At 63.2% G+C, this 57,671-nt stretch carries 41 protein-coding genes, 1 tRNA gene and 5 pseudogenes (2 of these 47 only partly in view); 27 read left to right on the forward strand and 20 right to left on the reverse strand.

The window, feature by feature from the left end; translation table 11 throughout:
- The 8 genes and pseudogenes from ACLIVD_RS39895 to ACLIVD_RS39930 all read right to left on the reverse strand — a co-directional run.
- A pseudogene (locus ACLIVD_RS39895) lies at nucleotides 1-91 on the reverse strand (IS5 family transposase); it reaches 653 nt to the left of the window's first position.
- 123 nt (nucleotides 92-214) lie between these two features.
- Nucleotides 215-1,045, reverse strand: coding sequence for a mycofactocin-coupled SDR family oxidoreductase (locus ACLIVD_RS39900; RefSeq protein ID WP_491933434.1), 831 nt, complete (start codon nucleotides 1,043-1,045; stop codon nucleotides 215-217).
- A gap of 176 nt (nucleotides 1,046-1,221) precedes the next feature.
- Complete coding sequence (locus ACLIVD_RS39905; RefSeq protein ID WP_491933435.1) at nucleotides 1,222-2,109, reverse strand: ABC transporter permease; 888 nt, start codon at nucleotides 2,107-2,109, stop codon at nucleotides 1,222-1,224.
- A gap of 170 nt (nucleotides 2,110-2,279) precedes the next feature.
- Entirely contained in the window at nucleotides 2,280-3,809 is a 1,530-nt protein-coding gene (locus ACLIVD_RS39910) for a sugar ABC transporter ATP-binding protein (protein ID WP_491933436.1), read from the reverse strand.
- A 75-nt stretch (nucleotides 3,810-3,884) separates the two neighbouring features.
- A complete protein-coding gene (locus ACLIVD_RS39915) occupies nucleotides 3,885-4,919 on the reverse strand; it encodes a sugar ABC transporter substrate-binding protein (RefSeq protein WP_491933437.1) in 1,035 nt (344 codons plus the stop codon).
- A gap of 1,386 nt (nucleotides 4,920-6,305) precedes the next feature.
- Nucleotides 6,306-7,085, reverse strand: coding sequence for an IS21-like element helper ATPase IstB (gene istB, locus ACLIVD_RS39920; RefSeq protein ID WP_005241291.1), 780 nt, complete (start codon nucleotides 7,083-7,085; stop codon nucleotides 6,306-6,308).
- 89 nt (nucleotides 7,086-7,174) lie between these two features.
- Complete coding sequence (gene istA, locus ACLIVD_RS39925; RefSeq protein ID WP_491930691.1) at nucleotides 7,175-8,710, reverse strand: IS21 family transposase; 1,536 nt, start codon at nucleotides 8,708-8,710, stop codon at nucleotides 7,175-7,177.
- Nucleotides 8,711-9,777: 1,067 nt separating this feature from the next.
- The gene (locus tag ACLIVD_RS39930; protein WP_491933438.1) at nucleotides 9,778-10,974 is read right to left on the reverse strand and encodes an LLM class flavin-dependent oxidoreductase; all 1,197 of its coding nucleotides are present in this window, start codon (nucleotides 10,972-10,974) and stop codon (nucleotides 9,778-9,780) included.
- A 1,052-nt stretch (nucleotides 10,975-12,026) separates the two neighbouring features.
- Between ACLIVD_RS39930 and ACLIVD_RS39935 the strand changes: the two genes are divergently transcribed.
- On the forward strand, nucleotides 12,027-13,208 hold the full coding sequence (locus ACLIVD_RS39935; protein WP_491933439.1) for a flavin reductase: 1,182 nt from the start codon (nucleotides 12,027-12,029) through the stop codon (nucleotides 13,206-13,208).
- 199 nt (nucleotides 13,209-13,407) lie between these two features.
- Entirely contained in the window at nucleotides 13,408-13,554 is a 147-nt protein-coding gene (locus ACLIVD_RS39940) for a hypothetical protein (protein WP_491933440.1), read from the forward strand.
- A 167-nt stretch (nucleotides 13,555-13,721) separates the two neighbouring features.
- Here the strand turns inward: ACLIVD_RS39940 and ACLIVD_RS39945 are convergent, their stop codons facing one another.
- Nucleotides 13,722-16,988, reverse strand: coding sequence for a protein kinase domain-containing protein (locus ACLIVD_RS39945; protein WP_491933441.1), 3,267 nt, complete (start codon nucleotides 16,986-16,988; stop codon nucleotides 13,722-13,724).
- Nucleotides 16,989-17,155: 167 nt separating this feature from the next.
- Here ACLIVD_RS39945 and ACLIVD_RS39950 point away from each other — a divergent pair, with 167 nt between their 5' ends.
- From ACLIVD_RS39950 to ACLIVD_RS39970, 5 genes and pseudogenes are all read left to right on the forward strand, one after another.
- A complete protein-coding gene (locus ACLIVD_RS39950; RefSeq protein WP_491933442.1) occupies nucleotides 17,156-17,518 on the forward strand; it encodes a transposase in 363 nt (120 codons plus the stop codon).
- Nucleotides 17,519-18,630: 1,112 nt separating this feature from the next.
- Entirely contained in the window at nucleotides 18,631-19,485 is an 855-nt protein-coding gene (locus tag ACLIVD_RS39955) for a mycofactocin-coupled SDR family oxidoreductase (RefSeq protein WP_491933443.1), read from the forward strand.
- A 346-nt stretch (nucleotides 19,486-19,831) separates the two neighbouring features.
- Nucleotides 19,832-20,008, forward strand: a pseudogene (locus ACLIVD_RS39960) (hypothetical protein); the annotation flags it as partial.
- 240 nt (nucleotides 20,009-20,248) lie between these two features.
- Nucleotides 20,249-20,809: a nuclear transport factor 2 family protein gene (locus tag ACLIVD_RS39965; protein ID WP_491933444.1), complete on the forward strand. Its 561-nt coding sequence runs from the start codon at nucleotides 20,249-20,251 to the stop codon at nucleotides 20,807-20,809.
- A 262-nt stretch (nucleotides 20,810-21,071) separates the two neighbouring features.
- Nucleotides 21,072-22,340, forward strand: coding sequence for an MFS transporter (locus ACLIVD_RS39970; RefSeq protein WP_491933445.1), 1,269 nt, complete (start codon nucleotides 21,072-21,074; stop codon nucleotides 22,338-22,340).
- A 934-nt stretch (nucleotides 22,341-23,274) separates the two neighbouring features.
- On the opposite strand, the gene ACLIVD_RS39975 is transcribed toward ACLIVD_RS39970, so the two are convergent.
- The gene (locus ACLIVD_RS39975; RefSeq protein ID WP_491933446.1) at nucleotides 23,275-23,934 is read right to left on the reverse strand and encodes a DUF8020 domain-containing protein; all 660 of its coding nucleotides are present in this window, start codon (nucleotides 23,932-23,934) and stop codon (nucleotides 23,275-23,277) included.
- 1,086 nt (nucleotides 23,935-25,020) lie between these two features.
- Nucleotides 25,021-25,452, reverse strand: coding sequence for a DUF6292 family protein (locus ACLIVD_RS39980; protein ID WP_491933447.1), 432 nt, complete (start codon nucleotides 25,450-25,452; stop codon nucleotides 25,021-25,023).
- 215 nt (nucleotides 25,453-25,667) lie between these two features.
- Here ACLIVD_RS39980 and ACLIVD_RS39985 point away from each other — a divergent pair, with 215 nt between their 5' ends.
- The 4 genes from ACLIVD_RS39985 to ACLIVD_RS40000 all read left to right on the forward strand — a co-directional run bounded on the left by ACLIVD_RS39985 (nucleotide 25,668) and on the right by ACLIVD_RS40000 (nucleotide 30,303).
- On the forward strand, nucleotides 25,668-26,159 hold the full coding sequence (locus tag ACLIVD_RS39985) for a MarR family winged helix-turn-helix transcriptional regulator (RefSeq protein ID WP_491933448.1): 492 nt from the start codon (nucleotides 25,668-25,670) through the stop codon (nucleotides 26,157-26,159).
- Nucleotides 26,160-26,816: 657 nt separating this feature from the next.
- Nucleotides 26,817-27,071, forward strand: a complete 255-nt coding sequence (locus ACLIVD_RS39990) for a hexameric tyrosine-coordinated heme protein (RefSeq protein ID WP_491933449.1) — start codon at nucleotides 26,817-26,819, stop codon at nucleotides 27,069-27,071.
- Nucleotides 27,072-27,571: 500 nt separating this feature from the next.
- Nucleotides 27,572-28,903 carry an MFS transporter gene (locus ACLIVD_RS39995; protein WP_491933450.1) on the forward strand — a complete coding sequence of 444 codons (1,332 nt, stop codon included), beginning with the start codon at nucleotides 27,572-27,574 and terminating at the stop codon, nucleotides 28,901-28,903.
- Between the two features lie 359 nt (nucleotides 28,904-29,262).
- Nucleotides 29,263-30,303 (forward strand): Dyp-type peroxidase, encoded by a 1,041-nt coding sequence (locus ACLIVD_RS40000; RefSeq protein WP_491933451.1) that lies wholly within the window; start codon nucleotides 29,263-29,265, stop codon nucleotides 30,301-30,303.
- A 452-nt stretch (nucleotides 30,304-30,755) separates the two neighbouring features.
- On the opposite strand, the gene ACLIVD_RS40005 is transcribed toward ACLIVD_RS40000, so the two are convergent.
- Both ACLIVD_RS40005 and ACLIVD_RS40010 read right to left on the reverse strand, forming a co-directional pair.
- The gene (locus ACLIVD_RS40005) at nucleotides 30,756-31,220 is read right to left on the reverse strand and encodes a hypothetical protein (RefSeq protein WP_491933452.1); all 465 of its coding nucleotides are present in this window, start codon (nucleotides 31,218-31,220) and stop codon (nucleotides 30,756-30,758) included.
- A complete protein-coding gene (locus tag ACLIVD_RS40010) occupies nucleotides 31,220-33,604 on the reverse strand; it encodes a molybdopterin oxidoreductase family protein (protein WP_491933453.1) in 2,385 nt (794 codons plus the stop codon). Before ACLIVD_RS40010 ends, ACLIVD_RS40005 begins: the two co-directional genes overlap by 1 nt.
- Nucleotides 33,605-34,398: 794 nt before the next feature.
- Here ACLIVD_RS40010 and ACLIVD_RS40015 point away from each other — a divergent pair.
- Nucleotides 34,399-34,989 carry a DUF488 domain-containing protein gene (locus ACLIVD_RS40015; protein ID WP_491933454.1) on the forward strand — a complete coding sequence of 197 codons (591 nt, stop codon included), beginning with the start codon at nucleotides 34,399-34,401 and terminating at the stop codon, nucleotides 34,987-34,989.
- A gap of 50 nt (nucleotides 34,990-35,039) precedes the next feature.
- The gene (locus ACLIVD_RS40020) at nucleotides 35,040-35,627 is read left to right on the forward strand and encodes a uracil-DNA glycosylase family protein (protein WP_491933455.1); all 588 of its coding nucleotides are present in this window, start codon (nucleotides 35,040-35,042) and stop codon (nucleotides 35,625-35,627) included.
- A 41-nt stretch (nucleotides 35,628-35,668) separates the two neighbouring features.
- Here ACLIVD_RS40020 and ACLIVD_RS40025 read toward each other — a convergent pair whose 3' ends face one another.
- Nucleotides 35,669-36,046 carry a DUF488 domain-containing protein gene (locus ACLIVD_RS40025; RefSeq protein ID WP_491933456.1) on the reverse strand — a complete coding sequence of 126 codons (378 nt, stop codon included), beginning with the start codon at nucleotides 36,044-36,046 and terminating at the stop codon, nucleotides 35,669-35,671.
- A gap of 553 nt (nucleotides 36,047-36,599) precedes the next feature.
- On the opposite strand from ACLIVD_RS40025, the gene ACLIVD_RS40030 reads away from it, so the two are divergent.
- The 4 genes from ACLIVD_RS40030 (at nucleotide 36,600) to ACLIVD_RS40045 (ending at nucleotide 39,958) form a co-directional block, all read left to right on the forward strand.
- Nucleotides 36,600-38,141, forward strand: a complete 1,542-nt coding sequence (locus tag ACLIVD_RS40030; RefSeq protein ID WP_491933457.1) for a GAF domain-containing sensor histidine kinase — start codon at nucleotides 36,600-36,602, stop codon at nucleotides 38,139-38,141.
- 348 nt (nucleotides 38,142-38,489) lie between these two features.
- Nucleotides 38,490-39,008 carry a fluoride efflux transporter FluC gene (locus tag ACLIVD_RS40035; RefSeq protein ID WP_491933458.1) on the forward strand — a complete coding sequence of 173 codons (519 nt, stop codon included), beginning with the start codon at nucleotides 38,490-38,492 and terminating at the stop codon, nucleotides 39,006-39,008.
- On the forward strand, nucleotides 39,005-39,370 hold the full coding sequence (gene crcB, locus ACLIVD_RS40040; protein WP_491933459.1) for a fluoride efflux transporter CrcB: 366 nt from the start codon (nucleotides 39,005-39,007) through the stop codon (nucleotides 39,368-39,370). Before ACLIVD_RS40035 ends, crcB begins: the two co-directional genes overlap by 4 nt.
- A 153-nt stretch (nucleotides 39,371-39,523) precedes the next feature.
- Nucleotides 39,524-39,958 (forward strand): LytR/AlgR family response regulator transcription factor, encoded by a 435-nt coding sequence (locus ACLIVD_RS40045; RefSeq protein WP_491933526.1) that lies wholly within the window; start codon nucleotides 39,524-39,526, stop codon nucleotides 39,956-39,958.
- Here the strand turns inward: ACLIVD_RS40045 and ACLIVD_RS40050 are convergent.
- From ACLIVD_RS40050 to ACLIVD_RS40065, 4 genes and pseudogenes are all read right to left on the reverse strand, one after another.
- Nucleotides 39,936-41,555 carry a protein kinase domain-containing protein gene (locus ACLIVD_RS40050; protein WP_491933460.1) on the reverse strand — a complete coding sequence of 540 codons (1,620 nt, stop codon included), beginning with the start codon at nucleotides 41,553-41,555 and terminating at the stop codon, nucleotides 39,936-39,938. The two genes, ACLIVD_RS40045 and ACLIVD_RS40050, sit on opposite strands and share 23 nt — an antisense overlap.
- 415 nt (nucleotides 41,556-41,970) lie before the next feature.
- A complete protein-coding gene (locus ACLIVD_RS40055; protein WP_491933461.1) occupies nucleotides 41,971-43,257 on the reverse strand; it encodes an MFS transporter in 1,287 nt (428 codons plus the stop codon).
- A 1,505-nt stretch (nucleotides 43,258-44,762) separates the two neighbouring features.
- The gene (locus ACLIVD_RS40060) at nucleotides 44,763-45,908 is read right to left on the reverse strand and encodes a citrate synthase 2 (RefSeq protein ID WP_491933462.1); all 1,146 of its coding nucleotides are present in this window, start codon (nucleotides 45,906-45,908) and stop codon (nucleotides 44,763-44,765) included.
- Between the two features lie 1,340 nt (nucleotides 45,909-47,248).
- Nucleotides 47,249-47,332: pseudogene (locus tag ACLIVD_RS40065) on the reverse strand (ATP-binding protein); the annotation flags it as partial.
- 17 nt (nucleotides 47,333-47,349) lie between these two features.
- Between ACLIVD_RS40065 and ACLIVD_RS40070 the strand changes: the two are divergent.
- The 3 genes and pseudogenes from ACLIVD_RS40070 to ACLIVD_RS40080 all read left to right on the forward strand — a co-directional run.
- Nucleotides 47,350-47,441 (forward strand): annotated as a pseudogene (locus ACLIVD_RS40070) (ATP-binding protein); the annotation flags it as partial.
- A gap of 1,719 nt (nucleotides 47,442-49,160) precedes the next feature.
- The gene (locus ACLIVD_RS40075; RefSeq protein WP_491933463.1) at nucleotides 49,161-49,508 is read left to right on the forward strand and encodes a hypothetical protein; all 348 of its coding nucleotides are present in this window, start codon (nucleotides 49,161-49,163) and stop codon (nucleotides 49,506-49,508) included.
- A gap of 78 nt (nucleotides 49,509-49,586) precedes the next feature.
- Nucleotides 49,587-49,660: transfer RNA gene (locus tag ACLIVD_RS40080), tRNA-Ile, on the forward strand.
- A gap of 129 nt (nucleotides 49,661-49,789) precedes the next feature.
- Here ACLIVD_RS40080 and ACLIVD_RS40085 read toward each other — a convergent pair.
- Nucleotides 49,790-50,083, reverse strand: a complete 294-nt coding sequence (locus ACLIVD_RS40085; RefSeq protein ID WP_491933464.1) for a DUF4193 domain-containing protein — start codon at nucleotides 50,081-50,083, stop codon at nucleotides 49,790-49,792.
- A 13-nt stretch (nucleotides 50,084-50,096) separates the two neighbouring features.
- A pseudogene (locus tag ACLIVD_RS40090) lies at nucleotides 50,097-50,436 on the reverse strand (WhiB family transcriptional regulator).
- A gap of 1,253 nt (nucleotides 50,437-51,689) precedes the next feature.
- Here ACLIVD_RS40090 and ACLIVD_RS40095 point away from each other — a divergent pair.
- From ACLIVD_RS40095 to ACLIVD_RS40125, 7 genes are all read left to right on the forward strand, one after another.
- Nucleotides 51,690-51,836 carry a hypothetical protein gene (locus tag ACLIVD_RS40095; RefSeq protein WP_491933465.1) on the forward strand — a complete coding sequence of 49 codons (147 nt, stop codon included), beginning with the start codon at nucleotides 51,690-51,692 and terminating at the stop codon, nucleotides 51,834-51,836.
- A gap of 125 nt (nucleotides 51,837-51,961) precedes the next feature.
- The gene (locus ACLIVD_RS40100) at nucleotides 51,962-53,371 is read left to right on the forward strand and encodes a diguanylate cyclase domain-containing protein (protein ID WP_491933466.1); all 1,410 of its coding nucleotides are present in this window, start codon (nucleotides 51,962-51,964) and stop codon (nucleotides 53,369-53,371) included.
- Between the two features lie 158 nt (nucleotides 53,372-53,529).
- Nucleotides 53,530-53,862, forward strand: a complete 333-nt coding sequence (locus tag ACLIVD_RS40105) for a hypothetical protein (protein WP_491933467.1) — start codon at nucleotides 53,530-53,532, stop codon at nucleotides 53,860-53,862.
- Between the two features lie 335 nt (nucleotides 53,863-54,197).
- Nucleotides 54,198-55,331 (forward strand): Lsr2 family DNA-binding protein, encoded by a 1,134-nt coding sequence (locus tag ACLIVD_RS40110; protein ID WP_491933468.1) that lies wholly within the window; start codon nucleotides 54,198-54,200, stop codon nucleotides 55,329-55,331.
- A gap of 627 nt (nucleotides 55,332-55,958) precedes the next feature.
- Nucleotides 55,959-56,282: a hypothetical protein gene (locus tag ACLIVD_RS40115; RefSeq protein WP_491933469.1), complete on the forward strand. Its 324-nt coding sequence runs from the start codon at nucleotides 55,959-55,961 to the stop codon at nucleotides 56,280-56,282.
- Nucleotides 56,260-56,655, forward strand: a complete 396-nt coding sequence (locus ACLIVD_RS40120) for a DinB family protein (RefSeq protein WP_491933470.1) — start codon at nucleotides 56,260-56,262, stop codon at nucleotides 56,653-56,655. The genes ACLIVD_RS40115 and ACLIVD_RS40120 overlap by 23 nt, the downstream gene beginning before the upstream one ends.
- A 302-nt stretch (nucleotides 56,656-56,957) precedes the next feature.
- Nucleotides 56,958-57,671, forward strand: the 5' portion of a protein-coding gene (locus tag ACLIVD_RS40125) for a ribbon-helix-helix domain-containing protein (RefSeq protein ID WP_491933527.1). It continues 579 nt past the right edge of the window; the window shows 714 of its 1,293 coding nt (coding positions 1-714); its start codon is at nucleotides 56,958-56,960; its stop codon lies off the right edge, out of view.

Raw genomic sequence — 57,671 nt, forward strand, 5'->3', positions numbered from 1 at the left:
GTGAACCGGTGCGGAACCGCCAGCAGATGGCTTCGAGGGTCACGCGGTGGTCGTTCCACGGCCGACCCCGTCGCGGATACGACGTGGGCATCACCTCCGCGAGTACCTCCCCCCATCACACCTAAACGGACACCCCTTCACCATGCTTACCCTCGACCCGCGATCACGCAGACATGCCCAATACTGCAACGCAGTCATTGCAGTACTTGGTGATTCATTTGATGGTGCATCCGGCATCGACAGGCAACGCGACCCCAGTAATGAAGCGAGCCTGGTCGGATGCGAGGAACACCACCGCATCGGTCACATCACACGGTTCGACCCATGGAACTGGGAGGAGATTGATCGACTGGAAGCGCTCTGCGACGATCTCCGGGGAAGGATCGTCGTGATCGGGAACGAAGAGTTTGATGACCTCTTTGTTAGTGAGCATCTCGGTCCGTACCCCGCCGGGGTGGATGCTATTGACGCGAATGTTGAGCGGTCCGAGCTCGATGGCTAGTGACTTCGTGAGCCCGATCAAGCCAGCTTTCGCCGAGTTGTAGTGTGCAGAGGAGGCACGAGGTCGAAGCGCGCTAGATGAGCCGGTGACGACGACAGATCCGCCTCTTCCGCCCGCGATCACGTGCGGGATGGCCGCCTTGCACACTTGCCAGACACCGGTCAGGTTTACCCCAACGCTGTCAGTCCATGCCTCCTCGGAGAGCTCGAGGACATTTCCGAAGCTCTCGACGCCCGCGTTCGAGCACACGACGTCCAAGCGTCCGAATCGACCGACCCCTTCGGCAATTGCGCTACCGATCTCGTGTGCGTCCCGGACATCCGCGTTGGCCGTAAAGACTTGGCGTCCCGTAGCTCGGATCGCCTCTGCCGTCTCGGCCAGGTCGTCCTCGGTTGCCAGCGGGATGGCGGAGGTGCTGATCGGCCGGCAGATATCGACTGCGATCACATCTGCGCCTTCTTGCGCGAACCGGATAGCGTGGCTTCGGCCCTGGCCGCGGCCGGCGCCGCTGACGAAGACTACGCGTTCGTCGAATAGTCCCATGTGGGGTTCCCCTTTTCGTGGATTGTGGTGAGATGGGTCGGACTGGAGGCGACGATGGTCATGACTCTGCCGCCGAGCGATTGATCGATTCGGGTTTGCCCGAATCTGGTGCGGTGTCTGGGTGGCGTACTTGGCCTTGACGAGGTGCCCTTTGCTGTACGACACCGACGGATGTCTTATGTTGGGTTGCGGCGGAGTAGGCGAGCGAAGGTGACCGCACCGATGAGGCAGGCTCCGTTGAACAGATCGGCGATCCAACCTTGGAATCCGAGCAGCTGGAGGCCTGCGATCCCTACAGCGAGTATGTACAGACCGACAAGAGTTCCGACAATGTTGAATCTTCCAAGTTGGATTGCTGATGCGCCTAAGAACGCCGCGGTGAACGGGGGCAGGAGGTAGGCGCCGTGGCTGGTTGGGTCTACGGCGCCGAGGGATCCGGCAAGTAGGACGCCCGCCACGGCGCTTATCACGCTCGCAGCAATCAGTGTGCCGCAGCGTAGCGTGGTCACCTTGACGCCGGCGAGATGTGCGGCGGACCGATTTCCTCCGATGAAGAGGAGGTAGCGGCCGACGGGCGTGTATTCGAACAGGTACCAAAGAACCAATGCAAGGCCCCAGCCAATCCACACCACCGTCGGCAGGTTGAGGAATCGTTGACTTGCGAACTCCGTCAGCGGGGCCGGGACAGCGGTCACGATCTGATTGTCACTCACGAGGCCGGCAAGACCTGTCAGGATTGTGAGCATTCCGAGGGTCACGATCATGCCGTCGATGTTCAGAATGACGACGAAGAAGCTGTTGACGAGGCCCACGACCAAACCCACGCCGACGCACGCTAAGCAAGCTAGCCATAGTGGAACACCGTTGTCGCTCATTACTGCCACGCTGCACGCCGTCAAGATCATGACCGCGGAGATCGATAGGTCGAAGTCGCCGCTCCGGAGAGGGATCGTGACGGCAATAGCTAGCATCAGCGCGATCGCCTGGCCAGCAATTATCACGCGCAAATTCGTCGAGGTGAAAAAGATGTCGGGTGAAACGATCGAGAAGGTGGCAACCAACACAATGAGGACCACTGGAACGGCGATTCCCCCAAGGCGTTCGCGTCTTGCGATATCACTTCGTTCAGCGGGGAGTGATGCTGACGCCCGAGGCGAACCTGGCGGCTGCGGAATCGTGGACGAATGAGACAACGTCGTTCTGTTCGATGTCACCTCGTCATTGCTAGGCGTTGTCACGAGGTCCTCTCCAGTTCTGAGCTGCTTCCAGCCTCCTGGACCTTGACCAGGAGCGCGCTCTCCGTTAGTTGACTGTTCTCGATTTGTGAGTCCACGTGTCCGTAGCCCATGACCAGGACCCGGGTGGCCGTCTCGGCGATTTCCTCGCTGTCGGAAGAGAAGAGGACGACGGCGGCCCCCTGCCGAGCCACTTCACTCACCTTCCGAAGGATCTCCTTCTTTGCGCCTGCATCGACGCCCTGTGTTGGCTCGTGCAGAAGCAGCACCTTCGGCTTGAGCTGCATGCAGCGAGCCAACACAATCTTTTGTTGGTTCCCACCGCTGAACCTTGAGAGGATCTGTTGGGGGCGAAGTGGGCGAACGGCGAAACGCTCCATCTCTGCTTGGACGAACGCACGCTCACGTCTGAGGCGCAACGCGCCAGTCTTCGAGTACCGACGGAGAAAAGGCAATGTCATATTTTCAATGACATTTCCGCTCAACCAGATAGCGTCGCGCTGCCGATTGCCGGGGACGAGGGCGATCCCAGACTTCTTTGCCTGCGAAGGGCTGTCTCCAACGGGCCGACCATCCACCCGCACGGTTCCGCCTCGACGCTTGATACTTCCGTAGAGGAGGTAGGGGATCTCGTCCTGTCCCATACCGGCGAGACCGGTAATCCCGAGAATTTCGCCGCGTCGGACTTCAAAGGATACCGATTCAACGCCTCCACCGGTGACTTCGTGAACTTCGAGGCTGACTGGGGAGAGAGGGGGATCTTCCCGTGTCGGATAGAAGTCACCGAGCGCGTAACCGAGCATGTGGTGAACGACCTCGGCTTCAGTGGTGGATGCGGCGTCTAAGGTTGTGACCAGTTCACCGCTTCGCAGCACACTGATGCGGTCGCACGCCTGCAGGACCTCGCCCATTCGGTGGCTGATCAAGATCACGGCCACGCCGCTGCGAGCGAGCGATCGGACGATCTTGAGGAGCTTTCTCGACTCTGAGCGCGGTAGTGCCGCGGTGGGCTCGTCGAGAATAAATATGTGTTGATCGCCGTCTCCTTCCCTCAACTTGCGCAACGATCGGAGGATGGCGACTATCGACTGCTCTGCCGGAGACAGTTCGCTCACGTGAATCGATGGCGGAAGATCCAGGTCGAACTCCGCAAGAAGCGCCTTTGCGATCCGCTCCTCACGCCGCGCTCGCACCGGTTGAATCAATCCCGCTCCGAAGTTGCTACCGACACCGATATTGTCGGCCACGGACATTCCTTCAACCAGGGCGAGATCCTGATGGATGATGGCGACTCCGTGATTACTTGGCCGAACGGGGAGTGACGCGAGCTCTCCCCAGATGTGGATCTCGGATCCCTTGTTGGGTGTGTTTACTCCGCCGAGAATCTTCACGAGCGTGGACTTGCCAGAGCCGTTCTCGCCGACCAGACCGTGGACCTCGCCAGCCTGAACGGTCAAGGTGATGTCACGTAGGACGGTGACTCCGTCGAAGGACTTTCCGACGTCCCTCAACTCGATCGCTTGAGCCATGTTGCTCCCCTTGTGCGAAACGTGCTGCGGCGAGGATGTGCGCATTCCGCCGCGCAGAATTTGAGATGACGAGTCTTACGCGCCGGCTACGCCCCAGATTTCTTTGAATTTGTTTTGGTATCCGGCCAGTTCGGGGTAGAGGTTCTCATCGGAGGTGTCTTCGCCCCAGTTCTCCTCGTCGACGAGACGTAGGCCGAACTCGGGGGTGTCAGCGTGTCCACCTGTGGCCCTGAGTGCCGCGTCGAACATGAGGTACCCGCACATCCTGAGCGGGGGCCACAGGATGTCAGCCACCTGGCCCGAGCCACCCTGCGCGGCTTCCAGGGTCTGACCGGTTGCGCCGACAACAGGGATCTCACGTCCAAGGCTCTTAGCCCCCGCGAGAATGTAGGAGACGAATGAATCTGAACTTGTCAAAATGAAGTTGACGTCAGGCGATCGCTGCAAGAAGTTTTGCGTCTGCGGAGTTAGTTCGGTTGCGAAGTTGCTCGCTTCCACGTTCTGCAGATCGAGTGAACATGTTTCCGGGCAGAGCCGTTCGAGTTCAGCCTTTGCGCCTTTGCCGATCAGGTCCGTAGCTGCGGAGGCCTGGGTGTAGAACATGACGCCCTGTACCTTGCATCCCGTCTCTACGGCCGCGTAGGCGGCCTGCAAGATGCCCTCACGCTCGGCGTCGAACGTGGAAGTGCTCACCACGCCGGGGACGTTCGGAGCTTTAGGGATTCCTCCGAGGGAGTGGACTACCGGAATTCCCTGCGCTTCCGCGTTGGCCACTGCCGACTTGACCAGCGATGGCTCGAAGCCTTGAAGCACGATGCCGGCGGCGCCGCGGCTGACCGCGGTGTTGACGCCTTGGTTGAAGAGGTCCGGGCTTCCTTTGCCATCAAATACCACCGCGCTTGCGCCCACGGCTCTAGCTGCCTCTTGAAACCCCTCCGTCACTGCAACGGTCGTCGGTGCTGCCTGAGTAATCGAAATGATCCAGAACGTCTTACCCGCAGCGCTACTGGCGTCAAATGGGGCCGGGAACTCCTGCACGAAGGGACCTTTGGAGTGGTCAACGATCGCCTGAGCGTCGGCGACGCACTTCCCGTCAGTTGCAGTGTCCATACCGGGCTTCTCTGCTGGGGCGTCGCGACTACTGCACGCGGCAGCGACGGCCGCGATCAGAAGGATGCTTGTTAACAATGCCGCCCATCTGATTCGTGAAGACCGGACCTGGAGTGAAGGCATGTCTTTCCTTACAATGGGATTCGGTATAAAGAATACATTGGATTGAAAGACTCACAGTAACAGCACATGTGTCGCATGTCACCATGCCGGTTGCGCTCCTGCTGTTGTCCTACGATATGGCTGTAGGCCACTTGAATACACTGATGCACAGCAGCATCAGCCGAATAGTCGATCTCGGCTGTGATGTATGCGATCCGAGCTCAATCGTGCCGACTGCTGGAATCATCAATTCGGTATAACGAACAATGCGTCAGTTGTCGGCACCCGGCTGACTGCTTTGCATGCCGTGCAGCGGGCGGTGAATGCTCTGGATTTTGTGACCCGCCGCCCGCGACGACCGGTCGTGGCACTGCTCGGGCGGCCGGCGGTGCGCAGATCTGGCAGCAGTGGGTCGACCGCTGGCACGCGACCTCGACGTTGACGCCGCGGGCACGCGGCAACGCCCGGTCCCACCTGATCAAGGTCAGCCGCTGGATCGCAGCCGAGCATCCCGACGCCGACGATCCGATGGCGTGGACCCGGCAGACCTGCGCGACCTGGGTCGCCGCGCTGGACCGGATGAACGTCGGCGACTACGTGCACCGCACCACCGGAATCGAGGAGCGCATCGGCAAGCCACTTCAGGCCTCGGCCAAGGATTGTCGACGTTCCCACGCCAACCGGCGCCACACCACGCGAGATCGGTGTTCCGGCGACTGCGACCCTGCTACCGATCGTCTCGGTCAACCAGCACAAAGGAGAACGAACTTGACATGTCAGATTCCACAGAATGTGGCCTTCGGCTGCGCCGGAGCTGCAGGTCGGGTGAGCCCGTTGCGGACGGCGTCGTGGTCGGTTTCGAGACCGCGGACGAATCGGTGCAGCTGCGGTAGACCATCCGCTATGACCGCGGCCATCGAGGGGCCAACGTTTCTGCCGCGACACTCGGTGAGCATCTCCCCGAACGATCAGACGTGGGCGGCGGTGGCCCCGATATGCCGGCAGCTGGCGAGGACCTGCTTGAGCCCGGTCTGATCCTCGTAAGTGAGGTCGTCGGGGCGACGCAGCATCCGGGACGTGATCCGTCGGACGTTCGGCACCGACCTTGAGGCCGGGGCAGCCCCCGGCCTTACGCAGCGGCCGGGGATTAGTGTCAACGGACATTCGTTCCCGCCCACTGACGGACACGAAACCTGCCCATAGGCGGACACGTTTCTGCCCACTGGCGGACATCCGTTTCTGCCCACTGGCGGACACGAAACTGCCCACGGTGTTGTGTTGTGGTCAGGTGAGTGGGTCGACGCCGGTGCCGGCGAGGGCTTGGCTCATCCGGATCGATTTACCGCTGGTCTGACACAGGTGGGCGTGGTGCATGAGCCGATCGACGGTGGCGGTGGCCAGAGTCTTGGGCATCAGCTCGTCGAATCCGGCCGGATGAAGATTCGACGACAGCGCCAGGGCGCGTTTCTCATAGGCGGCGTCGACCAGCCGGTAGAGGCCCTCGGCGGCGTCGGCGGCCACCGGCAACAGGCCGATGTCATCAATGACCACGAGATCGGCGCGCAGCAGCTTGGTCAGGGCACCCGAGACCGAGTCGTCGGCGCGGTGCCGGCGGATCAGCGCGCCGAGGTCTTCGAGGGTGAACCACAACACCTTCCGTCCTCGTTCGACGGCGTGCTGGCCGAGGGCCTCGAGGAAGAATGTCTTCCCGGTTCCCGAGGGTCCGCAGACCACGAGGTTCTCGCGCCGCTCGATCCATTCCAGGGTGCGTAGCGCCTGCTGGGTCGGGGCCGGGATGGACGACAGTTCCGGTTTCCAGGCGTCGAAGGTCTTGCCGGTGGGAAACGCGGCGGCGGCGCGGCGGGTGGCCAGTGCCGAGCGTTCCCGGCCGGCGGCCTCCTCGGTGAGCAGCGCCTTGAGGACCTCGGCGGGTTCCCACCGTTGGGCGCGGGCGGTGGCCAGCACGTCGGGAGCGGCGCGGCGGATGTGCGGCAGCCGCAGCCGGTGCAGCAGGGTTTCCAGGTCGGTCGGCAGCGGCGGCGCCGCCGGTGGTGCGGTGGTCACGAGGGTCTCCTTCGGGTGCCGGTTGAATCGGACGGTGAACTCGATTAGTCTGCGGTGCAGAGTTTTTCGCGTCAGCGTGGGCGGTGTTCCTAGAGTTCGGTGGCACCGTCGACGGGAACCTCGCCACCGAGGGCGGCCCAGCCGCTGGTGCCCTGGGCCAGGGACCGGGATTCGTCGGCCCGGTGGGTGCGATCCGAGGCGGCGCCGGCGGGGTGGGCGTCGAGGATCGCCATGAGGTCGCCCTCGGCGAAGCGGCCGTAGGCGGCGGCGTGCCCGAGCGCCCAGTCGACCCGGCCGGCGCCGAGCAGTTTCGCCAGCGACACCGCGTGGTCCATCTTTACGCGGATCTTCCCGGTGCCGGCCTCGGCGGCCTCACACAACCACAGCCGGGCACCGGCACCGATGTCGCAGAAGGCGCGTTCGGCGTCGGTTCGCGGGATCGGCTGACGGTCGAGGATCCCGGCCGGGGGCGGCGGGAAGTGCTCGTCGCAGATCTGCGGGGAGCCGGGGCGGGCCCGCCGGTGCCGGGCGACCTCGACCGGGCCGGTGTCGCCGTGGTGGACGAAGATGATCCGCTCACCGGCACCGGCGCCGTGTGCGCGGACGAACACCGTCTGCCCGCGCAGGGTGTGCGGCACCGAGTACTGGCCGTTCTCGAACGCGACCATCGGGGTGTTGTCCGGGACGATGCGGGTCACTCCCCAGGTGACGGTGTGTGCGGCGGCGGGAACCGGATGCAGGTGGAGGCGTTCTTCGGCGAGCATCTCGGCCGGGATGCGGCGGGTGGTGCGGTGGGTGCGGGTGTTGACCTGCTCGCAGAACTGCGTGCAGGCGGCCTCGAGGTCCTCGAAACTGTCGTACTCGGCGGCGAGGTTGTGGTCGGTGGGCACCAGGTCGGCCTTGGCCAGCTTGACGGTGTTCTCCACCCCGCCCTTGGTGGCCGGGTCCGCGGGCAGGCAGGTCTTGACGACCAGGCCGTAGAACCGGGCGAAGGAGACCACACCCGGGTTGCGGACGGCGACCGAGGCGATGTGTTCGGTGGTGACCATCTTCTCGTTGTCGGTGAGCAGATACGTCGGGACACCACCGATCCGCCGGAAGGTCCGGTCCAGGCCCGCGTAGACGGACGGGGCGGTGCGGTCGCGCAACGGGATCACCACCCGGTGCCGGCACCAGGCCAGCCACGCGCACAGCAGCACCGTCTTGGTGCCGTCGACGACCGGGCCGTCACCGAAGTCGTACTGCAACCAGAGGCCGGGTTCGGTGACCCACGGCCTGTGCACCCTGGTGTGGCCGAGCCGGTAGGCGCGTTTGATCCGGGCGACGGCGCGGCGGGTGGTGCGTTCGGTGCCGGTGAATCCGAGGGCCAGCAGCTTGTCGTGGGCGATGTCGGCGCGGACTCGGCCCTTCGAATGTTCGACCCATTCTTCGATTTTCGGTAGATATTCGTCGATCAGCATCGGTCTCTTCTCCCGCGGTGGGGTCGGCGCATCGGCGGTGTCGCGTTCGGCGACGAGGCGGGCGACGGTGTGATGGGAGCACCCCGCCAGTGCGGCGGCGGCACGGTAGGACTTCGTCAGGTCGTAGGCAGCAAGAATTTCCATGACTTCCTTGGCAGACTTCACGGTGGCCTCTCCTCGGTGGCTCGCATTTTCGGCGTGGTAGCACCGTCGAGCGAACCCGAGGAGAGGCCCCGATCCGGGGAGGCGATCGGGAAGAAAATCGAACGTGCCGTATCAGGCGGACAGACCCGGGTGGGCAGTTTCGTGTCCGCCAGTGGGCAGAAACCCGTGTCCGCCAGTGGGCAGTTTCACGTCCGCCTGTGGGCGTTTTCGTGTCCGCCTATGGGCAGTTTTTCATGTCCGCCGACAGATTAGTCGCAGACGGTGGTGTAGCTCCCTCCTGCGGTATCCCATTGTCCGAAGTTCCTCGCAAAGAACGGACGCGAGGTTTGACCGCTCGCCCCACGCGTTTGGAGGTACTCCGCCAACTCGTCCAAAAGGCGGTACGACCGGCTCGCGGAGTGCCGAGTAGCTCAGCGGCATCGGCGGCGCGGTAGAACCGCCGGACCGTGTTGCGTGCCAGCCCGAGCTCCCGACAGATCACCGAAATCTGTTCGGGCGCGTGGCGAGATGGTCATCTCGTGGAACTGCGCGATCTTTGGTACCAGCACCGTCTCAACCGCGTTCGGCTATCCGGCGGTCTAGTCGTGATGCGCGGCAACCAGCCAAGTCACCGCGCTCGGCGTGGCGGTCACCTCCCGGGAATCCGGTGACCGAATCCCGCCCCAGCGTCTCGTCGGACTTACCGTTCTCGCCAGGTATCATGCCTGTCTCGGGTGCCGGGGCAGATGCTCCCGCATCGTCTTGGGGTCAATTCCGTAGGCCGCCGAGCTATCTACCTGGACCAGCTGGCATGTTAAGGGCTGGAGGATCTCATCGGTCATCGTTGATCTTCTGCACGCCGGCGGGGCCCTTCCAAGCTCGTGGGCTGTGGCCCAGTCGGAAGTGGACCGCAGCACACGCCCGACCCCGACCGACACGCCTCGAGGTGGAGAACTGCGTGACGGTCGGGTGGCGGATCAACCCTCAAGCCGGAGAACTGCATGACCGTCGACGCTCGATGACCAACCTACGCTGCAGAGAGTGGTCGGACATCGTGCCGATCGTCGACGGTCAGGGTCGACATGCGCTCAGGATGCACCGGGGTATTTGATGGTGGCTTCCTCGATCGCTGTAGCCATCTGACCGAGGTGTAAGTCGCGGTTGGTGTTCGCCCACTCAAGGCTAGCTTCGCGGTTAGCGTTTGCGTTCTTGAAATGAGGAAGAACGTACTCGGCAAACAGCTCGAGACTACGTTTCGTAGTCTCCCAGGGCGCGCAGTCGGCAATGCTGTACAAGAACGTGCCGAAGCCACCGCTCTTCTCGACCAACTGCTCGATACGATTGATCGCCTCCTCAGGTGTACCGGCCATGATCCTGCCCCAACTAGGCAAACCATCGGTCGTCCATTCCTGGACCGCAGTCTGCGCGGATGAACGCCATGGCAGCTTGCTGCCACTGAGGGTCTCTAGGAAGCGGGTCGTCCGCAGCACTCCAAATTCCAGGTCCTCGCGTGCCTGGCGAGCCGAGGTCGACAGATGTACCTGATTTACGACGCGCCAATTCTCTCGGCGGGCAACGTGGCCGTGATCTGCGGAGACTTTCTCGTGTGTGGTCCACGCGGATGCCAGCCCGTTAGCGGCCTTCTGGTCGCCGGCCGCCAGCGAGAGCACACCAAGTCCGTGCCGGCCGGCAAGCGTAACCCCTGTCGGGGAGAAAACTGAGCCAACCGCCATAGGGATGCCATCCGGATTGAACGGCCTTAGCTGGCTTCGGGCTTCACGCAGGTCGAACCAATCGGTCTTTCGCGTAACAGTTTCACCGCGCAGCAAAGGAACTAGCACCTCGATCGCCTCGGCCATCATGTCCCGCTGTCGCCGAGGATCGATGCCCATCATGAAGGCGTCGGAGGGGAGCTGCCCGGGTCCGATGCCCATCATGACCCGGCCTTGTGTCATGTGGTCGAGCTGCAGTATGCGGTTCGCAAGGATAAGAGGGTTGTGATACGAGACGGAGCTAACCCCTGTGCCGAGATGGATCCGCTTCGTGCGTTCGCCTGCTGCGGCGATCATCACTTCGGGCGACATGATGAGCTCGACTCCAGTCGAATGGTGCTCACCGAACCAGACTTCGTCGAAGCCGAGATCGTCGAGAAGTTCCGCGAGATCAAGGTCGCGACGTAACTGCAGCGTGGGGTTTCCCTCCAGAGGATGGAACGGTGCGATGAAGGCACCGAACCGAATAGGCCCCTTAGGGGCTTCGTCCAGAGGTTCGATTTGGGGTGACATGGTTCTCCTAGATTCTCTCGCTCAGCAAGTTGTCGTGGCTCTGTGCGGTGCAATAGACCATCGACATCAGTGAAAAGCCACCGGTTGATCTCATGAGGGGGCTGGGCCCGGAGGCCGGCCTGCATCTACACCTTCGGGTCGCCGTTGGCAACGAACGCCGACCTGCCAAGACGCACATCGGCGCGAGCGCGCAAGGATGCGACAGGTTCGCGGGACTGCCGAAACGTAGCCGGTAGTCAACCGTTTGCCGCTCCCAGCACACCGCGACTGTTGACTGCGGGTTGAAAACGTCAGCGCTATGCGGATTGGGGGCTGATCGGACCCAAACCGACATGTTGCACTCTCGCTTCCATCTATTCGGTACACCGAAATACTCAGCGCCTCGACAGCAGTGTAGCAATATGGGTGACGGCTGTCACTGGCCACCGAAAGGGAGGCGAAACGTACAAGAGTGCCAGTTCGTGGCTTTTCATCGGGCGGACTCCGGGCTATCGTGAACGGACAGCAGAGCGGGCCCCGCGCCCCAAGAGGGATTCGATATACCGAACTACGATAGATGGATGAGGTGAAGATGCTTGAGAGGTAGCCCAAGGCGCTCAGCAGTCGAGTCGCCGACCCCCCAGGCTGTGGAGGGTGTTCTGCGCACTGCGACGGAATGGAAGATGTTCGGCACCGCGATCCTTGGCGCGATGCAACGTCGACCGAGGGCGGCAACGCGACCCATGGTCACCGTCGAGATGTCGAGGCCGTGGCCGAACAACCGGCCTGGTCTGTGATCCATGACGCGAGACCGTGATGATCAAAAACTCTACCGCTAAAGTGAATACACAATTTCAACGAGTGCTCCCTCCATTCCACCGGTCGCGACGGCACCCGGTCGATCATCACCGCTTCGCGTGAACGAAGTAACGCCGTCAGCTTGAGTTGCAACGCCTTTGCCCGGCGCCGCCGCGGGCGTCGTCCACGCGGAGTAAAAGAAGCCTCATTCCCGAGAGCGATACGTCGTTCAGTCTGTTCTTTCCCAAACCACGAATCGAGACAGGATCGAGCCCATGACGTCACCACTCGAAGCAACATTCTTCCGCGAGGTCCTGGGGCAGTATCCCACCGGCGTCGTGGTTGTTACAGCTATCTCAGGCTCGGGAGACCCACTTGGCATGACAGTTGGCTCATTCACATCAGTCTCGCTAGACCCCCCACTCGTCGCGTTTATGCCGAGTAAGAGTTCGAGCTCATGGCACGCGTTGCGGGAAACCGGCAATCGTTTTTGCATCAACGTGCTGAGTGCTGACCAAGAGGTCATCGGTCGGAACATTGCGATCCGCAAGTCCGATAAATTCAGCGATATCGACTGGCGTGTTTCCGACCAGGGTAACCCAGTTATCGATGGTGTGGTTGCCCACATCGATTGTAGAGTTGAGGTCATCCACGACGCCGGAGATCACGAAATTGTTGTTGCACGAGTCGAAGACCTCGGCATGCACAACAGCGCATATCCGTTGCTCTTCTTCCGCGGGGGATACGGCTCCTTTATGCCCCAGTCCCTCGCGATTCGCGAATTCGACTTGGTCGACCAATTGAAGGCTATCGACGTTGCACGTCCGCACATGGAAGAGTTGGCTAGATACTTCGATACTGAGGTAGCTGCGATGGCCCGTATTGGTGGCGAACTCGTTCTCGCGGCCACTTCCGGCACGGTCCCTGGCGCAGTCACTCCTACGCGTGTGGGGCAGCGACTTCCATTCATGCCCCCACTGGGCAGCGTGTTTGCTGCTTGGGGCGACGATAAGCTTCGCGAAACGTGGATGGCACAGGCCGGCACTTCAACCACTGACCGCGATTCCGAGAGCTACGCCACCATGCCTGAACGGGTTCGAACCAGGGGGTTTGCAGTCGCACTCGGCCACCGCGAAGTCGAACATCTGGAGCGGACTTGGACCCGACTAAATGAAGGCGACCCCAGCGTTTCGCTGAAGAGTTTTCGTGCTGAACTAAAGTTGGTCTCTCGGCGCTTCAATCCAGAAGAAATCGACGGGCTCGAACGATACGAGTTGCGATCGCTTGCTGCCCCTGTGTTCGGATTAGATGGTGAAGTAGCTTTCACCCTTGCAGCGTGGGGCCCGCCCGGCGACATTTCGCGATCCGAGTTCGACGAATACGTTGAGCAATTGTTGAAGACCTGCGCTGCTGCTAGCGACGCTATTTCCGGCGGTCACGGTGGTAAAGAGGATTGAGACTCAGCGTGAGTCCGAACGGTTGAGTTGGCCGACGAGTACCGATCTTGGGAACGCGCGACGGCGGAATTCGACCAGTGGAACCGTGAACTCACAGCCCCTGGTCAGAGCGCCGTAAGAGCGCGGCGACGATCTGCTCACTAATTATTCGGATGAGGTCCCGCCGCGTCCTAGCCAACTGCGAGCCAAAGGAACCTTCATGATCACGACATTGTTCAGGACCGTCGCGACCCCACTGGCGATACTTCTCGACCACGTGATGGAGCCACGCAGGATGCACGCCTACCTGGAGTACGTCGACGAATGCGACGAAGTGCGCACCACCGATCATCGAGAGGTGTCGTAGACCCGCACTGAAATGTGTAAATGCACAGGCGGGCAAAGTAACAGGCAGAAGCAGAGGTCTCGTGCGGGAAGATTCTGGCTTGCCAATATCGTCTATGGAATGTGTATTCGGTGCTATTTCCGCGTCGTCCAAATACTGAGCGAACACTCAGTGCAGATCTAATCGGCTTAGTCCTGTGTCCGCTTCACGACCCAAGCCGCGATTTGGGTGCGGGAAGTGAATCCCAGTTTCGTCAGGATGTGCTCCACATGACCTTGAGCGGTGCGGGGTGAGATCACTAGGCGGTCGGCAATGGCCTGGTTGGTCAGGCCTTCGGCGATTAGGTCGGCAACCTGGCTTTCTCTCTTGGTCAGTCGCGTGGACGCGTCAGGGGGGAGTGCAGACACACTGGGTCGTTGCTCGTGGAGGGCGTAGGCGATGGCCGCATCGAAGCCGAGCTGTTCACCCTTGCGGTGTGCGACTTCAAACGCTCGGTCTCCGAGCGACTGGCGAGCATTTCGATTGCAGTCCTGTTGGTACACAAGCAGGCTGGAGTGGAAGATCGTAGCCGTTCCTACTGACCGCGCCAGCGCGTCTGCAGCTCCCATAAGCACCGCAGCCCGTGATGCGTCGCCGAAGTCGCAGGCGATCCAGGCCAGCACCTCAAGACATGTCGCGGCGATGCGTGGACTGTGCACTTGCCGGGTCAGTTCCAATGATTGATTGAGCAGCTGCACCGAACGATCCCTGTCGCCCTGCCACCACTCGGCAATGCCGAGGGCCCACAGCGACTGTGACCGATACATTTTCTCTCCGCACGCTTCCGTAATCGCTAGAACGCGCTCATGACATTCGATCGCCCGCTCTGGTAAGCCAGAGAGCCCATACGCCAATCCCAACGGGTACAAGGCGCTAATTTCGTACGTGCGATTGGCGCAGTCGCTGAATACCGCGATGGCAGCTTCGAGGCGCGGGCAGGCGTCGGCAGGCTTACCACTGTAGAGGGCCAGCATGCCGTCTGCGAAAGCGGCGAGGGCCCGGATCGCGGGATCGTTGGTATGCGCCGTCAGCGCATGCCCTTCCTCGACGAGTACGCCGCCGGTCTGGAGGTCACCCTGAACATCGGCCATCACGCTGGCGCAAAAGAGCGCCTTGGCCCGTTCAAGGGCGAGAGGGCCGCTCTGGCGGTCGAGCAGGCGATCGAGCCAGCGCCGGCCCTCGCTGAAAAGGCCCTGGGAGCCCCAAAACGGGAATAGCGCGGCGGCGGTGCGCAGGCCGGCCGCGGGGTCGTCTTCGACGCCGAATTCGAGGGCCTCCCGCAGATTCGGCTGTTCTCGTCTGAGCCGGCTGATCCATTCGAGCTGGTGGGCGCTGATCCACTCGGCCTCCGCATGTAGCGCCAATGCCTCGTACCAGTCCCGGTGCCGGCGACGCAACGTCGCAGCCGCACCGGTCTGCTCGAGTTTCTCGTGTCCGTACTGGCGCAGAGTTTCGAGCATCCGAAACCGCACGACCGACCGAGCTTCCTCGCGGATCAGAATTGACTTCTCCACCAACGAGGTCAGTGTGTCGAGCAACTCGCCCGTATCCAGGTCGGCACCGCACACGCTTTCTGCGGCATCGAGTTCGAAGCTTCCCGCGAACACCGCCAGCCGCCCCCACACCAACTGCTCCTCGGCGGTACACAAATCGAAGCTCCAGTCGATGCTCAACCGCAGCGTCTGCTGTCGCGTCGGCGCCACGCGGCTGCCGCGGGTTAGCAGGGTGTAGCTGTCGGTTAGCCGCCCCAGGACCTGCTCGGGTGACATCGCCCGCAGTCGGGCCGCGGCCAATTCGATCGGCAGCGGCAGTCCGTCGAGTCGTTGGCAAATCCGGGCCACCGTGACCGCGTTGTCCTCGGTGACCTCGAAGCCGGGAACGACGGCACTGGCGCGTTCGGCGAACAGGGTCACCGCATCGTATTTGGGCAACTCCCGCAATGACGGCCTCCGATCGGGATCGGGTACGCCGAGGGGCGAGACTCGGTGTACCGCCTCCCCGCCGATGTTAAGGGGTTCGCGGCTGGTGGCCAGAATCCGCACCCGCGGACAGGTGTGCAGCAGGAGTTCGGCGAGTTCGGCGACCGCGTCCACCACGTGCTCGCAGTTGTCGAGGACCAACAGCACCTCTCGCGGTGCCAGGAACTCGATCAGGACCTCCCGCAGTGGCCTCGTCGAGTGGTCCCGGACTCCCAGTGCGCCTGCGATGGAGTCGACCAGTGAAACCGCGTCGCGCAGATCGCCCAACTCCACCAGGCGTACACCGTCGGAGTACTCGCGTTGCACCGCGGACGCGATCCGCATTGCCAGCCGGGTCTTGCCGACACCGCCGATCCCGGTCAACGTCACCAGTCGGGACCCGGTCAGCAGGTTCTTCGTCTCGGTGAGCTCGTGTCGGCGGCCTATGAAGCTCGTCAGTTCCAGGGGAAGACTTCCCGTGACGCTGACCCTTGAGGGAGTCGGTGTTCGTCGTCCGCCACGCGACGTCGGTGGCTGGTTGCTTTCCTGCGCATCGGGTTCCGTGCGGAGCGCCATCTCGTCGACCGGGAAGCCGTGGTCGCGTTGCAGGCCTCGTAACTGTTCTCCGAAGTCGGCGGCGGTGGGCGGCCGCTGACCGGGCTCGCGGGACATCGTCCGGGCGATCACCGCGGACACATCGTCCGGTAGTCCGTGCTCGCGCAGGTCGGGCACCTCCTGCGTGGTGATCCGCAAGAACTGGGCGACGACCTGCTCACCGCTGCGGCGTTCGAACGCCGCGTGGCCGGTGAGGGCGCTGAACAGGGTGGCACCGAGGCCGTAGACGTCGGCTGCAGGGCTCGGCGGGTCACCTCCGAGGACCTCCGGCGCGGTATACGCCGGCGACCCGGTCACCGCACCGGTCGCGGTCTCGAAACCACCGCTGATGTGCGCGATACCGAAATCGGCCAACTCCGGTTCGCCGTAATCGGTGAGCAGGATGTTCCCCGGCTTGACGTCGCGATGCAGGATGCCGAGCCGGTGCGCCGACTCCACCGCACCGGCCATCTTCACACCGAGGCGAAGGACCTGGTCCAGGGCGAGCGGGCCGCCTTTGCGAACTCGGGCCTCCAGTGAATCCTGCGGGTGGTACGGCATCACGATGTAGGGAAGTCCGCTGTCGGTAGCGCCGACTTGCAGGACGTTGACGATATTCGGGTGCCCGGTCAGCCGGCCCATCGCTCTCTGCTCCCTGAAGAATCGGGCCCGGTTCTCGTCGTCGAGTTCGACGGTGAGTATCTTCACCGCCACCGTGCGATCCAGGTCCACCTGGGTGCACCGGTAGACGACACCGAAACCGCCGCGGCCGATCTCCTGAACGTCAGTGAAACCAGATCCACCGAGTCCGGCGGCAGGGAACGGCGGGTACCGCTGAGTGTCAAGCGGATCACCTTCACCCATCAGACGGTCTACTCACTCCGTCGGCTCGTTATTCCTGCACCCTGGCCTCGACGGCACGACCAGTGCGTATACACCACACATCATGATTGATGGCGTGTATCAAGGGTATCGCTGCTACAGACGGGTGTCTCCCAATTGCTTGAGTCCTGTGGCGCAGGATCTTCGGTGTGACGACTAGATTCGACCGGTACGAGGTTCTGACGGACACCCAATGGGCATTGCTTGAGCTGCTTCTGCCCACTTCCAACGGGTTGAGGGGGCGAAAGTTCCAGAAGAATCGGCTGGTGATCGAGGGCATGCTCTACCGACTACGGACCGAGGTGCCTTGGCGGGATCTGCCCGCGCATTTCGGTCCATGGAAAACGGTGTGGAAGCGCCAGCGTCGTTACGTCGACGATGGGACGTGGGACCGGATCCTCACGGCGCTGGTGGCAATGGCCGACGTCAACGGCGACCTGGAGTGGATCTTGTCGATGGACTCGGGGGCGGTGCGCAAGCGTGGTGGCAGCCCACCCGTGCCCCAGGATTAGTACCTTTTGCTTCATCGTCCTGACGAGTGCGCTGATCACCTCACCGGCCGCCCCCGAAGCGGTTTGACCGCCAAGGTGCACCAACATGCGACGGTCATATCGGGCGTGTTAGAGGTTGCCGGCTCCCGGGCAGGCTGGAAAGCCGCACAATTGCGGGCTTCCCCGACGGAATCCAAGCAACTTTAGCACCGTGTTAACCGCGTCGGCATTCGCGACGATGCGCTGGCCGGCGAAGCCCTACACATCCTGAGCCAAGCGGAAATTACTGCGCCGCACACCACACCAACCTCGCTAGCGCTGACGAACAGGCCACGGCGGCGGCAGGCCATCGATCTTTGACACTGCAGTCTCAATGCCGCAACTCGCCGAGGGAGTCTGATCGCTCCTTGGGCCATCTTCATCCTCGACGGGGTAGTCGAATGGACCAATCTAATAGGAGACGAACCCTATTCGGGTGGCGAGTCGACACGGGCCCGAAATTGCCCAGCCAACTTGATGCCTGCGCCAGCGGCGCTGCGATTCGGCAGAGGCGATCGACTTCTCTGCCACGGCTGTTTAGGCGAGCGCGATCAATCATCTCTGCAAAGACAGGGAGGTCAGGTTGGAGCTTCTTCGGCGCAACGAGGCATCATTCGGACCCGGCACCTCCACGCCCGGCCCGGGCGGGATAGCGGAGCCGTCGCAGCGACCTCACGAACCCACCGCCTAACGTCCAGTCGTGACGTGCAGTCGCGCGAGCGCATCGATACCTTCGAGCCCTTGGACCATGACGCGCGGGTCGCGAACGGAAGTCTGCACACCGCCGGGACGCGCATCGGGGTTGGCGTCGCGACGAAAGAGGCGAGAATTCGTAGCGTCAAGGCCTTGCGCATAATTCTTACTACTTTTACTATTCTCTTCGTCACACTAGTCGACCACTACGGAAGACGAGGTAGCAGCGGAACCGCCGTCAGCGCCGAGAGTCGCTGAGTGTCTTCCTCTCACCGTTCCGCCTCGCACTGAGGTCGGCCGGCGGCGGCGCGGCTATCGGAGGCAGTTCACGCAATCCAGAGAGCCAAACGCCGCCCCGGCGGCATTCGCCCGGCATCACAACGAGGCAAAAGGAGATAGACGTGGGACGTTTTGACGGTCAGGTGGCAGTCGTTACCGGTGCGGCTAGGGGGCAGGGTCGTTCTCACGCAGTGACTCTCGCCCGCCAGGGGGCCGATATCGTCGCCATCGACATTGCACAATCAATCGCATCAGTTCCATATCCCCTCGCTACGCCCGCTGACCTGAAGGAGACTGTGCGACTCGTAGAGTCGGAGGGCCGACGAGTCGTTGCCTTCGAGGCCGACGTGCGAGATCAAGTAGCGCTGGACAGTGCAATCGGCACGGCAATCGAGACGTTCGGCAAGATCGACAAACTCGTCGTGAACCATGGGATCGGCGCCTTCAGGCGATTCTGGGAGATCACAGACGATGAGTGGACTGACATGATGGATGTACTCCTCACCGGGACGTGGCGAATCACAAAGGCAGTCGCCCCCCACATGATCGAGCAGCAGTCTGGGTCAATTGTGATGATTGGCTCCGTGAACGCCGTCGAGCCCGGTTTCGATTACGCCCACTACAACTCGGCGAAGGCCGGCGTGGTTGCCTTCTCTAAGAACGTCGCGTTGGAACTCGGGCGCTACGGCATCAACTGCAACTGTGTACTTCCCGGCGCGATCGATACAGATATGATTCACTGGCCTGGTTCCTACGAACACGCGATGGGACCGGGCAAGGGCCGCGCCGACCTGGAGTTTGCGATGGCGAACTGGACGGCCCTGAAGGGGCGCGGCTTTATCCAGCCGCAGGCAGTCAGCGATACGGTTGCCTTCCTGCTTTCCGATGAGGCTAAGGACGTCACTGGTGTGGTCATCCCCGTCGATGCGGGCCACTTGAACCTACCCGGCTACAACGGCGATCCCGTTCGGGTCTAGGTGACATCGTCGGCTACGGCGCGCGATCTACCACACGCGCAGGATTCAGTCACCTCGGCAATCCAAAAACCGTGACTAGGTGGTGACGATCGTTTCCGCGGTGTTAGGAGTCATCGCATCCGTCGTCCTAAGTCGCGTCGCAGGAGATGCAAAATGCACCGTGCAAAAGGGCTTCTCGGTCTCCTCTGCACACCATCGGCCGCCCGATGGTTACCGACGTGCCGCGCCTCGGAAACGGTCATGTACCACGCACGACCAGAGTCTACGCCCAGGCCTACAGAGGTCACCCGAACCCAACCGCGTCCAATAGCCAAGGGTGCCCAACACCTGAAGACGCAAGAATCAATCCCACGTTCGGTTCATTCGACTACATGACCTCTATCGGCTGTTTCGGCCCGACGCAGACATCGTAACTGGGCTTCGGTCCATAACACTCGTGACAACAGTTCACCGCTCACTGAGCTTTAGCTCTATCGGTGCCGAGATGAGTCATTCAACGGTCACGCGACATTTGCACGGTTGAGGCCGTCGCGACGCTGCGCGCGGTCGCCGCCAGCCCGACGGTCTTGGGTTCCACTCCGTCCGCCCAGCTATCCCCCCATCATCTACTTGCGCCTCTTGGTGAGCCGCACCGGAGTAGAGGCCGGAGCGACCGAAACCCGTCGAAGCGCGCTGAGTCACGAGGGTAGGTCCGCAAGTAAGCGAACTCGTTTGCAGCGCAATTGAATTTACTACCAAAGAATCTCAACCCCAGGAGGAAACAGTGAAGCAGGAACTTGAAGGACGACTTCAGGAGTTGGTCGATCGCCAGGACATCGTCGATGCGATTCAGCGCTACTGTCGGGGTCTGGATCGCGGCGATCGGACTCTGGCACTCTCTGCATATCATCCCGACGCAATTGACGACCATGGGCCGGTGGTCCTGCCGGCAGGTGAGTTCGTTGACTGGGCTCTGGGAATGCACGCCGAGCAGCATCTAACGCACACCCATCAGCTGACGAATATGGTTTTCGATATCGAGGGTGATACGGCTCATGTCGAGACGTATTACATTGGATTCTGCGAGACCAGAGTTAAGCCCAACATGCTTACCAGCGGCCGTTACGTGGATCGGTTCGAACGCCGCGACGGGAAGTGGGCGATCGCAGCCCGCGTGTCCATCACGGAATCGATCCTCAAGGTCGACAACTTTGACTTCCCAGAGGGATTCACGGAGTCCGCTCGTAGTAGTGGGCCGGCAGAACGCAGTAATAAGGATGTTTCGTATGAGCGTCCGCTCGTGATTCGGCGTGCGATTAAGGGCCAGGACGTAGCAATGTCGTAGTCGCTTGACCCGCACGATTGAGATGAGCGTCGAGTCTGTCGCGGTAGCTGGGCAGACTCGACGCCAATCGCTGTGGTGTTGAGAGTCGAGACGCAAACACTGTCTCTGGCGTACGGCATGACCAGAACTGGGCAGCCACCTTCAGGGCCCACTAATTGTCGGGTTGAAACCGCCGACCAGAGCACACGCGTCCGGCCTTGAGGGCAGACGCACTCTCCAATGTCGACGGATCCGTCGGCTCACCACTCACCGGAGGCATCACGTGAACCGATCACGCGTTCCTTATATTCTCGTGCCGATTGGCGCGGCACTAATTATGACCTCGCTGACGCTTGTCTTTACAGGCACCAGCTACTTCGTCCGACCGGTCACAGCGGACCTTGGAATAACCCGTTCCGCCTTCATGGTCCACTTCAGCCTTTTGACACTAATGTCATTAGTGACAATGCCCGTGGTTGGCCGCCTCGCTCAACGCTTCAGCGTTCGGCTGCTCGTAGCTATCGGCGGGGTTTGGATGGGCGTGGGACTCATGGCGATGTCGCTCGCCAACTCGCTTCCAATGATCTATCTCTGCGGATTCTGGATCGGATTGTCGCTTTTTCCGACGACGATGTTGCTTGCTGCAGTCCTGATCAACGCGTGGTACGTCGAGCGACGCGGAACCATGCTTGGTTTGGCGTCGGGTACCAGCGGGATCGGCGGCGTGGTCGTCTCCGCGATCCTCCCAACCTATATCGCCGATCATGGTTGGCGTTCAGGCTATTTCCTTTTAGGAATCATGGTGCTGGTGCCGATGCTCTTGGCATCGATCTTGGTTCGCAATAAGCCAGAGGACCTCGGTCTCGAACCGTACGGCGCCACTTCGGAGCTCGGAAATGTCGGGGAGCGGGCGGGAATGCCGTACCGTTTGGCTCTCAAATCGAAGCCGTTCTGGATGCTCTACGCTGGAATCCTTCTGGCCTTCACGGCCGCTGCCGGTCAGGAGCACTATCCCGCTCACCTCGCCGGGCAGGGCATCGGGTCAAACGCGATTTCAACGATAATGTCGATTTTCTTCCTGCTTGCAATCGCGGTGGTCCCGGTCGTCGGGTTCATGATCGACAAAATTCACCTCGCTCGAACTCTCGCGGTCGTCTGGGCATTGGGTACGATGGGCTGGGCCTTGATGTCAGTCGCGGGAGGGTCTTTTGTGGGGGAGACAGCTGGCATATTTCTTGTACTCATCGTGACCGCGAACGGCGTCTTCCCTGCGCTTATGGCGCGTATTGCGTTCGGCGACAGAGACTATGCCGGATTGGCAGGTATCTTGATACCGGCCAGCACAATTGGCATCGCAATCGGAGCGCCATTGTGGGGCCTGGCACACGATCTCACACATTCGTATGTGGCAGCCTTTGTTCTGAGTCCCATCACGATGGGTACTGGCTTCATTCTCTCCGTCATAGCCGTGCGGAACGCTCGCGCAAAGTGGGCGACCGAAGGCCACGATTCCACCATTCTTCCTCCGGCCGACAAGGAGCCCGCGATTTAGCCGTAGGGTGCTCACTGAATGTCGGCCCTGTCTATCGATGACGGGTTCGAAGATGGTGTTCATGTACGCACCTGATGGACATCGTGACAAGTTGGAGGAGCCGTGAGCGGCTGTGATTGATTTGCCCTTGCTGGTCGCCACCTTGATCTTGGCGTTGATTGTGGTAATCGTCTCGCTGAGCGCGGCGGTCAGGGCGGACGCCCTGGCTCGCCGCCACTCGGGTGCGTGCGCCCCCGGCCCGGGTGCTGCGGGACCGCGGGCGGTCAAGGAAATAGGGAGTCGGGAGTGGGGGTGGCGGACGATCGCGACTCGGGCTTGGTTGATCTGTGCGCTGGCCTCGGTGCTTGCTGTTGCTGTTGTCGGCGGATTGGTGTGTTTCGCGTGAGGGCGGATGAGCCTTACGCCTTCCGAACGCGAACTGTGCTGCAGTCTTAGCGAATGCCCGGCCGCACGTTCGTCATCACTTTCACCGACCCACGACATCAACGGTCGTTCGTGTGCGTCCTCATCGCGCCCCGGGTGGAGTGAGGCCGTCGGCTGTGCAGCTTGGAACGTTTCGCTTACAACCGACTGTCGCAGGGCGACGAATCGTTGCTCAAGGGGTGGCTTGTGGGGTGACGCTGTCGGTTATAGTCCGGACCGGTCCGCGTCGTAACCTGTTAGGTGACTGAACTCTTCGGTAAACGTATTGCTCGATGGGGCTTCCGCGATTTGTAGGACTCCTTTTCGCTCCTCGTCCGCGATACGAGCAAGACGCATATCGTCAACAAAGCTGCGGGGGGCTGGTTGTGATTACGATCTGCGCGGTTATCGCACATGCATCGCAAAGAATCATCCGAACTTTTAGGGTCGGCCAAGTTCTGGGATCTACCAGATGCCCACACGAATTGGGATTTGTTATATTCCCGGGCAATTAAAGGCATTGGGCAGCAGACTATTCAGCCCATTTGGTGGTCCCTGCGGGTGAACTAAGGGTGGTGAGGAGATCGATTCCGGCGACGACCAGGGTCGGCCCACCGATGGCGATCGTTCCAATAGCGGCGCCGATGCCGGCGCCGGTGACGCCGAATGGTAGACATCCGAAGACCGCGACGGGTGTTCCGATGGCGCACCCGACCAGGAACCCGAGAACAGCGCCCACGATGGTCCCGGTGAGGCTACCGATGGCGGATGCGATCCCCAGCTGTTGCTGGAATGCCGTCTGAGCTCGGGAATTCTCGACGAGGGATGCCGCGTCGTGCAGCGCAAGTTGGTTGCTCGCTTCGGGCGTGGATAACTGGTCGATGCTCGGCGTCAGGCGAAGAGTCTTGCCGTCATCGCTGACATTTTGATAGAAGGGTAATTCATGCTCGCCGATGCGATAGGCGAGGGGCAGCGAAATGACACTAGTCCCTGTTTCGTCGTTGAGATCGGCGGTGCTGTATGCAGTCAGAGCGAATGTTCCGGTGTCGATCGTGGTGATAATCGAGGCACCTTCGATGTGTGTCTCATAGTTGATCTCGGTCGGGAGCGTTTCCGCGAGAGCAGTTGTGGAACCGGCTGTGAGTGTGGCGACGAGGAGTGCGGAGGGTATGGCGAATGAAAGTAGCCTCATATGAACCTCTAGTTGGTTTGGGTAGCAGAGTGGGTGCGGGAGTGTGGCGAGCACAGCACTAGCGCTGGAGGGTGATCGCCGGCCCGAACACCGATGGGTGTGGGATTTTGCGATGGGGATATCGCCTCGGCCAGATTCGTAGAGGGCGGGTGAACTGGCGCACGCGCCATCCGCTACGTCTCTGGAGAAGCGAGTGCCGAGCGCATCGGCGTCCTGCTTGTTCGGATCTCGGGGTTCGGCGCGCTGTCGAACCTATCGTGCGCAGTGAGCGGTTTCGGCGATGATTGGGATCACTCGATCATCCTGTTCGTCTTTCCGACCCTCCTGATTCGTCGATGCTTCCTGATCGACTTGGAGTTCGCCGGTTGACGTGCAGGTCGTCTCCTGCCCGGGAGGACGTCGAGGGGTTGGGGCCGCATGGGGTACGTGGTGACGATAGTGGCCGCCCTATGTAAGCATCGCCGCCGCCAGCAAGACGAGACCGACGGCGAGTCCGCCACCAAGGGCACCAAGTGTCGGGTCCCCGATCCAGGTTCCCAGCAGAGTCATCGCCCCGATAGTGGTGGCGGAAAACAGTCCAAACGCCTTCCATCGTAGAACGTCTTCTGAGGTGGAGCGCCCTCTGAGGTGGTGCTGGTCGTGGATGATCATGGCCTAGTCCTCCCGTCCGATGGTGTCTCGGCGATCAACTGCGCGAGCCTGGAACGAGGGCGGGCATCGCAGCTTCCTACGAAAATTGCGCGTGCGTGAGGTGGTCCCGACGAAGTAGGTGATGATCTGGCTGCGGCGGTTCCGCTTCGCGGCCACGAGTGCGACCTGAGGAGCAGTCCCGCGGCTATAACGAATACGGAGGCGAGGAGCCATACCCGCGTCAGGGGGGAGCCCGATGGTCAGGGTGGTCGATTGCATTGTTTGAGGATGGTTCCGCGGGTCGGCGACGAGGAACAGGGTCGCGAGGGCGATTGAGACGACTGTGGTTGCAACGAGCATGGCTAGTCTTCCTGACAGCTGAGGAGAATCGTGGTGTCTGCGATCTCGAGCGGGCGGCGCCCGGGACGCACGGGCTCCCGAGATCTGGGATCTGGATTACCTGCGAGGAGCTACGGGGCCGTGCACGATTCGTGGGGCGGGCTGTCCGGACGCCTGCCGGGGGGCCCAGTCGGAAAGTTCGCTGAGCAACTCGGCGACCCGATCTGAGCAGTGCACGGGATCCGGTGTGGGTCCCAATCCGAGTCCCTCGACGACCAGCACGTTCCCCTGGGTAAGTCCGTGGACGCCGAGCGACCACCCGAAGGTGCGATTCCAGGCAAGAATTGTCTTGCGGCCGCGGTAGTAGGGGATCTCGCTATAGAGGGTCACGACGGCGTCGAACTCGGGGGTGCGCCACCAGTCGACCGACAAGGCGTCCACCGTCGTAGCTACGGACCCGACGTACTCACCGGCATCTGCCGGGCGTGTGGTCGGTACCTGGCTATTTTGGAGCGCCTGCCAGGCGCCTCGATGTCTTTGCGCGCTCATCGGACGACCAATGGCGCCGCCGCCAAGCGGTGTCGTCTCCCAGGCGGCGGCATGGGCGCTGCGCACGCGATCGACCGTCGCTAAGTCTGATCTGCTCGAATCGATGTGTGGAAGGTGAGCCATGAATATATCCTTGCGCGTCAAGCAAATAGTTTGTGTAAGACAAAACAGTTCTATCACACCAACTGTTGGTGGGGAAGGATAGGATGTGTGGCATGGATGGTTTGCCTGTTGTGACCGAGCCCGCGCACCGTTGTGGTGCCCTTCTCGATTACCTCGCCAGACGGATGCGATTGCACGGTGAACGCGTCCTCGAGCCGTTGGGCCTGCGGGCGCGTCACCTAGTTGCTTTGACCGTGCTACGCGACCGCAGTGGCATTACGCAGCAGGCGCTCTCGGCCACCCTGATGATGGATCGGGCAAACGTCGTCGGTCTTCTCAATGATCTTGAAGGCGCAGGCTTCGTCGAACGTATCCGGTCCCCGGTGGACCGGCGCCGCCACTTCGTTCAGCTCACGGAGGCAGGAGCGTGCCACCTGGCTGCAGCAGAGTGCGCCCTTGCAGTTGCTGAAGAAGAGGTCCTTTCCGCTCTTGCCCCGGACCAACGGGAGCAGCTCTATGAGCTGCTCCAGCAGGCGACGGCTGCGGACCACTGCTCGACGGCCGCTGACTATGCGAACTGTGCGAAAGAGGTCGAGGAGAACTAACGCGCCGCGCGTAGCGTCAGCGGAGTGTTTTAAGTGGCAGCTTCCAGCTACGAACCGTCCGCTCGCAGGCGGGTTTGTGTCTCCGGGGGTACCCCAATCGGGTGATGCATTTGGCACTTATCCGTGGTGAACGTACCGCGGCATGGAGAGCGGTTGGGCGGAGCAGGTGGGCTCAGGTCCGTCTGGATGGTGGAATTCGAGGTTCCGCTGTCTATGTCACCGGCTTCGCGGGAGCGTCCCCAACGGCAAAAGCTAAACGCCTTATGGCTTGCGGCAAGTGCACCGCTTCATCCGCCCACTCGAGACCGACAGGACGTCGTCCCCGGCGGACTCAACCCCGACTAGCTCGGGCTCTGTCGAGGGCCACATCGGCGGCATAAAGCAGCGACGTTAATTGGTCGGGTCGCCCGAGAGATGAATGCGTGCCGGGATCGTCTGAGCCCTCCGGTTGACTGCTGTGAGACTATACGCCGCCGCATAGGTGGCGCCATTGACTGTCCATGACAGTCTCGAGTATGCCCCGTAGGGGCGCACTTCCTCATTCGATACCGCGTCCCAGTGAAGGTCGAGCGGCTAGCATCGCTTGTGTTGCACATCGATGGCGCCTGCGGCGCGGCGTGATTCCCCGTTTCGACGCCACCTCGAGAGGGAGTTGTCATGAACCGTGTTCCAGATGACGCGCTCGTGCTCGTGCCGGGCGGCAGTCTCATCACCGCGACGGCCGAGGAGGGCCGTGCTCTCGCCATGACGATGGCGCGTCACAGCATCCACAACATGCAGCCCGACTTCGACGTGCTGAAAGGGGGTCGTCCCAACTATTCGACGACGCCCGAAAGCCTCATCGCCGCGAGCCAGGTGATTGCCCTAGAATTCCAGACCATTGCCGCGGCCAACAATTATTGGCGCGACTGAGCTTCGCACAACTTCACCTTCGTCGAACCCCACCGGCCCGCACGCCAGACCTGGTTCGAAGCTGAGTGTTGCGCGCGGACGTTGTAGACAATAGGCGGAGCGATCAAGAGTCGCCCGACCACTACCTGAAGGCGGTGCGGCTTTCCGAACACGTCCCCGGACAGGCCGCTCGGGTATACGCGATGGGCCCGTCGTCGTCGGCTCTCCCCGCCATCCGTTCGTAGGCCTCGGCCGTGGACGCCGTGGCGCAGGCGAGGTGGTTGGGGTCGCGGGCCTTGACCTGGATGCATGAATGCAGTGCTTTCCCTTCATCTTTCGGCGCATATCGGTCATGATGACCGAAAGGAATATGTATGTGCTAACTAATTGATGTGAAATGGTCGTGATCCATGTCCGCAACCGTTCTGTCTCCGCCCGTGATTGGGAGGGTCCGTAGCCCCGCTCTGATCACGGCGGCGCTGGCTGGATGCGGTCTCATCTGCTCCTTCATGCAGACACTCGTGGTCCCACTAGTTCCGGAACTTCCGCGGTTGCTTTCGACGAGCCCCTCGAACGCATCCTGGATCGTCACGGTCACGCTCCTGGCGGGCGCCGTCTGCACCCCGATCTCCGGGCGACTCGGCGACATTTTCGGCAAGAAGCGGGTGGCGCTCGTCCTGCTCGGCGCCATCCTGGTCGGCTCGCTCTTGGCGGCGGTGACTACCACGCTGATGCCGATGATCGTGGGACGTGCCTTCCAGGGGGCCGGCCTGGGCGTCATTCCCTTAGGAATCAGCATGCTGCGTGACACCATTCCCGCAGACCGACTGGGGCGATCCGTCGCGTTGATGAGTTCCACCCTGGGGGTAGGCGGAGCGGCCGGAATGCCGTTGTCGGCGTTCGTTTCGCAGCACTACAACTGGCACACGTTGTTCTGGATGTCGGGAGCACTCAGCATCCTCGGGGTGGTGGCGCTTTGGGTGCTCGTGCCGACGGGTCCACAACATCGGGAGATCCGGTTCGACGTCCCGGGAGCGCTCGGGTTGGCTGTGGGGCTTACAGGACTGTTGCTGGCGGTCTCCAAGGGCAGTGGCTGGGGCTGGTCCGCGGCCCCGACCCTGGTCTGTGCCGCGGGCGGAGTGACTGTGCTGCTGGTCTGGGGGTTCTATCAGTGGCGGTCACGTAGTCCACTGGTCGATCTTCGCGTCAGTGTCCGTCGTCCGGTGTTGTTGACCAACCTCGCGTCGGTCGCTGTCGGCTTCGGCCTGTTCACGTCGTCGGTGGTTCTGCCAAAATTACTCGAGATGCCCAACGTGACGGGTGTAGGGCTGGGGCAGTCGATGGTGGTGGCCAGCCTGTGCTTGGTCCCGACCGGTTTGATCATGATGGTTATGTCGCCGATCGCCGCACGGGTCTCCGCCCTTCGCGGGCCTCGCACCAGCCTGATCATCGGCGCCACGATGATCGCAGCGGGATACGGTCTGGCGCTGGTGCTGATGACGGAGGTGTGGCACACCGTCCTGGTGGGGTGTTTCACCGGAATTGGGATCGGATTTGCGTATGCGGCGCTGCCGACACTGATCATGCATTCGGTTCCTGAGAGTGAGACCGGCGCCGCAAACGGTTTGAACACCCTGATGCGGTCGATCGGTACGTCCACGGCCAGCGCCGTCGCCGCAGTGCTCCTCGCACAGAATGTCGTGATGGTGGGCGGCCACGCTTATACCACCGCAACCGGCTTCCGGCTTGCGTTCGCGGCGGCCGGGATCGCGGCGTTGGTCGCGCTCGTGATCGCTTGGTTCATCCCGCGGCGCGAAAGGGTGTATCCCGACGCGAGCGTCTCGGTCACCTAGTCCGAATACTTCGGCGTCGCGCAGCAATGGCTGGCTCCTCGGGTGGAGATTCCAGGTGCGGAGAGTGGTAGGACCTCGGATCGGCTGAGGAGTCGAACATGATCTCGGAGTTCGACTGATTAGGACTCAGGCTCCCGACCGCTATGGCGTCTAACTGGGCAAGATCCTTTGCCGACAGCGTTACCGCAGAACCAAACGCGTCTGGCCACCGCTGGACCGACCACGACTTCACCCGGCACTCATCGATCGCTACCGAGATTACGTGGTCCGGATCGGCTGACGAAGCGACCTCGATGACCGCATCATGAACGTATCAACCGACTTCGTCCGGTCCACGCAGAAGTCACAGGAGTCATGTGATGACGAACAAGAAGATACTGCCGCAGGCGGTGCTCAGCCCGTTGACCGCGTCGGCGGTGATCCTCGTGTTGCGCGTCGAGCCCGGTGGCGAATCGGTCACCCGCGCTTTGCTCGGCGACCTTGCCGATCTGCGCCGGACGGTGGGGTTCCGGGTGCCAGTTGCGCACCTCGAAGTCGTCGTCGGCATCGGCGCGGCGGTGTGGGACCGCCTGTTCTCCGCCCCGAGGCCGCGGGACCTGCACAGGTTCCGCGAACTGCGCGGCCAGCGCCACCACGCCCCCTCGACCGACGGCGACCTCCTGTTCCACATTCGTGCTACCGAACAAGGTGTGTGCTATGAACTCGCCCGGTTGATAATGAAGCAGCTCGCGGGCGCGGTAACCGTCGTGGACGAGGTGCACGGCTTCCGGTACTTCGACAGGCGTGATCTGCTCGGTTTCGTCGACGGAACCGCCAATCCCGAGGGTGACGATGCCGTCGACGCCGTTACGATCACCGCGAACGAGGACCCTGACTTTGTCGGCGGCAGTTACGTGATCGTCCAGAAGTACCTCCACGACCTGCAGGACTGGGATGCGCAGCCGGTCGACGAGCAGGAGAGGGTGATGGGACGGACCAAACTTGAGGACGTCGAACTGGCTGACGAGGTCAAACCCGCCAACTCGCACGTGGCGCTGAACACCATCGAGGACACCGACGGGAATCAACGCGAGATCGTCCGCGACAACATGCCCTTCTACAACTTTGCGACCGGGACCTTCGGGACGTATTTCATCGGCTACACCGCTGACCCGGGGGTCATCGAACAGATGCTGGAGAACATGTTTCTCGGGCGATCACCTGCCTCGCACGACCGCATCCTCGACTTTTCGACCCCAGTCACCGGATCGTTGTTCTTCGTCCCCACCGTCGCGCTGCTCGAATCCCCACCGATCACCGCTGAATCTGCCTCGACCACGGAGCCCGTCCGAAACACGCCCCCGGTCTCCTCGGACGGTTCACTGGGGATCGGCAGCCTCAAACGAAACAGTTCTCGGTGAATCACCTGACTCGACCGGAACCCGCGTCCGATGACGAAGGGGTGGGTGTTTGAAGTGCAGAAACACCATCACGAAGTGGTGATCGTAGTGGGGCGTCGGTGCGCCTCGGTTGAGGCCGCCTTGCCGACCAGCGAGTCGCAAAGGCCGTGGACGACGGTTCATCGTCCATTGACGACCAGACAGTGAGATCTCCGAGTTGCCCGGTGCGTATCTGGTTGTTCTTGGTGGACGATGCGGCGTTCCAACCTCCAACCCTTGAGCGGGTAAGCCGGCTGCGATGCTGATGGTCAAACATTCGAGGACGGTAATGAGACGGCAACCGGCGACGAGCCAGGCGTGACCCGTGCGTCGACAAGGTACCGGAGCCTGCATGATGTAGATACGGGCCGCACACCTCCGAGGCGTAGAGCTCTCAGGGCGCGAGGGCGCCGAACATCGATCAACATCGACGGTTACGGCCCAATCAGTAGGATTTGCGGGCCTGCAGCCTGCATGCGCATCCGTAGCCAAGCTAATTGTGCGGTGATCTGGGGGTGGCATCGTGCGACAACGTCCAAAAGCTCGCGGTCGCGAGCGCCCGATGCGGCTTGGGCCACCACGGACCACGTGATATCGACAAAACAAGCCAATTGGTAGAGATCTTGCAGGTCACGCAGGAGACCGATAGCGCCGTCGCGGGCAGTCGGCAGCCCGGGTGGATGCAGCCGATCCGGCTCGGGTTGCCGGCGATCCTGATACCGACCGACGATCGGGTCGAGGGCCTCGGCGTGTGGAATGCATTGGCGGGCGAAGTCTTCGCAGGCGTAGCGGACATCGGGCTCATCTGAGTGCCCATCGGAGACCAACCGATAAGAGGCGGCCAGTGTGTGTTCTGCCGAACCGAGCAAAGTCAGATAGGTAGGGAGATGCACCACCATCACCGCAATGATTCCGGCGCGCGATAGACACCGTCACCGTCAACCGGGGCCGATGCGGTGTTGGTAGGCGCCGGAGCAGGCCCCTCGCCGGCACGAATACGCTGGACAGAAACAGCGGCGACCTTGAACTCGGGTTGCTTGGAGACCGGGTCCCAGGCATTAAGCGTCAGTTCATTGGCGGCCGTTTCGTCGGATCCGCCGTAGTGCCACGGGGCGAAGACGACCCCTTCACGTACGTGTGAGACCCGCGCTGGCGCCTCGATACTGCCGCGACGTGAGCGTACTCGGACGATGTCGCCTTCCATGATGCCGAGGCGGGTGGCGTCCGGCTGTGAGATCTCGACCCACATCGACGGCGCGGCTCCCTGAAGCGGAACGGCACGCTTGGTCTTGGTTCGCGTGTGCCAGTGGTAAACGGTACGACCGGTGGTCAACCGCAGCGGGAACTGCTCATCGGGCACTTCGAAAGCGGGTTGGTACGGTGTGGTTTTGAGGATGGCGCGTCCGTCAGGGTGAAGAGCGCGGAACTCGGTCTCGCTAGCACCAACGCCGGTGGCTAGGTCATGACCAAAGTTTTCGCAGGCCTCAGCAGTGGTGGGGAACTGCGAGTCGACGTAGAGACGTTCGGTGCCTTCGGGCGAAGCTGTGTTGCACGGCCACTGCATACCGCCGTGCTCATGCAGCCGTGTGTAGCTAAGCCCGGTGTAATCCACCGGTCGCCCGGCGGTGCACAGTTTCCAGGCCTCGAATGCCTCTTCCGGCTCGTCCCACGGGGGTAGTGGTGCGCCCTCCTTATCGGTCAGGCCGAGTCGCCGGGCGTAATCGAGCCAGATTGTGAAGTCGCTGCGCGCTTGCCCGGGCGGGTCGACGGCTTGCTCGAACAGGTGCACGGTTCGGTCAACGTTGGTCGCGGTGCCGGGCTTTTCCCCCCACAATGCTGCCGGCAGCACCACGTCGGCGAGCTCTGTGGTCTCGGTTCGGTAACCATCGGACACCACGACGAAGCACTGCTCGCCTTCGAGGATGCGCCGGATGCGTTGGGTGTCCGGCATTGACACCATCGGATTGGTGCCTGCGATCCACAGGAACCTGATCGAGCCCTGCTCCGCGTAGCGGAAGATTGTGTTGGCGTCGGTCGGGGGCGCCCAGTGTGGGATGACGAGCGGATCGACGTTCCACAGGTCGGCCAGCTCCTGAACGTGCTCGGGGTTGTGCCAGTTCCGGAATCCCGGGAGGGCTGGACCGCAGCCGGTTTCACGATTGTTCTCCGCCGAGGGCTGACCGTTCATCTGTAAGATCCCTGCACCGGGGCGGCCGAGCATCCCACGCAGCAGGTGCAAGTTGTTCACCTGGCAGGATGCCGCGGTTGCCTGGTGGGACTGGTAGAAGCCCATTGAGCAAGTGGATACCACCTGATCGCTCGTGCCGAAGATCTCGGCGGCCGCGGTGATGTCTGCAGCAGGCACGCCGCAGATTTCCGCGGCCCACTCCGGGGTCGTGTCCCGCGTCAGATCCTCGAGCCGGTCGAAGCCGATGGTGTGTGCCTCGACGTAGTCGGTGTTCACGTACCCGCGAGCGATCAGCTCGTGCACCAGCGCGTTCATCAATGCCAGGTTGGTTCCATTGAGGATCGGCAAATGTACCGTGGCTCGCTCGGCCACATTGGTCCGACGCGGATCGACACAGACGAGCCGCGGTGAGTTTGGGCCGTCGAGTCGGTCGAGCATTCGAGCCCAGAGCACGGTTTGCGTCTCGGCGACGTTGTGCCCGAACAGGAAAAGCGCGTCGCAGTGATCGATGTCGGTGTAGGAGCCTGGTTGTCCGTCGCATCCGAAGCTCTCCCCGAAGGCAGAAGCAGCGGTCGCGGTGCACAGGCGGGTATTGCCGTCCATGTGCGGCGTTCCGATGCCGCCCTTCCCGATCATTGCAAGTGTGTAGTATTCCTCGATCATCAACTGGCCGGATGTGTAGAACGCATGCGAGAGCGGGCCTAGAGCTTTGAGCAACGCACGAGACCGGTCCGATACCAGGGACATCGCTGTGTCCCAGTCTGTCTCGACAAGTCGGCCACCCTTCCGGATCAGTGGCGTTGTCAAGCGGTCGCGTTGCTCACCTTGCCATCCGTACAACCCCTTCGGGCCGAGCCGGCCATGGTTAACTCGATCTTGCGCGCGGCCACGCATGCCGACCATCTGGCCGTCGGCAACTGCGATCTCCAACCCACAGCCGTTAGAACACAGGAGGCATGCACTGCGCACCCATCGATCGACGTCAACTCCCGCGACGCCGTCGACAAGGTACTCATCGACCCGTTCCGCCCATGGCGTACCGCCGGAGTGTGGAGTACGAGCACCCCAGATGTCTGCTATGCGATCCGTGTCCATATTCGACCGTCCTCTCACCGCCCCGCGAATTGCCATGAGCGAGCATCCGAACGGCCTTGGTGGCAGCCTCCAAGGTCACCCGTCGCATGTATCTCCTGCACGGTCGACTGCGCTGCACTGCGTTGTGCGCCGTCGACGACGGTTCTGCCAAGGGTACTTGGCCGCCCGTCGATCTGTCATGGTCGATCCAGTAGGATTGACGAGGGCCTAACCTCGCTGTGGTCCGAGTCGAATCGAATAGTCTGCGTGCGCAGCATCGTCCAACGGGAGCACTTCTGCCGGACGCGGTGATACAACAGGCTCAACGCGTCGACTCCTCGGACCCAGATACTGCGCAGGATGTTCGGAACTAGTTACAGTCTTTAATGTTTCGTGCGTACGCTCGCTGCTTGAGCCCGGAGAGTGGACGGACGCCGCCCGTCTCGTTGAGTACCGCCCGCACGGTAAGATGTCAGGATATGGTCGCCGGATGCGCGCAGCGCTAATCGGAATCGGCGGAGTACTTCACTCATCGATCGCATTGGCGTTGCCGCGGGACTAAACCGACCGTCGGAAGCTTTAAAGATAGGTCGATTCGTAAATCGTTGGCGTTTTCGGCACGGTATCTGCCGGCCACATTGCGGTGTCGCGAGCGCCGCCGACATGTTGCGGCCGGCCGCCTTGGCCCTCGTCTGACTTGGTCTATTCTAGGCGCGTAGTCTAACGGAGATCAGGCCCCTACTCCATGCGAGCCGTGCAAGGGCCGATTTGGCCGCCGTCGTACGGAGGGCATCGCCGACGATTGGAGTCCCCGGTTGGATGACGGAGTTTATTTGAACGAGCATCCTCCGCCGCGGGAAGTGGACTGGCCGGATGGGACAATTTTCACCCTTGGACATTCGACACTGACAATTGAGCGTTTCGTCGGTATATTGAAAATCTACGCTATTGCGGGACTCGTGGATATTCGTACGATTCCGAGATCGCGTCACAATCCACAATTCGATAGTTCCTCCTTGGCGAACGGAATGCCCGCCTATCATATTAGTTATGTGCCGATGAAATCGCTCGGCGGCCTGCGGCACGCTCACAAGGATTCTCCCAATTCCGGTTGGAGAAACAAGAGCTTTCGCGGCTACGCCGATTATATGCTGACCGCGGACTTTCAGGATGCTCTCGACATGCTTGTCCAAATGGGCCGGAAAGAGCGCGTTGCTATAATGTGCGCCGAAGCCATGCCGTGGCGCTGCCATCGTTCGTTGGTGGCCGATGCGCTCAGCGTACGCGGTGTGACAGTTGTCGATATCTTGTCCAACATCAGCTATCGGGTGCACTTGCTCACGTCTTTCGCTCGAGTCGACGGGACACGCCTGACCTACCCGCCCGATCGAACAACATCACTCTGATTGTTCCACCCCTCTACTTGTTCAGCCATCGACCCGGGAGTGTACGGAACGTGCAGGAAACGTTGACGCAGTTGCTCGAAGGCATCCGCGCGTGCACACAATGTGAAGACCAACTGCCGTGCGGTCCACGGCCGGTTCTGCAGGCGAGCCAGTCGGCCCAACTGCGCATTATCGGCCAGGCACCCGGGCGAAAGGTTCACGAAACCGGAATCCCGTGGGATGATCCGTCCGGCGATCGGCTGCGTGATTGGCTAGGATTGACGCCGGACCAGTTCTACGATTCGCGCTCGGTCGCCATTATCCCGATGGGTTTCTGTTATCCCGGAAAGGCGAAGTCTGGTGATAATCCACCGCGCCGGGAATGCGCGCCCATTTGGCATGGGGCGCTGAATGATCATTTGACCGACGTAAGGCTTACTTTGTTGGTTGGTAAGTATGCACAAGATCATTATTTGCGTAACCGCCGTAAGGCGACGCTGACCGATACCGTCAAGGCATCGAAAGAATATCTTCGGCTGGGCTACCTTCCACTGCCGCATCCCTCTCCCCGCAACCAGCCGTGGCTCGCCAAGAACCCGTGGTTTGAGGAGGAACTGATACCGGGGGTCCAAGCCATAGTTCGTTCGCTGGGCCTCTGAGAATTGACGTTAGATGTCGTTTAATGGCAATCCCTTCTGGATCATGACGGGTCGGGTGCTCTGACGAGGCCGGCAAGGACCGTTGCCTCACTAATCGCGGGGTGTCGTGTCGCGGTGAGCAGTGTGAGCATCTGCTGACCTGCGAGCTCGCGTAGGTGCATCAGCGCCGAGGCCCGGTCCGGATCGGAGAGTTCAGCCTGGTAGCGGCGGTCAAATTCGTCAAAACGTGCCGGGTCGTGGCCATACCACTTGCGCAGTTCGGTCGAGGGCGCAATCTGTTTGCACCACTCGTCCAGGTGCGCACGTTCCTTGCTGATCCCACGCGGCCAGATCCGATCGACCAGTACCCTGGTGCCGTCCTCTGGGGCGGGATCGTCGTATATCCGGCGGACCTGGACATGTCGTCGTGCGCCCGGCATCACGCTACTCCCTGTCGTCGGCTATGAGCCACTTGCTATTCGCCCCCACCCATTCGGGGCAGCCCCGGCAATACTGCCCTGGAGTTCCAGCCACCTCAAGAAGCGAGGTGGCGATGGGAAAGGGAGCGATGTTCACGGTAGCGCGTTTCGTGGTCGATCGGCGATAGCTAGTCGACCACGGGGGAAGTCGAACCGCGTTGAACCAGCGCATGCATTCGGCCGTTTCCTCTCCTCCCATGCCCGCCGGACCACGCGTGCTCACGATGGATCAGCTCGGTCTTGAAATCAGATCACCGATTCCATTGGTGTGTAATCGAGGGTGACAACCTGAGAGTTGCAGCTAGCGCAAGGCCGTTTGCGCGGAGCGAATTGGCTCGTTTGGAATAGAGGGGGCGGTGCTCCTCGATATATGCTCATCGAGGTCTGTCCGAGAGATTCACGACTGATCCGAGCATGCACGATGACGCGAAAGTGGTCACGGTCGTCGATGGGAGCGCTGTCGCGGCGCGGCGCAGCGCCCCCTTGGGCGGCTTACGATGCGGACGCGCACCAGATGCCTGCGCGTCTGATATCGCTCCTGGTGCGTCCGACCACCCCGCCGTTATGGTTGGGAATCGTGGTCGCTACCACCATGATCATCGTGGAAACCGTTGTAGTGCACCAGCTGAACAAGGTAGCGCCGCAGAACGCCTTCGGTGCGGTGTTCCTGCTCGGAGTTCTGGTGGTCGCGGCGCGGTGGGGATTCGCGCTGTCGGTGCTGACGACAGTGGTGAGCGCGTTCGTCTACGTATACTTCCACCTCCAGGTGGAGGGAACTCTGTTTCCGACCAAGGCCAGCGACTGGGTGGCCATCGTGGTCTTCTTGCCCGTCGCGCTGGTGGCCAACCTCATGGCGGGCCAGGCCAGATTGCGCACTGCGGAGGCGGTTCTGCGCCGCCGGGAGGCCGAGGCGAGCCGGGACGAGCTCGCGATCCTCGCCGAACACCAAGCCGCACTACGCCGGGTTGCGACTTTAGCGGCGCGCGGGGCCAGCCCTCCGGAGGTCTTCACGGCGGTGGCCGAAGAACTCGCGCTCTGGCTGCATGTGGTCAACGCCGTGTTGCTTCGCTACGAGGGAGAGGGCACCGCGACGTTGGTCGCCGTTCGATACGAGCCGGGGATGACGCGGATGCCCGTCACCGGGGACCGGATCTCGACGGAGGGCGACGACGTCGGGGCGATCGTCCTGCGCACCGGCCACGGAGCCAGGATCGACAACCACGAACATGTCGGAGGGGCAGTTGCGACGCGTATTCGTGCCGAGGGCTTCGGATCGATCGTGGGAGTCCCGATCGTCGTGGACGAACGGGTGTGGGGCGCGGCGATCGTCGGATCGCGGCGCACCGAGCCGCTGCCCGGGGACACCGAAGCCCGACTCGGTGACTTCGCCGATCTCGTCGCGACCGCGATCGCGAATGCTGCGACCCGTGCCGAACTGATCGCCTCGCGGGCCAGGATCGTCGCGGCCGCCGACGAGGCGCGGCGTCGCCTGGAACGTGACCTGCACGACGGGGCCCAGCAGCGGCTGGTGTCGCTCGGACTCGAGGTGCGTATGGCGGAGGCGTCGGTGCCGGCCGACTGGGCGGACGTGCGGGAGCAGCTGTTGGCAATCGCCTCGGGGCTCAACGGCGTGTCGGAGGATCTGCGTGAACTCTCGCACGGAATCCATCCGGCGATCCTGTCGAAGGGCGGGCTGGGATCGGCGGTCCGGACGCTGGCTCGACGCTCGGCAGTGCCCGTGACTGTCGATGCCGCTGTCAAGCGCCGATTCACGGAATCGGTCGAGGTTGCCGCATATTACGTAGTGGCCGAGGCGCTCACCAATGCTGCCAAGCACGCTCGGGCCTCTGAGGCGAACGTGTCCATGAGCGTGGAGGGAGACTATCTCCACCTGGTGATTCGAGATGACGGTATCGGCGGCGCCTCGTCCGGTGCAGGCTCCGGACTGATCGGACTACAGGACCGTGTCGAGGCCCTCGGCGGACAGATGCAGGTCACGAGTCCGCCTGGTCACGGGACCACGCTGAACATCACCATCCCGGTAACCGGCGAGTAATTAAGGGGCCGGGCTGCCCAACGGACCCTTGGTTCCGCCCGGAGCGACATACCAGGGGATCCCACCAATCCCACACCACCGAACCGCTCGATGCCGCCGGGATGCCCGACGAGTGCCTGAGATCTGCCTTCACGATGAATCGGTCGAATTTGTCCGACTCGATCGCGGATGCAGAGGTCTGAGCTACGCAGTAGCCGGTATTGCAGTTACCTGCAATACCGAGGTTGGGGCTGGTTGCATCCGCAAGGTCATGCTGGCGGCGGCGATGTCGAACCGCGTTTGCGTGAGAATTTACATCAACCCGCCACTCGATCCACCCCTTGCTGGCGCCACACAGAATTGGACACCATGACGGAACGGCAGCAAGCACTTGCGCGAAGGGACTGGACCTTCCGGCAGGCAACCGGGCACGATACGGATGTTCTGGCTAGGCCAAACCGATCGTTCGTCGGATATAGAGGGCGTGAGGTGGCCGCGGTCGGTGCCGGTGGACTAGTTGGCACCCCACTGCGTTTTCAGCTCGGTGTGTGGTTTCATGAGGTGGCCGGTGGGTGGCCGGTGACCACGTTCGCGATCAACGTGGCCGGGGCGTTTCTGCTCGGTTTGCTACTCGAGGCTTTGATTCGGCTAGGCCCAGACACTGATTGGCGGAAGCGGTTACGCCTGGGGGCGGGAACTGGACTGCTTGGCGCCTTCACCACCTACAGCACCTTCGCCGTCGATACTGATCTGCTGCTGCGCGGGCATCAGTGGTGGACCGCTGGCAGCTACGCGGTGGGCACGATCCTCGTGGGTATGATCGCCACTACCATCGGTATCGTCGCCGGGGCGCAGGTGCGATCACTTCGGCCGAAGGCGAAATCATGATGATGTTGTGGATCGCCTGCGCGGGTAGCGCGGGCGCTGCTTGCAGGTTCATGTTGAACGGAGCTATCGAACACCGCCATGCGGCCAAGTTTCCGTGGGCGACGGCGGTGATCAACGTGACGGGGTCCCTGGTCCTCGGTTTCGTGGCCGGGCTGGTGCTATTCCACGATGCGCCGCAGGAGTTGCAGTTGATCTTGGGTGTTGGGTTTTGTGGGGGATATACCACCTTCAGTACCGCCAGTTTCGAGACCATGCGACTGTTTCAACGCGGAAGATACCGGGTCGGGATCGCGAATGCAGTCGTGCCCTTGCTGGCGACCGTCGTTGCCGGCGCGATTGGGCTCGCTCTGGCCGGGATGTGACAACGCCGTGGGTCCCCGCGGGTCACGAGATGCTGCGACGCTGACACTGCCCGCTCGTGTCGGCCTCTGCGCCTCCATCGTGATTACGCTCTGCACGCCGTGCCGGGTGTTTTCCTGCTAGCAGGAATGCGTACCGGGGGTATCGGGTCCACCATGGGATGCATGGTGTTGCAACTCGGTCGTCTACGGTGCGTGATCGTCGATGACAGCCCAACCTTTCTCAATGTTGCTCGGAGACTCCTTGAGCAGCAGGGCATCGCGGTGCTGGGTACTGTTTCGAATACCGCCGACGCGATACGTACGGCCACGGAGTTGCAGCCCGATGTGATCCTGGTGGACGTCGAACTCGGACCGGAGAGTGGCTTCGACCTCGCGGAGCGGCTCGACGCAGCGGTGTTCCCGGCTGCGGTGATCTTGATTTCCACTCACGCCGAGCAGGACCTGGCGGAGTTGATCTCCGGGAGCCCCGCGGTGGGTTTCGTGTCGAAGTCCGAGCTGTCGTCCGAGGCGATCCGGGGACTGCTCGGCGCCGGTGACGGAACCGAAGGGGAGCGGGTGGCTCCGGTCAGCGGGCCTCGAGGAAGGTGACGACCGCGAGTACTCGTCGGTGATCGTCGCCGGTCTCGGGGAGGTTCAGTTTGGTGAGGATGCTGCGTACGTGTTTCTCGACGGTGCCCTCGGTGACCCACAGCCGGTGGGCGATGCCGGCGTTGGAACGTCCTTCCGCCATCTGGGCCAGTACCTCCCGCTCCCGCGCGCTGAGTGCGGCGAGTGGGTCGTTGCGCCTGCGGGCGGAGACCAACTCCTGCACCAGCGCGGGGTCGACGACGGAGGCCCCCGCGGCGATGCGCTGGAGGGTGTCGATGAAATCGTCCACGTCGGTGATGCGGCTCTTGAGTAGGTAGCCGATTCCGCGGCCGCTGGCGAGTAGCTCCATCGCGTGTTCGACGTCGGCGTGCGCGGACAGGACCAGGATGCCGACTTCGGGGAATTCGTCGCGGATCGCGCGGGCGGCGTCGAGCCCTTCGGTGGTGTGGGTCGGGGGCATTCGGATATCGACCATCACCAGGTCGGGGGCTCGCTCGCGGACCAGGTCGAGGAGTGTGGTTGCGTCGCCGGCCTGGTCCAGGACGTCGAAGCCGGAGCGCGTGAGCAGGCTCGCCACACCCTCGCGGAGCAGGACGTCGTCTTCGGCCAGGATCACCCGCAGCCGTGTCGTCACCGGCCTGCTCTCCGAACTTGCCCGTGCCCGAGCCGATTGCGGATGGTCGCGGTCGTGGGGGTCGCCGAGGTCGGTGGGCACGGCCATGGCGTCGACGGTCAGGCCGTGGCGGCGCTGGATCCGCCGCAGTTCCTCACCGAACTCGGCGGCGGTCGCGGTTCGATCCTCGGTGTTGCCCGTCATCGCATGGTTGATGGCGGAGCGCACGTCGGCGGGTATGTCGGTCTGGGTGGCACCGGGCAATGTTCCTTCGGTGGTCTGCGGCACCTGAGTGGCCGTCTGCTCGGCTCGGGGGGCGTGACCGTTGAGCGCGCACAGCAGCGTGGCCCCGAGGCTGTAGAGATCCGACGCCGGTGTGGGGGTCTGTCCCTGGAGCACCTCGGGTGCGGTGAACGCGGGGGAACCGGAGATGAGGCCGGTGGCGGTCTCGAAGCCACCGGCGATTCGCGCGATGCCGAAGTCGGTCAGTTGAGGCTCCCCGTATTCGGTGAGCAGGATGTTCGCGGGCTTGATGTCGCGGTGGAGGGTGCCGCGCCGGTGTGCCGTCTCGAGCGCCCCGGCGATCTTGACCCCGATATGCAGACAGTCCTGCCAGCTCAGAGGGCCCGCCTCGCGGATCAGCGCGTGGAGGGAATCGCGTGGGTGGTACTGCATCACGATGTAGGGCACGCCCGATTCCGTGGTGCCGCTCTGGAAGATGCTGACGATATTGGGATGCCCGGACAGTTTGCCCATGGCGTGCTGTTCGCGGAGGAACCGGTCGAGATTGTCCGAGTCGAGGGCGGCGGCAGTGAGCACCTTGATGGCAACAGTGCGCTCGAGGGAGCGCTGCCAGCAGCGGTAGACCGCTCCGAAACCGCCACGTCCGACTTCGTGGGCATCGTCGAACCCGGCCGCGGCCAGCTCTACTGCAATCGCCGAGAGCGGATCGGACCGCGTCGCCGGAGGATGGAATTCGGCCATCGTCGACCCCGAGTTTCGCAGTTCGTGAGAAAAGCGCTCGATCACCGTCGAAGTGACCGACTTCGAGAATACTCATCGACCCCGCCGCTGGGCACTATTCTGGGTCGATGTTTGGGCGCGACGGCCCTGCTCGCCTGCGAGGAATGAGATCAGTGTCAGGAGCTAGCGTCGCCCGCGCTCATGGACATCTGTGCCGGCGATGGTTCGACCGCCTATCTCGGAGTGCTGGGTTCCAACCGTCGAAGATACTAATCGGCCCTGCGGTCCTGCCGCCTGGGCAGCGCCGGCGGTGCTGGGCTGGTTCTGCATCCCGTTGCTGCAGCCGCGGGCGCGACGTGGTAGGTGACCACGGCGGCGCATCCTTCGGGTGTCGAGGCGAAACCATTCGAGCGGATATCCGCGGCTGGCCCAGCCATCATGGTTGCGGCGGCCAGTGAGCAGCTACCTCCGATTCTGCTCCCTCGATCGAGGGGTGAGTGTGGATCGTATGAGGATGTGTGGTTCCCCGGCGAGACAAGACGACACCGAGGACTGAGGCCGCACCGCACGCGGCGGCTCCTACGAACAGCGTCGCCGCTGCGCTGACGTTACCGATGGCACCGATGATCGGCGCACCCAATGGGGTACTTCCCAAAAACGCCGTCGACCACAAAGCGGTCACGCGGCCGCGATAGGTCGGCGGTGCGGCCAGCTGGATCGTGCTGTTTCCACTGGTGAGGAAGGTGATGCTGGTCAGGCCGACGAGGAACAGGAGCGGGACCGCCAACCACGCATCCGGTGCCAGCCCCGTCGCCAACATCGCGCAGCCGTACAACGCGGACGTGACGATCAGCCGATGCAATCCGGTCGCAGGGTGGCGGGTGTTCCACAGCCCCCCAATCACGGATCCGGCGCCGAATGCCGCGATCAGCCAGCTGTACGTGCTCGGGGTTCCGTGCAGCGCATATTTGGCGAAGACCGGCAGACTGACCTCAAACTCGTATGTCAGCGTTCCGATCAGTGCCATCATCGCGACTGGCCCGACGATCTCCGGCACGGTGACGGCGTATCTCAGTCCCTGGCGAAACTGGCCGGCGGCGCGGCGCGTGGCGACTACCGGGTTCAGACCCGCGACGTGCATGGTGGCTAACGCAACGAGAACGGCAGCGAAGCTTGCCGCGTTGACGTAGAAGCACCACGCTAGGCCGGTAGTGCTCACCAGCACCGCAGCAACCAGCGGTCCGACAGCACGACCGACATTGACGAATGTGCTGTTAAGCGTCACGGCGTTGCGAACGAGCCCGGGTTCGACCATTTCCGGGATGAACGCCTGGCGTGCAGGGTTGTCCATCGCACTCATGCATCCGAAACCAAGTGCGAGGACGAACACGTGCCAGAGGACGATGACGCCGGTCGCAACAAGAGTGCCGGTGATGAGCGAGAGCAGCCCCAGGACGGTCGCTGTGATCATCAACAAATGGCGCTTGTCATACCTGTCGACGAGCACGCCGGCGTAGGGCGTGAACACCAGCACCGGCAGGTAGCGCGCCGCGGTCGCGAGTCCGAGCATCATCGGTGAATGAGTCAGTTGCAAGACCAGAAGTGCCTGGGCGACTGTCTCCGTCCAGGACCCGACTAACGAGATACTCTGTCCTGAAACGAAGCGGCGAAAGTTGGGAGCCGAGAGAGCGGCGAAACTCGAAGTCTGCTCGAGTTTGTGCACGTCCATACTCCTTACAGACTCGAAGGATCACTGATCCTGCTCGGGTGCAACTTCCACGATCCCAGCGGAGGCGCTTGAGATCTTCGCCGCCAGCGTCCATCTGCAATACCTGCTAGCTGCAAGGGCGGGTGCGTCTGCGAGTGACTACTCGGGGGCCGCCGAGTTCTGCTGTTCGCGGTGGAAGGGTCAGGACTCGCCCGGCAGGCATGAGGGCGTGACGGAGCAGAGGCAATCGCATGTCCAATTTCTCGGAGGTTGATCAGGGGGCGGCCAACCTCGTCGTCGAGTAGGTGGTGCATTGTGCTTTTCCGGTAACGACCCCCTAGGTTCGGGGTAACCCCTCCGCGTCGGAGGGCCGGAAACGCCGTCTGGATTTCGCGACATCGCGGTGAAGTAGGTGTTGGACGGTTACGGTGTCGTCCCGCGGGCGATTTCGGCGAGCGAGCCTTCCATGACACTTAGGCCATGATGACGGTGGCGTGAGTCGCGCCATTGACTCGATGGATTCCACGGCCACCCTGTCGCGAAGGCTTCCCGCTGTTGATCGAATTTCTGTGACTATCTCATAGTAGCTATTGCTATCTGCGGCAGGTGGATTGGTGAGGCTGCGGAGTACCTGGGCATGTCGGTGGCGGGGTGCGTTAGGCGGCGTCGAGGGTCGGTTGCCGTCTCGGCGTACCGGTGCGGGGCACCGGATATTTGATCTCGCGGATCTGGACGTTGACCTGGGCAGGCCTGCGTCGGGTTCGGTGTCGCCGGAACGGGTGGAGGCGCTGTATGAGGTTGCCCCTTGAAGGTGGACACCGCATGAAATCCGGTGTCCACCTTCAAGGGGCAACCTCATTCCCGCACGGGAGGGATCGATGGTTCCTGACTCAGGCTCGCCTGAGACTGATCTTGGCAGGACCAAACTTGCGACAACCCCGACCGCTGCCCCGACCACCCGGTGGTAATAGGCCCATCAGATCAGGTCTGCGTGGACCATCGCTGGGGAGGTGGTCCGGTAGAACGACATGGCCGGCGCCAGCGCCGCTGCGCATCCCATCACGGAGTATGGGGAGCTGGCTCGCCTGAGTGCTGGAGTCCGGATCGATGCCCGCGGCCGAAGCTCGCCCGCTGGTCAATGTCCTTCGGTGATTCACGCACGCATCCCGACCATTGCCGGTTTACCCGGATGGATTCCACACGGTCACTGCCGAACTGGGCACGTGCCTGCCTATGTCTAACCACAGGACGCCCGCCCGAGAGGAAACCGGCACGCCGATAGAGTCGGCCGCGCAGCGCCGGTAGGTCTTGTTGGAATTCGAGCGCATCTTGCGGCCTCCGCCGGAGATGGTATTGATCCCGGAGAATTGAGAGGCTTGACCTGTACTGAGGGCACCCAGGAGGGAGGTCTCGGACTCGTCGCTTCCGCTCTTATGGTCATTCAGTTCAACATTTTGCCGAACAGATTGTGAGTCAGGACTATTCGCGCCCGTCTCTTCCTTAACGAGGACGTCGAATTGTCAGTTGGTATGGGCGATCTGGTCCCAGCCCTCGACATCATCAGCTCGGCGGGGTGCGGGTCCGGTGTAGATGGCGGCGGGGCGGACGAGTTTGCCGAGCCGTTTCTGTTCGAGGATGTGGGCGCACCAGCCGGCGGTGCGGCCGCAGGTGAACATCGCGGGCATCATGTGCGCGGGGACCTCGGCGAAGTCGAGGATGACCGCGGCCCAGAATTCGACGTTGGTTTCGATGGCCCGGTCGGGGCGGCGTTCGCGCAGTTCGGCGAGGGCGGCCTGCTCGAGGGCGGCGGCCGCCTCGTAGCGGGGGGCGTTCAGCCGTTGGGCGGTGGCGCGGAGCACCCGGGCGCGGGGGTCTTCGGCGCGGTAGACGCGGTGCCCGAAGCCCATCAGCTTTTCCTTGCGGTCGAGGATGCCCTTGACCAGGGCGCGGGCGTCGCCGGACTTCTCGGTGTCTTCGATCATCGGCAGGACGCGGGCGGGGGCGCCGCCGTGCAGGGGGCCGGACATCGCGCCGATGGCCCCGGACAGGGAGGCGGCGACGTCGGCGCCGGTGGAGGCGATGACGCGGGCGGTGAAGGTGGAGGCGTTCATGCCGTGTTCGGCGGCGGAGACCCAGTAGGCGTCGATGGCGGCGACGTGGGCGGGGTCGGGGTCGCCCTTCCAGCGGACCATGAACCGTTCGGTGACGGTGTTGGCTTCGTCGATGCGTTTCTGCGGGACGGCGGGCTGGTAGATGCCGCGGGCGGACTGGGCGACGTAGGACAGGGCCATGACGGAGGCGCGGGCGAGTTGTTCGCGGGCGGTGTCGTCGTCGATGTCGAGGAGGGGTTGGTATCCCCAGATGGGGGCGAGCATGGCGAGGCCGGCCTGGACGTCGACGCGGACGTCGCCGGTGTGCACGGGCAGGGGGAACGGTTCGGCCGGGGGTAGTCCGGGGCCGAAGCGGCCGTCGACGAGCAGGGCCCACACGTTGCCGAACGTGACGTGCTTGGAGACGAGTTCTTCGATGTCGACGCCGCGGTAGCGCAGGGCGCCGCCGTCCTTGTCGGGTTCGGCGATGTCGCTGGTGAACGCGACCACGCCTTCCAGTCCGCTGACGAAATCGGCTGGTACAGCTATGCGGTCGGTGATCTCTGCAGTAGTCATGGCTGGTCCTCAAATATTCAGGTGGCGTGACTGTTGGTGCGAAAATCAGGATCCGGGTTGAGAAACGGCCGCTAAACCGTTGAAGCAGAGACCAGAGCGGTGCCGGAGTTTCGCTATCGTCGACTCAGTCTGAGCGCACAGGGTCGACCCAGCGTCGTCTTCACAATCTATGTCCACTCAGCGAACAGGATCCCTGATCGTCGCGACTCCACTAAAACGGTTAGTGACAAACATTTCAATAGCAGTTCGAGTACTGCTCGTGATGCGGACAACCGAATCATGATCGTTCACTCAGTGAACGTAAGACCCGAGTGGTTCGAGAATCGGGCGTGGCGGTCACCCTGGCACTCGAAGGCCCGGCACAGGGCCGACTTGAGGTCCGTGAGAGGCACTGGCGACAGATCGCCCAAAGGACAGCAACCGCTCTCGCGCGACGGTCCGTTGGCTGCCTACGCGCTTATTCGGGTGTCGGCAGGTTTGGTCAGGCGGTACTGGTAACAGTGAGGGCCCGATCGACGTCGCATCTAGTGTGACGCAGTCGAGGTTCGAAATATGAACGAACACCTGGCTTGGTCGATTCGACACGCATAGTCTCAACGCGCATCGATCGCGACCGATCTTCGAGCGTTTGGTTGGTGTGGAGACCCCACCTAAGAGTTGGGCGGGGTTTCGCTTTGCCGGGTCGCAACGGCACGGCACGCGGCACGGGACCCCCCGGCAAGACCCTGAATCGTTCTCAGTCGGTGGGGTCCCCTGTTGCGCAACTTGTCTTGGTGCGAGCGCTGTGGGACAAAGTCTGCGAGAGTGCCCGAGTGAGGCAAAGAGCGCTGGGGCGGAAGTCGCAGCCACCTGCTGCGCCGGAGGGACCGCCACGAGGACGCCCTACTCGGCATCGCACAGTGTTCTCGGAAGGAACCTCGTCAGGCGCGAGAGCAGTGACCGCCAAACTGGTCGGCGCAGTCCTCACGGATTGTCACCCCAGATACCTACTGAAATCCTGCTCTTCCACTTCTCGCTGTGGGCGCGCTGCAGGTGGGCCACTGTTTCTCTGTGAGAGGTTCGCGCTTCCCACGGTTTCGCCTCCGCGACACTATTCGAACTGCCACCCGCCCCAAGGCGGATCTCTACGGGGGGTATGAGCTTCCGGCCGGAACATACTGGTGCTGATGTCATTCGCTCGATTTGCTGTCAACGAACACGCGGAAGCCCGGACCGGCGGACAGGAGATCTCCGGATCTGTGGACATCACGATTCCGATGTGTGGTCATTGAAGACCGGTGGCGGGCGGTGCCGCCGTTCCGCGTTTTGGTCGAGTGGGTGCACGCCCTTGCCAGCGAGGGGACGACGTGGCCGGGGTGCAGGAGCCGATCGACAGCAGCGGTGGCCAGGATCTTCGGCACGATCGTGTCGAATTCCGAGGGGTGGTGCCCTGGAGAGGACGTCCTCGGAGGCGTTCTACCGCATCGTTGATGCGCATACGAGCGCCGCTCGGTCGCCGTGACGTCGAACATTGCGCATCCGCCGGGTGGCGACGTCCCGGCCGACGACTTCCTCCTGCAGCAGTACCCGCACCGCCTCGTCCGGGTCCCAGCGTCGTGCCTGGGTGGTCTCGAGCGGTGTCGGACGCGGCAGCCACGTACGGGTGCAGATCTTGGCCAGCTCGTCGGGGAGGGGCGGTGACGAATTGCTGTTCCTGTTCATGCGCCCACCCGGCCCCATCCGGCGGTGCCGGGAAGTGGAGTGGGTTTCGTCGACCACCACCACAGGTCCGGGCTGTGCGGCGGCGGCGAGGTGGTCGAGGATCGAGGCTAGATCGGTCGCCGAACCGCGCCGCGGCCATGGCCAATGCCTGATCGACTCATCCGGCGGCGAGGAAGTGGGCGAATTCGACTGCGCTGGGCATCCTGTGGCGGATCCGGACGACTCCTCCGGCGGCGGCGTCGCTCAGCCAGCGGGTGCGCCCTCGCTGAGGGCGAGGAAGTCGATCTCGTCTTCGCAACTCGGCAACGCAGTGCCGCGATCTGGCCCACCGAGCCCGCGCTGAAGGCGACATCCGCGACGGCGTCGACGCTGATGAGCTTGTCTTTCTGGTGGGGGACATGGCCTACGGAACCCGTCCGCTCGCCGAGTCCACCAACCACCATGCAGTCCTGCACTGTCGCATGACCACGACACGGCAAGTGTTGCTACCTGCGCTGGTCCGCCGGGCGGTGACGAGTCACTTGAGGCATTGCCCGCGTCGCGCCGGACCTGTCCGGCGAGAGTTCACCGTCCGGATGATGCCGTAGCGGAGCTCTACAGGGTCCCGGTTCGTGGCGCGGTCGAAGCCATCAGGGGTCATCGTCGATGCGCAGGTCGGTTCGTATCGGATTTGGTCGGGAGTGGTCGTCAACGGAAGCCGGCAAGGACAGATCGACAGTGCCTGAGCACGACGGGGTCGGCTCGACCGCAGGAGTGGTCTGCGCGGTTGCTTTCGCTGCGGAAGGTCGTCCGGTGGCGCGAGAGCGGACGATTCAGCGTCATGAGTACGACTGCACTGCATCATCATCCATAGCCACTCGCGCGCGGTCGGCGGGCACGGGCTTGTTGTAGGGCCACCAGTTGCCCATCGCTGAGTCTCTCCTGTGCGAGGTCACTCCGGCCCCGCCGAGCGTTCACCGCGGCTCGAGGTGGGGCAACAACCGCCTCTGCGAGGAGCGGCCTGTCATCTGGTGGGTGCCAGAGATCATGGGGAGTTTGATCGTGCGGTGCGAAAAGGGTGTGGTCGAGGTCGACGCTATCGATGGGACCGTGCTGTGCGAGGAAATGCCTGGACGAGCATGGGAATAGTATTTGTGCTCAATGTATTCCGTGCTTGTCATTGGAGTGGGTCCGGTGCGGGATGCTCAGTAGTGGTGTGAGTCTCTGTGTGTTCACATCGAACGGGGGCGCGCCTTCCGGGAGGCAATCACGGTCCGAGGATCTAGAGGTCAGCGCCCGGTCCCACCGCCCGAGTGTGACCATGCTTCATGGTCAGTTGTGGGTGGCGTCCGACATCGTGTACTAGAAGTTCTCTAGCAGCCAGTCGATTACATGATCGAAACGGATTCATCTTGTAGGGGTTGTCCGTTGATGTCCACCCCGCCGCGTGGCATCTGCCGGGACGTGAGTGAGCTGTGGCAACGTCGGCGCCCGACGCGTTGTGCGCTGTGGTGTTGTTCGGAACTGGGGTTTCTGGCTTACCGTGGCGGTATGAGAGGAGAGGAGGCGCGCGTGGCCCGGGATTTCGCGGGGTGGTTGTCGTCTCAGGGCTGGACGGTGCGAACGGATACGGAGTTCGTCGACCTCGTTGCCGAGAAGGAGGGGCGTCGGCTCTACGCCGAGGTCAAGGGTGCGACCGCCGCGCCGGGGTTGGATGTCGATACCGCCATCGGGCAGCTGGTGCGGCGGATGCCGAGCGAGGCGGATCAGTCGGTGTCGTTTGCGCTGGTCGTTCGTGACGAGCGGCGATCGGTGGAGGCTGCGGTGCGGGCGCCTCAGCGGGTTCTGGATCTGTTGGGGATGGCGCTGTACGCAGTCGATGAGACCGGTGGCGTGCGGCAGCTCTTCGGCCGCGCATGAAGACTGTCCTCGGCACGGGCCGGGGCCACGGCCAGCAGGGTGGCCGGTAGCATCACCACGCCCCACGATAGTGGGGATGGGGCGGTAGCTCAGTCGGTTAGAGCCGTGGACTCATAATCCATTGGTCGCGGGTTCGAGCCCCGCCCGCCCCACCGCGTGTCGCCTCCGGGCCGCAGGGCGGTCCCGTGGAAGGGGCGAATCAGACCGTGGCGTCGGCGATCGAGGGTGTGCGATGCGGACCAATCTGAGGGCGGCCGCGCTTCTCGGTTGGTCCGACGTGTTCAGGCGCAGTCGCGGCAGATTTGTTGCGCGGCGTCGGCGAGGCGGCTGCGGTGGTGGACGAGGAAGCAACTGGTGCAGGTGAACTCGTCGGATTGTTTGGGGATGACGCGGACGGTGAGTTCTTCACCGGACAGGTCGGCGCCGGGCAGTTCGAAGGATTCGGCGGTGTCGGTGTCTTCGACGTCGACGACGGGGGACTGGGTGTCTTTCCGGCTGGCGGTCAGCTGTTCGAGGGAGGTGTCCGCCGACTCGTCGGATTCGGTGACTCGTGGTGCGTCGTAGTCGGTGGCCATGACTGTTCTACCTTCACGTTCTGGGTGTTCGGATCCGCCAGGTTAAAGGGTCCGGTGACGCGCCACACTCGCGGGGTCGGGCCCGCGTGGCGGGTGCGCCGGGTGTGGCGGGCGCGTTCGGTTTCGGACAGGCCGCCCCAGATGCCATAGGACTCGGTGGCCGTGAGGGCGTGGGCGCGGCAGTCGGCGAGCACGGGACAGTCTTGGCAGATCTGTTTGGCGGCGTGCTCACGCCGGGCGCGGACGTTGCCGCGTTCACCGTCGGGGGAGAAGAACATGTCGGTGTCGGTGCCGCGGCAGGAGGCGTGGTGCTGCCAGTCCCGGTCGATGGGGCGGTGGAAATGATCAGGCACAGCAGATGGGTCGCTTTCGGAATTGGGCGGTGACACGATCAGCGGCGAAACGAGCGAACTACGCACGGTGCGGCCGGCGGGCTGGGGCGGTCGCCGGCCCGTGCGTGCACGGCACATCGATGTGGGGCGGTGTGGGCCTCCTTGGGCGCGGACGGTGTCGGATCGGGTGCGCTCCGTCTTGCTGTGGCCCGGGAAGAGTTGTGCGACATGACCCCTCGACACATCGCGGTTTCACTCCGGGGCCCCAGGGATGGGCTGTCGCGTGTGACGACAGTGACCGACCGGGTCGGGATTGTTATCGGTGCGCACCGGTGCCCACACGGGTGCGTTGATGCCTGGGCTCGACATCGGTGGGTCCGGGAGGTACCCGGATGCTCCACACCCCGGGGTCCTTTAAAGGTTTGGTAAAGGGTGTGTCCACTGATTGTAACGGCGTGAGTGCCCGATGCTGAGGGAATCGCTGAAAAGTAACTGCCATCACATCCGTGAAGTCGGTCGTCTGTGCGGGTCGCCAACGGGATGTTGTCGACCGTCGTCCCCGCCACACGCGCGCCGGGTGGTGGACACGGGTTGGGCGACGGTATCGGCGTCAGGGGTGCGGGCGTCGGCTCGGTCACCGTGGCGGGTGGTCGGGGAAGGTGGGGGTTCAGCGGCGAGGAGGGCGTCGAGCGTGGTCGCGCGAGTGGTCGGGTCGGGTTCGCGTTCGGCGGGGTGAAGGTGTGCCCGGGCGGTGTCCGGGGCGCCGGACAGTGGGGCCAGGACTGTGCTCCGACCCGGCCTTCGTGGTGGGAGGTCGTTGGCGTGCGGGGTGTGGCCGGCGGTGGTGTGTACGCTGCGGGCCGGGTCGTGGCGGGTGGTTGTGCCAGCGGGCGCAAGGCTTGCGACAACGCGTCGACGTCGTGATCGGTGATCAGGGCGAGGAGATGGCCGGCCAGGCGAGCCTCCCAGCGCGCGCGGCCGCCGATGTCCGAACCCATACCCACCGGGTGCCCGCCCTCGCGGACGGGCACACTCAGAAGGTCTCCGGGGCAGGGCGCTGCGACCGCCTATCGCCCAGGGAGCGTCCCGCGGGTGCGGTGCCGCTGTCCGGCATCGTGCTGTCGTCGCCGCGCATGTCCAGCGCGTCGTGGGCACCAGGCCTGCGACCGGGGAAAAGCCGCGAGGGAATCAGATCGCAAATTCGCGTGGTTGCTGGACCAACCGCGTGGCCGCCGCGGCGGCCCGAGAAGCCCGAGTGACGAGGCAGAATTCTCATGGCAACACACGTGACCCCGACGATGTCCGTGTCCCCATCCCGGGCACGGCGGTGGCCCGCGGTGATGAGTACCGCGGCGATCAAGGCGAGAATCGACGCCATGTACGCCGACGATCCCCGACCGGTCACCGGCCCGGCTCGCTGACACCGGTCGGGTGCGGAACGGGGGTGCGAGATCATCACCGAACGTGGCGCTCCGGTCCTGCTGGTTACGCTCGAACCTGCTCGGTCTTCACCTCGACACTTCGACACCTCGATGGGACGGCCAGGATGGAACCGGACACGGCGGACGCTCGCCTGTTGCTCACGGTGATCGAACGCGCCCAGACCCTGGTTGCCGTCTCCGACTACGACAGCGGTCGCCTGCGCTATCTCAACCCCGCCGGGATGGTTCTGATGGGGTTGACGGACGAGGCCGCGGTCGCCGCGCGCAGGGCGCCGGAGTTCTTCACCGATGTGGGGGTGGTGCAGGCCCCGGAGATGGAAGCGGCCCTGCTCGAGCGGGGCCTGTGGGAGGGCAGGTCGGAGTTCCGGCATTTTCTGACCGGCGAACCGATCCCGGTGACCGTGTCGATCGTCGTGGTCGAGCACACCGACGACCATCACCCGGCGGTGATCGCCTGCATCGCCCAGGACGTGCGGACGGCGCAGGAGCACGAACAACGCCTGCACACGGCGATGGAGGCGGCGGCGTACCGGGCTCGCGAACAACAGGCTCTTGCCGAGCTGAGTCGGCTCGCCGTGGACGGTGACCTCGACGACGTACTCGCGGGCGCGGCGGACGCGGCGGCGGCGTTGATGGGGGTCAACTGCGCCGCGGTGGCCCGGGCGGGTGAGCCGGGTGGTGTGTTGCGGGTGCTCGCCTACCGGGGGCAACCACCCGCCCCGCAGACTTTCGGCGCCGGTGCCGATTCCCAACCGGGATATGCGGCCGCGGTCAACGAGACCATCGTCTGCTCCGACCGGTACGGGGAGCACCGATTTGCCACCGACACCATGAAAACGCGGGGGTTGCGGTCCGGGGTGTGCGTTCCCATCGGCGCCGCCGGGTCGGTGTGGGGTGTGTTGACCGCGCACAGTGCCCGCCCGCGGGAGTATTCGGTTCGGGAGGTGATGTTCCTGCGCTCGGTGGCCGCGGTGCTGGCGGCGGCGGTCCGGCGCATCGAGGCGGAAGAGGCGCTGCGGTATCAGAGCGTGCACGATGTGTTGACCGGGCTACCGAACCGCGCCCTGGCGTATCGGCGGATCGATGCGGCGTTGGAGGCGGCGCGCGGCAGCGAGTTCAGGGTTGCGGTGTTGCTGGTCGACCTCGACGGGTTCAAGATTCTCAACGACCGGCTCGGCCACGCGGTGGGCGATGACGCCCTGATCCGGTGGGCCGAACGGCTGCAGTCGGTGGTGGCTCCCGGTGACACCGTGGCCCGGATCGGCGGCGACGAATTCCTCATCGTGTGCCCGGAGATCGCCTCGGCGCAGGACGCCATCACGGTCGCGACCCGGGTCACCGAATTGCAGGTCGGCCCCGGTTCGGGCGGGCGCGGTCTTCGGTTCACCGCCAGCGTCGGCATCGCACTCGCCGGCCCGGGTGAGACCCGTGAGTCGCTGATCGGCCGTGCGGACGCGGCGATGTATCAGGCCAAGGCCGCCGGGAGCGGGTACGCCCTGGCGCCCGTGACCTGAATCCGATTTCTGCTGAGGCGATGTCCGGATTGATATCGCGCCCTGGAAGACAGCCTCGTGATCGGCGTTGCGGGCGCGTCTCGGTCCCAGGTGACATGAGGTGAGCCTGGCGCCGATGAGATGCAGTCCGTGGGGTCGGAAGGCCTTGCGCGGAAAGCGTGGGCCCGGTTCCGGAAGTCGTCCGCTCCGGCGGCCGCGTAACAGCCGCCGTCCGTGAGCAGACCGTGTGTGATCGAGGTCTTTCGTTCGGCGATGTCGGGCAAGCAATCACCCGTAGCCGGTTCACCGAGACCGAGAAGGCCTTCGTCCAGTCGCTAGCGTCAACGCTCGCCGACGGTGCTCGGCACGCGCTGCTGCTGGGACACGCGCACGACCCGGACTTCGTCGATTCGGCGGGCCTTCTCATCCTCAACGACCGCTGGGAGGTGGAATCGGCGACGGCCGTTGTGGGGCGCTGGATGTCGGATTTCCCGGGCGGGGACTGGGATTAGGGTCGGCTACCGACGGCGGTGTTGACGCTCGCCGGCCAGACACTGCGGATGGCGGACGGCGGTAGCACTGTCCCGCTCCTCATCCGTTTCCGAACGTTCCTATCTGACACTTCCGACAACCAAAGTGCCTGACCAACAAGATGATTAGGTCTGGGTCTGTCTGAATCCTGATGTGGAATGTGTTTGGGAACTCCAGGAGGAATCGTGTTGCGTGCCCAGATCGGCGATGGGCTGGGAAAGTTGAAATGGCGGTTCGTTTGGGTTTTCTGATTACCGGGAGTGCCCGCCTGCCGTTACTGTGTGCGTCGACGGTTGCCCGGCGACGAAGGAGACACATGATGGTATCACCGAGGGGTTCAGACGGTTCGGCGAAGAAAACGACCAGGGAGATTCGTGAGTGGGCGATCGGGAAGGGGCTGGAGGTGTCCTTACGTGGCCGGATTTCGGCCGAGATCGAGCAAGCCTTCCACGACGCTCATGCGAAGAAGGCTCAGGCTAAACCGGCTCCGGTGAGGAAGACGGCCGCGACGAAGAACGCCGCGACAAAGACGGCCGTAAGGAAGACCGTAAAGAAGACCGTCGTTGAGAAGCCGGTCACGGCGAAGCCGTCTGCGGAAGAGCAGGTCGCGGCGAAAGCTCCGGCGACGAGGGCGACAGCGAGCAAGGTTCCGGCGAAGACGTCGTCCAGGGAGATCCGTGAGTGGGCGATCGAGGAGGGGTTGGAGGTGTCCTTACGCGGCCGGATTTCGGCCGAGATCGAACAAGCCTTCCACGACGCTCACGCGAAGGAGGCTCAGGCTAAACCGGCGCCGGTGAAGAAGATGGCCGCAGAGAAGGCAGCTGCGAAGAATGCGGCGGCGGCTCCGGTCAAGCGGGTAGCGACGAGCAACGCTCCGGCGGAGAAGAAGGGGACGAAGAAGGCGGCTGCGCAGAAGACGCCGGTAAGGAAGGAATCCGCGACGAAGACGGCCGCGACGAAGAAGGCTGTGGGGACGTATTCGGTGACGAGTGCGCCGGTGAGTAAGGCTCCGGCGAAGAAGACGACCAGGGAGATTCGTGAGTGGGCGATCGGAGAGGGTCACGTAGTGTCCTCCCGCGGCCGAATTCCCGCAGATCTCGAGCGGGCCTTCCATGACGCTCAAGCAGCGAAGGTTCGGACAAAAACCGCGAAGGCCAGGAAAGCTTCCGCGACGAAAGCGGCCGGGAAGAAGACGTCCGCGTCGACGTCTCCGGTGAAGAAGTCGGCGGCGAGCAAAGCCCCGGCAACGAAGGCCGCCGCGAAAAAGACGCCTGCGGAGAAAACTTCGGTGAAGAGTGCATCGGCAAGTAAGGCCTCGGCGAAGAGGGCGTCCAGGGAGATTCGTGAATGGGCGATCGGGGAGGGCTTGGAGGTGTCCTCGCGCGGCCGGATTCCGGCTGAGATCGAGCGAGCCTTCCATGACGCTCACGCTGATATGCCGGTTGCGTGAATTATCACGCTACCCAGATGGATTCGGCGGTCTACATGCCGCGAAGGCTATGAGCCTGTGGGCATCCCGATCTTCGGGGCCATGCGCTGGGGTGGTTGGCCGGCGCCAGTGGTGCCGGCTCTGGGTCCGAGGTTCCCCTGGCGGCACCTGAGGTGAGGACTCCGGCGCGGGAGTGGAGTGGGTGTAAGAGTTCCGGTCCAGGGCAAGCCTGAGCGTGGTGTGCGTCGCGCTTCGGGTGTGCGGCGGAAGACTTGTATGCCGTGGTGGGTGTGACCGGGCGCCGGCACATGCGGGACAATCGCGCACACTGACGGGTCGCCGGGTCGTCTCGGACAACTGCCGAGGCGATCGCCGATCCTCGCTCTGGGGAACCGCCGGCGGCCGCGGTTGCCGCCATTTTGAGCGGCGACCGATGACACGATGGGCGGGTGGGGAGACAGAGCGGGATCTTCGGGGTCGTGGGCACTTGATCGTCGGGCTGGTGGCGGCGGTGGTGTTCGCCGCGTTTACATCCCGGCCGTACACAATGGCGACGTCGTTCCAGTCGGCGTGGACCGATCCATCGATTGTGGTGGCGATCGTGCTCGGCGGCGCCGCGGTGGCCGGGGCCGGTTGTGGGATGGTCCTGTGGCTATTCAGGCCCGTCTCGAAGGCGCCGCCAATGAGGAGTGCTTGCCAAAGACGTGGATCGAGGTCACTCCAACGCTTCGTGGTCATGGGATCATCGTTCGCCTGATCCCCGACCAGGAGCAAGGCCGAAGGCCGGTCGCTGCGCGTCTAGTTCAATGCCCACCTGAGGGGTTTCTTCTGGCAGCGGTTACGGCCGAGCGGTCCCATGCGCGCACTGGCAGGGTGGTGACCATGCAGACTGCCGACAAGGATGTGCTGGACCTGCTCGACCACGCTTGGGAACGGTTGTGGAACCCGGATGGCTGGACTGACCGATCGTGAGTGGTCGTGGCGGCCAATTGACGCTGACGACAAGATCACCATTCGCTGGCGGTTGTTTCACATCGCTGAAGTCCTGACCCAATTACGCAACTGGACGTGGCTCGCAGTCACGCCGCCGGAGGCAAAGCTCGATAGCGACGGCGCGGACTGCGCCCAGGATGCCCTGGCCTCGATGGACTTGGCGTATGCCGCCTTCCGCGAGCTCGTTACCTTCGAATCCGTCGACCTGACCGCGGCGATCGGTCCGGCCGCCGGGCAATACGGCTCGGCAACCCGAAGATCGTTTGTCCTGCGCATCACGGACGAACTGATCCATCATGGCGCCGAGGCCGCGCTCTTGCGCGATCTTTATGCCAGCCGTACGTGTCACTGACTGAGCGACCCGAATTGGAGCGCTTTGATTCAGATCAGCGTGGGTGTCACGCAGCGGTCAGCCAGTACACCCCGCCGCCCCCGCCACCTCCGGCCCCGTACGCACCGCTCAACCTCTCCTGAGTCGCTCGGACGCTCGCGCCGCGCCCGAGTACCCACTATTGGGTGCTGGGGCGCAGTCCATTTCGCAGATACCGGCTCGCCGGGGTGCAGTGAGCGATTGTGGTGGCGGTGGGTGCCGTGGGGTGCGAATCGAGGTCCCCGGACGTACCGGAACAATGGCCGGTGACGAGCGAGACAAACATGGGCCGGGTACCAGTGGGGGATCCGATCCCGCTCCGGTTCGACCCGAAAACCAAACAACGCCTCGAGGAGTTGGCCGCCGGCATCGGACCGCGCCGCTTCGGGGCGCTGGTGCGGGTGGCGGCACGACGACTTCTCGCCGACCCGGACCGTGTGCCCGAAGCACTGGACCAGGCCCGCCGGGCCTCCGCCGACGCCCGCCGCATCACGTGGGCGGAAAGACCGCTCGACCTCGACCCCGACACAAGCACTCGCCTCAACGAACTCGCCCACGAGGTCCACACCGACCGGAGCGCGATCGTCCGCGTCGCTCTGCACCGCTTCCTGACCGGGGCAGGACGGTTTCGGCACCCGGTGCTCCGCGAAGACGCCCGCACCGATCTGAGCTGCCGCATCCGCGTGTACCTCAACCGCTCCACGCTGGTCCGCCTCGACCGACTGATCGGCCGCAACGGCGACGCCCGAACCCCTGCGGCGATCCGGGTCGCGGTACGCCGGCTCCTGGACGACCCGGGAGACCTCGCCGCCGACCTGGGCACGATCGGCGCGGTCCGTGACCTGACCCCGGAGACCCTGGGCTCACGCACGAATGTGCACTTCGACGACGACCTGCGCGGCCAGCTCGACGCCCTTGCCGGTCGGCTCGACTCCGATCGCGCCGAACTCATGCGGTTGGCCGCCCGCCAGCTCCTGGCGAACCCGCGGGACCTCGAT

The organism is Rhodococcus sp. G6(2025), assembly GCF_058628105.1.

What these genes read in the sequence shown, in the direction of transcription:
- ACLIVD_RS39900 (WP_491933434.1), bottom strand. Translation starts at nt 1,045, where the DNA reads ATGGGACTATTCGACGAACGCGTAGTCTTCGTCAGCGGCGCCGGCCGC.
- ACLIVD_RS40025 (WP_491933456.1), bottom strand. Translation starts at nt 36,046, where the DNA reads ATGCCGGGCGCACGACGACATGTCCAGGTCCGCCGGATATACGACGAT.
- ACLIVD_RS39940 (WP_491933440.1), top strand. Translation starts at nt 13,408, where the DNA reads ATGATCACGACATTGTTCAGGACCGTCGCGACCCCACTGGCGATACTT.
- crcB (WP_491933459.1), top strand. Translation starts at nt 39,005, where the DNA reads ATGATGATGTTGTGGATCGCCTGCGCGGGTAGCGCGGGCGCTGCTTGC.
- ACLIVD_RS39985 (WP_491933448.1), top strand. Translation starts at nt 25,668, where the DNA reads ATGGATGGTTTGCCTGTTGTGACCGAGCCCGCGCACCGTTGTGGTGCC.
- ACLIVD_RS40000 (WP_491933451.1), top strand. Translation starts at nt 29,263, where the DNA reads ATGACGAACAAGAAGATACTGCCGCAGGCGGTGCTCAGCCCGTTGACC.
- ACLIVD_RS40120 (WP_491933470.1), top strand. Translation starts at nt 56,260, where the DNA reads ATGGCTGGACTGACCGATCGTGAGTGGTCGTGGCGGCCAATTGACGCT.
- ACLIVD_RS39945 (WP_491933441.1), bottom strand. Translation starts at nt 16,988, where the DNA reads ATGGGTGAAGGTGATCCGCTTGACACTCAGCGGTACCCGCCGTTCCCT.
- ACLIVD_RS39935 (WP_491933439.1), top strand. Translation starts at nt 12,027, where the DNA reads ATGACGTCACCACTCGAAGCAACATTCTTCCGCGAGGTCCTGGGGCAG.
- ACLIVD_RS39915 (WP_491933437.1), bottom strand. Translation starts at nt 4,919, where the DNA reads ATGGACACTGCAACTGACGGGAAGTGCGTCGCCGACGCTCAGGCGATC.
- ACLIVD_RS40030 (WP_491933457.1), top strand. Translation starts at nt 36,600, where the DNA reads ATGCCTGCGCGTCTGATATCGCTCCTGGTGCGTCCGACCACCCCGCCG.
- ACLIVD_RS40095 (WP_491933465.1), top strand. Translation starts at nt 51,690, where the DNA reads ATGGCAACACACGTGACCCCGACGATGTCCGTGTCCCCATCCCGGGCA.
- ACLIVD_RS39990 (WP_491933449.1), top strand. Translation starts at nt 26,817, where the DNA reads ATGAACCGTGTTCCAGATGACGCGCTCGTGCTCGTGCCGGGCGGCAGT.
- ACLIVD_RS40110 (WP_491933468.1), top strand. Translation starts at nt 54,198, where the DNA reads ATGATGGTATCACCGAGGGGTTCAGACGGTTCGGCGAAGAAAACGACC.
- ACLIVD_RS40050 (WP_491933460.1), bottom strand. Translation starts at nt 41,555, where the DNA reads ATGGCCGAATTCCATCCTCCGGCGACGCGGTCCGATCCGCTCTCGGCG.
- ACLIVD_RS40010 (WP_491933453.1), bottom strand. Translation starts at nt 33,604, where the DNA reads ATGGACACGGATCGCATAGCAGACATCTGGGGTGCTCGTACTCCACAC.
- ACLIVD_RS40005 (WP_491933452.1), bottom strand. Translation starts at nt 31,220, where the DNA reads ATGGTGGTGCATCTCCCTACCTATCTGACTTTGCTCGGTTCGGCAGAA.
- ACLIVD_RS40060 (WP_491933462.1), bottom strand. Translation starts at nt 45,908, where the DNA reads ATGACTACTGCAGAGATCACCGACCGCATAGCTGTACCAGCCGATTTC.
- ACLIVD_RS39930 (WP_491933438.1), bottom strand. Translation starts at nt 10,974, where the DNA reads ATGTCACCCCAAATCGAACCTCTGGACGAAGCCCCTAAGGGGCCTATT.
- ACLIVD_RS40035 (WP_491933458.1), top strand. Translation starts at nt 38,490, where the DNA reads ATGACGGAACGGCAGCAAGCACTTGCGCGAAGGGACTGGACCTTCCGG.
- ACLIVD_RS40100 (WP_491933466.1), top strand. Translation starts at nt 51,962, where the DNA reads ATGGAACCGGACACGGCGGACGCTCGCCTGTTGCTCACGGTGATCGAA.
- ACLIVD_RS40085 (WP_491933464.1), bottom strand. Translation starts at nt 50,083, where the DNA reads ATGGCCACCGACTACGACGCACCACGAGTCACCGAATCCGACGAGTCG.
- ACLIVD_RS39910 (WP_491933436.1), bottom strand. Translation starts at nt 3,809, where the DNA reads ATGGCTCAAGCGATCGAGTTGAGGGACGTCGGAAAGTCCTTCGACGGA.
- ACLIVD_RS39975 (WP_491933446.1), bottom strand. Translation starts at nt 23,934, where the DNA reads ATGAGGCTACTTTCATTCGCCATACCCTCCGCACTCCTCGTCGCCACA.
- ACLIVD_RS39980 (WP_491933447.1), bottom strand. Translation starts at nt 25,452, where the DNA reads ATGAGCGCGCAAAGACATCGAGGCGCCTGGCAGGCGCTCCAAAATAGC.
- ACLIVD_RS40045 (WP_491933526.1), top strand. Translation starts at nt 39,524, where the DNA reads ATGGGATGCATGGTGTTGCAACTCGGTCGTCTACGGTGCGTGATCGTC.